Source organism: Stenotrophomonas sp. STEN018, assembly GCF_056760235.1.
In genome coordinates this window covers 57,672-115,342 of the sequence record NZ_JBRREK010000007.1, presented here as the reverse complement: position 1 = coordinate 115,342, position 57,671 = coordinate 57,672, and the positions used below count along the sequence as shown (strand labels likewise).

General features: G+C 60.9%; 47 protein-coding genes and 2 pseudogenes (2 of these 49 cut by a window edge). 30 read left to right on the top strand and 19 right to left on the bottom strand.

All coding sequences use genetic code 11. From position 1 onward, the window contains the following. The 14 genes from ACVOMB_RS04720 to ACVOMB_RS04655 form a co-directional block, all read left to right on the top strand. Window positions 1-63, top strand: partial view of a pyridoxal-phosphate dependent enzyme gene (locus tag ACVOMB_RS04720; protein ID WP_481530111.1) — the 3' end only. It extends 1,308 nt beyond the left edge of the window; only the last 63 of its 1,371 coding nucleotides appear in the window; its start codon lies beyond the left edge, outside the window; the stop codon is at window positions 61-63. A gap of 85 nt (window positions 64-148) precedes the next feature. Next, window positions 149-1,333, top strand: a complete 1,185-nt coding sequence (locus ACVOMB_RS04715; RefSeq protein ID WP_481530110.1) for a cystathionine gamma-synthase — start codon at window positions 149-151, stop codon at window positions 1,331-1,333. A gap of 16 nt (window positions 1,334-1,349) precedes the next feature. Beyond that, entirely contained in the window at window positions 1,350-2,630 is a 1,281-nt protein-coding gene (locus ACVOMB_RS04710) for a glycosyltransferase (RefSeq protein WP_481530109.1), read from the top strand. A gap of 35 nt (window positions 2,631-2,665) precedes the next feature. Continuing rightward, window positions 2,666-3,460 carry an ABC transporter permease gene (locus tag ACVOMB_RS04705; protein WP_481530108.1) on the top strand — a complete coding sequence of 265 codons (795 nt, stop codon included), beginning with the start codon at window positions 2,666-2,668 and terminating at the stop codon, window positions 3,458-3,460. Beyond that, window positions 3,457-4,719 carry an ABC transporter ATP-binding protein gene (locus tag ACVOMB_RS04700; RefSeq protein WP_481530107.1) on the top strand — a complete coding sequence of 421 codons (1,263 nt, stop codon included), beginning with the start codon at window positions 3,457-3,459 and terminating at the stop codon, window positions 4,717-4,719. Before ACVOMB_RS04705 ends, ACVOMB_RS04700 begins: the two co-directional genes overlap by 4 nt. Continuing rightward, on the top strand, window positions 4,709-6,088 hold the full coding sequence (locus ACVOMB_RS04695) for a methyltransferase domain-containing protein (RefSeq protein ID WP_481530106.1): 1,380 nt from the start codon (window positions 4,709-4,711) through the stop codon (window positions 6,086-6,088). Before ACVOMB_RS04700 ends, ACVOMB_RS04695 begins: the two co-directional genes overlap by 11 nt. Before the next feature lie 38 nt (window positions 6,089-6,126). Next, complete coding sequence (locus ACVOMB_RS04690; protein WP_481530105.1) at window positions 6,127-9,183, top strand: glycosyltransferase family 4 protein; 3,057 nt, start codon at window positions 6,127-6,129, stop codon at window positions 9,181-9,183. Window positions 9,184-9,217: 34 nt separating this feature from the next. Continuing rightward, complete coding sequence (locus tag ACVOMB_RS04685; protein ID WP_481530104.1) at window positions 9,218-11,833, top strand: sulfatase-like hydrolase/transferase; 2,616 nt, start codon at window positions 9,218-9,220, stop codon at window positions 11,831-11,833. A gap of 252 nt (window positions 11,834-12,085) precedes the next feature. Further along, window positions 12,086-13,036, top strand: coding sequence for a UDP-glucuronic acid decarboxylase family protein (locus tag ACVOMB_RS04680; RefSeq protein WP_481530103.1), 951 nt, complete (start codon window positions 12,086-12,088; stop codon window positions 13,034-13,036). 28 nt (window positions 13,037-13,064) lie between these two features. Then, a complete protein-coding gene (locus ACVOMB_RS04675; protein ID WP_481530125.1) occupies window positions 13,065-13,985 on the top strand; it encodes a glycosyltransferase in 921 nt (306 codons plus the stop codon). Further along, window positions 13,969-14,367: a GtrA family protein gene (locus ACVOMB_RS04670; RefSeq protein WP_481530102.1), complete on the top strand. Its 399-nt coding sequence runs from the start codon at window positions 13,969-13,971 to the stop codon at window positions 14,365-14,367. The genes ACVOMB_RS04675 and ACVOMB_RS04670 overlap by 17 nt, the downstream gene beginning before the upstream one ends. Beyond that, on the top strand, window positions 14,364-14,963 hold the full coding sequence (locus ACVOMB_RS04665) for a hypothetical protein (protein WP_481530101.1): 600 nt from the start codon (window positions 14,364-14,366) through the stop codon (window positions 14,961-14,963). The genes ACVOMB_RS04670 and ACVOMB_RS04665 overlap by 4 nt, the downstream gene beginning before the upstream one ends. Before the next feature lie 17 nt (window positions 14,964-14,980). Beyond that, window positions 14,981-17,068, top strand: a complete 2,088-nt coding sequence (locus tag ACVOMB_RS04660) for a TgpA N-terminal domain-containing protein (protein ID WP_481530100.1) — start codon at window positions 14,981-14,983, stop codon at window positions 17,066-17,068. Beyond that, entirely contained in the window at window positions 17,065-18,231 is a 1,167-nt protein-coding gene (locus tag ACVOMB_RS04655; protein WP_481530099.1) for a nucleotide sugar dehydrogenase, read from the top strand. Before ACVOMB_RS04660 ends, ACVOMB_RS04655 begins: the two co-directional genes overlap by 4 nt. Before the next feature lie 101 nt (window positions 18,232-18,332). Here the strand turns inward: ACVOMB_RS04655 and ACVOMB_RS04650 are convergent, their stop codons facing one another. Both ACVOMB_RS04650 and ACVOMB_RS04645 read right to left on the bottom strand, forming a co-directional pair. Beyond that, entirely contained in the window at window positions 18,333-19,268 is a 936-nt protein-coding gene (locus tag ACVOMB_RS04650; protein WP_481530098.1) for an electron transfer flavoprotein subunit alpha/FixB family protein, read from the bottom strand. Further along, entirely contained in the window at window positions 19,268-20,014 is a 747-nt protein-coding gene (locus ACVOMB_RS04645; RefSeq protein WP_481530097.1) for an electron transfer flavoprotein subunit beta/FixA family protein, read from the bottom strand. The genes ACVOMB_RS04650 and ACVOMB_RS04645 overlap by 1 nt, the downstream gene beginning before the upstream one ends. Before the next feature lie 244 nt (window positions 20,015-20,258). On the opposite strand from ACVOMB_RS04645, the gene rfbB reads away from it, so the two are divergent. From rfbB to rfbD, 4 genes are read left to right on the top strand one after another with little or no spacing between them, the layout of a single operon-like run. Further along, on the top strand, window positions 20,259-21,314 hold the full coding sequence (gene rfbB / locus ACVOMB_RS04640) for a dTDP-glucose 4,6-dehydratase (RefSeq protein ID WP_481530096.1): 1,056 nt from the start codon (window positions 20,259-20,261) through the stop codon (window positions 21,312-21,314). 51 nt (window positions 21,315-21,365) lie between these two features. Continuing rightward, a complete protein-coding gene (gene rfbA / locus ACVOMB_RS04635; protein WP_481530095.1) occupies window positions 21,366-22,253 on the top strand; it encodes a glucose-1-phosphate thymidylyltransferase RfbA in 888 nt (295 codons plus the stop codon). Continuing rightward, window positions 22,250-22,807 (top strand): dTDP-4-dehydrorhamnose 3,5-epimerase, encoded by a 558-nt coding sequence (gene rfbC / locus ACVOMB_RS04630; RefSeq protein WP_481530094.1) that lies wholly within the window; start codon window positions 22,250-22,252, stop codon window positions 22,805-22,807. The genes rfbA and rfbC overlap by 4 nt, the downstream gene beginning before the upstream one ends. After that, window positions 22,804-23,703 (top strand): dTDP-4-dehydrorhamnose reductase, encoded by a 900-nt coding sequence (gene rfbD, locus ACVOMB_RS04625; RefSeq protein WP_481530093.1) that lies wholly within the window; start codon window positions 22,804-22,806, stop codon window positions 23,701-23,703. Before rfbC ends, rfbD begins: the two co-directional genes overlap by 4 nt. A gap of 96 nt (window positions 23,704-23,799) precedes the next feature. Here rfbD and ACVOMB_RS04620 read toward each other — a convergent pair whose 3' ends face one another. Next, window positions 23,800-25,203, bottom strand: coding sequence for a mannose-1-phosphate guanylyltransferase/mannose-6-phosphate isomerase (locus ACVOMB_RS04620; RefSeq protein ID WP_481530092.1), 1,404 nt, complete (start codon window positions 25,201-25,203; stop codon window positions 23,800-23,802). 24 nt (window positions 25,204-25,227) lie between these two features. Next, on the bottom strand, window positions 25,228-26,571 hold the full coding sequence (locus ACVOMB_RS04615) for a phosphohexomutase domain-containing protein (RefSeq protein WP_481530091.1): 1,344 nt from the start codon (window positions 26,569-26,571) through the stop codon (window positions 25,228-25,230). A gap of 146 nt (window positions 26,572-26,717) precedes the next feature. Between ACVOMB_RS04615 and ACVOMB_RS04610 the strand changes: the two genes are divergently transcribed. Then, window positions 26,718-27,449 (top strand): CoA transferase subunit A, encoded by a 732-nt coding sequence (locus ACVOMB_RS04610; protein WP_481530090.1) that lies wholly within the window; start codon window positions 26,718-26,720, stop codon window positions 27,447-27,449. A 1-nt stretch (window position 27,450) separates the two neighbouring features. Beyond that, on the top strand, window positions 27,451-28,080 hold the full coding sequence (locus ACVOMB_RS04605; RefSeq protein ID WP_481530089.1) for a CoA transferase subunit B: 630 nt from the start codon (window positions 27,451-27,453) through the stop codon (window positions 28,078-28,080). Here ACVOMB_RS04605 and ACVOMB_RS04600 read toward each other — a convergent pair. Continuing rightward, entirely contained in the window at window positions 28,077-30,905 is a 2,829-nt protein-coding gene (locus tag ACVOMB_RS04600) for a rhamnan synthesis F family protein (protein ID WP_481530088.1), read from the bottom strand. The genes ACVOMB_RS04605 and ACVOMB_RS04600 overlap by 4 nt on opposite strands. 168 nt (window positions 30,906-31,073) lie before the next feature. Between ACVOMB_RS04600 and ACVOMB_RS04595 the strand changes: the two are divergent. Then, window positions 31,074-31,677: pseudogene (locus ACVOMB_RS04595) on the top strand (alpha-ketoglutarate-dependent dioxygenase AlkB family protein). Here ACVOMB_RS04595 and ACVOMB_RS04590 read toward each other — a convergent pair. From ACVOMB_RS04590 to ACVOMB_RS04575, 4 genes are read right to left on the bottom strand one after another with little or no spacing between them, the layout of a single operon-like run. Continuing rightward, entirely contained in the window at window positions 31,631-32,278 is a 648-nt protein-coding gene (locus ACVOMB_RS04590) for an ABC-type transport auxiliary lipoprotein family protein (RefSeq protein ID WP_481530087.1), read from the bottom strand. The pseudogene ACVOMB_RS04595 and the gene ACVOMB_RS04590 sit on opposite strands and share 47 nt — an antisense overlap. Beyond that, the gene (locus ACVOMB_RS04585) at window positions 32,275-33,201 is read right to left on the bottom strand and encodes an MlaD family protein (RefSeq protein WP_481530086.1); all 927 of its coding nucleotides are present in this window, start codon (window positions 33,199-33,201) and stop codon (window positions 32,275-32,277) included. Before ACVOMB_RS04585 ends, ACVOMB_RS04590 begins: the two co-directional genes overlap by 4 nt. A 1-nt stretch (window position 33,202) precedes the next feature. Beyond that, window positions 33,203-34,012, bottom strand: coding sequence for an ABC transporter ATP-binding protein (locus ACVOMB_RS04580; protein WP_481530085.1), 810 nt, complete (start codon window positions 34,010-34,012; stop codon window positions 33,203-33,205). Between the two features lie 4 nt (window positions 34,013-34,016). Further along, a complete protein-coding gene (locus ACVOMB_RS04575; protein ID WP_481530084.1) occupies window positions 34,017-35,129 on the bottom strand; it encodes an ABC transporter permease in 1,113 nt (370 codons plus the stop codon). Window positions 35,130-35,212: 83 nt separating this feature from the next. On the opposite strand from ACVOMB_RS04575, the gene ACVOMB_RS04570 reads away from it, so the two are divergent. Continuing rightward, the gene (locus tag ACVOMB_RS04570; protein WP_481530083.1) at window positions 35,213-36,484 is read left to right on the top strand and encodes a threonine/serine exporter family protein; all 1,272 of its coding nucleotides are present in this window, start codon (window positions 35,213-35,215) and stop codon (window positions 36,482-36,484) included. A 250-nt stretch (window positions 36,485-36,734) separates the two neighbouring features. On the opposite strand, the pseudogene ACVOMB_RS04565 reads toward ACVOMB_RS04570, so the two are convergent. From ACVOMB_RS04565 to ACVOMB_RS04555, 3 genes and pseudogenes are all read right to left on the bottom strand, one after another. Next, window positions 36,735-37,112: pseudogene (locus tag ACVOMB_RS04565) on the bottom strand (H-NS histone family protein); the annotation flags it as partial. 174 nt (window positions 37,113-37,286) lie between these two features. Further along, window positions 37,287-38,981 (bottom strand): proline--tRNA ligase, encoded by a 1,695-nt coding sequence (locus ACVOMB_RS04560; protein ID WP_481530082.1) that lies wholly within the window; start codon window positions 38,979-38,981, stop codon window positions 37,287-37,289. Window positions 38,982-39,266: 285 nt separating this feature from the next. Further along, a complete protein-coding gene (locus tag ACVOMB_RS04555) occupies window positions 39,267-39,656 on the bottom strand; it encodes a DUF4124 domain-containing protein (RefSeq protein ID WP_481530081.1) in 390 nt (129 codons plus the stop codon). A gap of 82 nt (window positions 39,657-39,738) precedes the next feature. On the opposite strand from ACVOMB_RS04555, the gene pssA reads away from it, so the two are divergent. The 3 genes from pssA to rimI are packed head-to-tail and all read left to right on the top strand — an operon-like array spanning window position 39,739 to window position 41,479. Then, a complete protein-coding gene (gene pssA / locus ACVOMB_RS04550) occupies window positions 39,739-40,518 on the top strand; it encodes a CDP-diacylglycerol--serine O-phosphatidyltransferase (protein ID WP_481530124.1) in 780 nt (259 codons plus the stop codon). A gap of 56 nt (window positions 40,519-40,574) precedes the next feature. Further along, a complete protein-coding gene (locus ACVOMB_RS04545; protein WP_481530123.1) occupies window positions 40,575-40,997 on the top strand; it encodes an alanine acetyltransferase in 423 nt (140 codons plus the stop codon). After that, window positions 40,994-41,479 carry a ribosomal protein S18-alanine N-acetyltransferase gene (rimI, locus tag ACVOMB_RS04540; protein ID WP_481530080.1) on the top strand — a complete coding sequence of 162 codons (486 nt, stop codon included), beginning with the start codon at window positions 40,994-40,996 and terminating at the stop codon, window positions 41,477-41,479. The genes ACVOMB_RS04545 and rimI overlap by 4 nt, the downstream gene beginning before the upstream one ends. Before the next feature lie 12 nt (window positions 41,480-41,491). Here rimI and ACVOMB_RS04535 read toward each other — a convergent pair whose 3' ends face one another. The 5 genes from ACVOMB_RS04535 to ACVOMB_RS04515 all read right to left on the bottom strand — a co-directional run bounded on the left by ACVOMB_RS04535 (window position 41,492) and on the right by ACVOMB_RS04515 (window position 47,785). Next, window positions 41,492-42,316 carry an EamA family transporter gene (locus tag ACVOMB_RS04535; protein WP_481530079.1) on the bottom strand — a complete coding sequence of 275 codons (825 nt, stop codon included), beginning with the start codon at window positions 42,314-42,316 and terminating at the stop codon, window positions 41,492-41,494. A 385-nt stretch (window positions 42,317-42,701) separates the two neighbouring features. Then, entirely contained in the window at window positions 42,702-45,527 is a 2,826-nt protein-coding gene (locus tag ACVOMB_RS04530) for a valine--tRNA ligase (protein ID WP_481530078.1), read from the bottom strand. A gap of 31 nt (window positions 45,528-45,558) precedes the next feature. Continuing rightward, entirely contained in the window at window positions 45,559-45,747 is a 189-nt protein-coding gene (locus tag ACVOMB_RS04525) for a YqaE/Pmp3 family membrane protein (protein ID WP_481513769.1), read from the bottom strand. 12 nt (window positions 45,748-45,759) lie between these two features. Then, window positions 45,760-46,185: a DNA polymerase III subunit chi gene (locus ACVOMB_RS04520; protein ID WP_481530122.1), complete on the bottom strand. Its 426-nt coding sequence runs from the start codon at window positions 46,183-46,185 to the stop codon at window positions 45,760-45,762. Window positions 46,186-46,297: 112 nt separating this feature from the next. Then, on the bottom strand, window positions 46,298-47,785 hold the full coding sequence (locus tag ACVOMB_RS04515; RefSeq protein WP_481530077.1) for a leucyl aminopeptidase: 1,488 nt from the start codon (window positions 47,783-47,785) through the stop codon (window positions 46,298-46,300). Between the two features lie 105 nt (window positions 47,786-47,890). On the opposite strand from ACVOMB_RS04515, the gene lptF reads away from it, so the two are divergent. Together lptF and lptG are read left to right on the top strand one after the other, a co-directional pair. Continuing rightward, complete coding sequence (gene lptF, locus ACVOMB_RS04510; RefSeq protein WP_481530076.1) at window positions 47,891-48,976, top strand: LPS export ABC transporter permease LptF; 1,086 nt, start codon at window positions 47,891-47,893, stop codon at window positions 48,974-48,976. Continuing rightward, entirely contained in the window at window positions 48,973-50,079 is a 1,107-nt protein-coding gene (gene lptG / locus ACVOMB_RS04505) for an LPS export ABC transporter permease LptG (protein WP_481530075.1), read from the top strand. Before lptF ends, lptG begins: the two co-directional genes overlap by 4 nt. 155 nt (window positions 50,080-50,234) lie before the next feature. On the opposite strand, the gene ACVOMB_RS04500 is transcribed toward lptG, so the two are convergent. Continuing rightward, the gene (locus ACVOMB_RS04500) at window positions 50,235-50,696 is read right to left on the bottom strand and encodes an RDD family protein (protein WP_481530074.1); all 462 of its coding nucleotides are present in this window, start codon (window positions 50,694-50,696) and stop codon (window positions 50,235-50,237) included. A gap of 71 nt (window positions 50,697-50,767) precedes the next feature. On the opposite strand from ACVOMB_RS04500, the gene xerD reads away from it, so the two are divergent. Both xerD and ACVOMB_RS04490 read left to right on the top strand, forming a co-directional pair. Beyond that, the gene (gene xerD, locus ACVOMB_RS04495; RefSeq protein WP_481530073.1) at window positions 50,768-51,745 is read left to right on the top strand and encodes a site-specific tyrosine recombinase XerD; all 978 of its coding nucleotides are present in this window, start codon (window positions 50,768-50,770) and stop codon (window positions 51,743-51,745) included. A 269-nt stretch (window positions 51,746-52,014) separates the two neighbouring features. Further along, entirely contained in the window at window positions 52,015-52,794 is a 780-nt protein-coding gene (locus ACVOMB_RS04490) for a DsbC family protein (protein ID WP_481530072.1), read from the top strand. Window positions 52,795-52,870: 76 nt separating this feature from the next. Here ACVOMB_RS04490 and ACVOMB_RS04485 read toward each other — a convergent pair whose 3' ends face one another. After that, window positions 52,871-55,003, bottom strand: coding sequence for a glycosyl hydrolase family 18 protein (locus tag ACVOMB_RS04485; protein WP_481530071.1), 2,133 nt, complete (start codon window positions 55,001-55,003; stop codon window positions 52,871-52,873). Window positions 55,004-55,333: 330 nt separating this feature from the next. On the opposite strand from ACVOMB_RS04485, the gene purL reads away from it, so the two are divergent. Further along, window positions 55,334-57,671, top strand: the 5' portion of a protein-coding gene (purL, locus tag ACVOMB_RS04480) for a phosphoribosylformylglycinamidine synthase (RefSeq protein WP_481530070.1). The gene runs 1,544 nt beyond the window's last position; the window shows 2,338 of its 3,882 coding nt (coding positions 1-2,338); it begins with the start codon at window positions 55,334-55,336; its stop codon lies beyond the right edge, outside the window.

The window sequence follows — 57,671 nt, the reverse complement described above, 5'->3', positions numbered from 1 at the left end:
GCATTCCTCGGCTTGATCACCCGCATCGACCTGTTGAACTACCTGCGTCGCCGGGTTCAGTAATTCCTGGCACGGCCCCTCATAATGGCGGGCTACGGTAGATTCAGACACCACTGATAGAATTTCGCCCCTTTAGCTGGAAGCCCTCATGACGGATCAGCATTCACGCAGCCAGGATGGCGAGCGCGCCTTGTCGCTTGCCACCTTGGCCATCCACGGCGGGCAGTCGCCTGACCCCAGCACCGGCGCAGTAATGCCGCCGATTTACGCCACCTCGACCTATGCACAGTCCAGCCCGGGTGAGCATCAGGGTTTCGAGTACTCGCGCACGCATAACCCGACCCGCTTCGCTTACGAGCGCTGCGTGGCCTCGCTGGAAGGCGGTACGCGTGGTTTCGCCTTCGCCTCGGGCATGGCGGCCAGTTCCACCGTGATCGAGCTGCTGGATGCAGGCAGCCACGTGGTGGCGATGGATGACATCTACGGCGGCAGCTTCCGCCTGTTCGAGCGTGTGCGTCGCCGCACCGCCGCATTGGACTTCAGCTTCGTCGACCTGACCGATCTGGCTGCGTTCGAAGCGTCGATCACGCCGAAGACCAAGATGCTGTGGATCGAGACCCCGACCAACCCGATGTTGAAGATCGTCGACATCGCCGCGGTGGCCGCCATCGCCAAGCGTCACGGTCTTATCGTGGTGGTGGACAACACCTTCGCCTCGCCGATGTTGCAGCGTCCACTGGAGCTGGGAGCGGACCTGGTGCTGCATTCGGCCACCAAGTACCTGAACGGCCACTCCGACATGGTCGGCGGCATGGTAGTGGTCGGCGACAACGCTGAGCTAGCCGAGCAGATGGCCTTCCTGCAGAACTCCATCGGTGGCGTGCAGGGCCCGTTCGACAGCTTCCTGGCCCTGCGTGGCCTGAAGACCCTGCCGCTGCGCATGAAGGCGCATTGCGCCAACGCGATGGAACTGGCCACCTGGCTGGAAACCCATCCTGCCGTTGAGAAGGTGATCTACCCGGGCCTGGCCTCGCACCCGCAGCATGCATTGGCGGGCAAGCAGATGGCCGGCTACGGCGGCATCGTCTCGATCGTGCTCAAAGGCGGTTTCGAAGCCGCCAAGCGTTTCTGCGAGCGTACCGAACTGTTCACCCTGGCCGAGTCCCTCGGCGGCGTGGAAAGCCTGGTCAACCACCCGGCGGTGATGACCCACGCCTCCATTCCTGTGGCTCGCCGCGAACAGCTGGGCATCAGTGATGCGCTGGTGCGGTTGAGTGTGGGGATTGAGGATGTTGAGGATTTGCGTGGGGATCTGGAATGGGCTCTTCAGTAAAGCAGGCAGGCTCAGCTTGAACCGGCAGGCCTCGGAAGAACATAAGCGCCCTTGGCGGATTTTGCGTGCGTTCAGATCTTGGCTGTCCCAGAAGTGGATCGGCCGGGAGTTGGCGCGTTTTAAGTTTTCGGCGTTGCCTCGCATAAAGAACCTCACCCCTGACGATTCAGTACAGAGGGTATTTCCACCGGTTGATGTAAACCTGGGGCCGGGGGTGAACATCTACGGATACCTCTATGGTGAGTTCGGCTTGGGTGAGACATCGAGGCGGTATTCCGAGGCGCTGTTGGGCGCCGGTTACCCGGTGGCATTGATCGATGCAGGTATTGATATCCCGCATTCGTGCGGAGATCGTCGATTGTCTACGCTGGTGTCGGATATGCCTGTTCACCCGGTGAATATCGTGTTTGTAAATCCGGATCACTTCCAGGAAGTGCAGTCCAAGCTGCGGCCGGGCGGTTATACGATCGGTTTCTGGTTCTGGGAGCTTGACGTCATTCCAGACGGTTGGCTGGCGGCGCTGGATAGCGTGGACGAAGTGTGGGTTGCCACCGATTTCATCGAGAGGGCCTTCCGTCGAATAACCGACAAGCCTGTGGTTCGCGTTCCGCATCCAATAAGTACTGCCGCCGCAATGCATGTGTCACGTGCGGATTTCGATCTGGACGCGGACGCATTTGTCTTCCTCTGTACCTTTGATTTCAATTCATCAATCCACCGCAAGAACCCTTATGCGGTATTGGATGCGTTTAAATTGGCTTTTCCGAAGGGGTCGGAGAAGGTCCAGCTTGTTCTGAAAAGTAGTAACGGCCATCGTCATATGCATGAGCTTCGCAAGCTCCATCAGTATGCGAGGGGGGATGGGCGCGTATTGATTCGCGATCAAGTCCTGACGGTTTGGCAGCTGCGTGCTTTGCAACAGACAGCCGATGCCTATGTCTCACTGCATCGTGCCGAGGGCCTGGGGCTTGGGATGGCGGAATGCATGGCCATGGGTAAGCCGGTGATTGGTACTGCCTGGTCGGGAAACCTCGATTTCATGAACGCGGAAAACAGTTGCCTAGTGCCTTGTCGCCTGGTTTCAATTCGGCAGGGGCAGTATCTGCATGCGGGAAACGGTGTATGGGCTGAGGCAGATATAGGCGTTGCTGCGAATTGGATGCGGCTCCTTGCCTCGTCGCCGGAGGTTGTTGCTGGAAAAGGGGCGATTGCCCGGATGGAAGTCACGGGGTCCATGAGCGCTGTGGGGGCGGCTGAGGCAATGATTGCTCGGCTGCGTTCGCTGCGACTAGTGTGAATTCGATTAATTAATGGATCTGGAGAAGTGTTGCCATGTTCGGCATGTTGAAGGCAATCTGCGACTATCGGTATTTTATTTTTTCATCGATAAAAAACGAGCTGCGATCAAGATTTATCAGAAGCAAGCTTGGGGCGTTGTGGATGATCATTCATCCACTTGCACAGGTGTTGATATTCGCGCTGATTCTTTCAGAAGTGCTATCGGCAAAGCTGCCGGGGGTGGATAATAAATATGCCTACTCACTCTATCTCATGGCCGGGACGCTGGGTTGGAGTCTGTTCGCGGAAACCATAAACAAATGCGTAGGCCTGTTCGTGGATAACGCGAACATGCTGAAGAAAATGTCATTTCCCCGCATTTGCCTGCCTTTGATCGCGGCAGGTACCATGCTCGTGAATAACATTCTGCTCCTTGTGGCTATTTTTGGCGTGTTTGCGGTGTTAGGCCACCTTCCTGGAAGCGAGGCGGTCTGGTTGCCTGCGCTCATGGTTGTTACTTTACTGTTTGCGCTTTCGTTGGGGATGATTCTAGGTGTTTTGAATGTATTTATGCGGGACATCGGTCAGGTTGTACCCGTGATACTGCAGGCGCTATTCTGGATGACGCCAGTGGTCTATATGCTGAATATCCTCCCTGAGAGCTATCGTCGCGTGTTTTCGTTTAATCCGCTGTATCCGCTGATAACAAGCTATCAGAACGTTCTCGTTTTCAATAAGCCTCCTCTTCTAAAGGAGCTGGCATTGCTTGTATGTGCATCATTGTTGATGCTGTTTATCGGTCTGGTAATGTTCCGTCGTGCGAGTTCGGAAATGGTGGATGTGCTATGAGTGGTTCTCTTCAGGTTTCTGGTCTGGGCAAGGCATACAGAAAGTGGGGGAGCGAGTGGCTTCGGGTGGCTTCCTGGTTCGGTTTGCCATTGCGTCCCCGGGTTGAGCATTGGGTGTTGCGCGATGTGAGCTTTTCCATCGGGGCTGGTGAGACCGTCGGTATCGTGGGTCAGAACGGTGCAGGAAAATCCACCCTGCTGAAGCTGATTACTGGAACGACGCAGCCCACAGTCGGGACGGTTACCCGTTCGGGTCGTGTCGCAGCCATTCTCGAACTGGGGATGGGGTTCAATTCGGATTTGACCGGGCGGGAGAACGTCATGCATTCGGCCGGGCTGATGGGATATTCGCAAGAGCGGATCAACGGCGCGATGGATGAGATCGAGGCGTTCGCCGAGATTGGGGAGTACTTTGACCAGCCTGTGCGAACCTACTCAAGCGGCATGCAGATGCGCGTGGCTTTCAGTGTCGCTACCGCGTTCCGTCCCGACCTGCTGATCGTCGATGAGGCGCTTTCTGTCGGGGATACGTACTTCATCCACAAGTGTTTCAAGCGGATCCGGGAGTTCAAGGCGGCGGGGACCGCGTTGCTGATCGTGAGTCATGACCCTTCCGCGGTGATTTCACTGTGTGACCGCGCCATCCTGATCGAGCGTGGAAAGGTGCTGATGGATGGCGATGCAGTCGGAGTTATGGACTACTACAACGCGCTAGTTGCTCAGAAGGAAGGCGATGCGGCCATCCAGCAGCTGGTGGACGAGGGCGGGGCGGTAGTCACTGTCTCGGGTACCGGCGAGGCAACCATCGAAAAGGTCTTCTTCACAGACACCAGTGGCGCCGCTCTTGAGTTCATAGCGGTTGGGCAACGCGTACGGTTGTGCATTGATATTCACAGCGTCAAGGCAGTTGACCGGCTTGTGGTGGGATACCTGATCAAGGATCGCCTCGGTCAAGCTGTGTTTGGGACTAATACCGATCACACCAGACAGGTACTGGAGCATCTCGGAGCAAATGAGCGTGTTCGCATGGTCTCCGAGTTCGACGCAAACCTCGGTGCGGGCAGTTACTCGGTGTCGATCGCACTTTCCAGTACCGAGACGCATCTCGTGAACAACTACGAGTGGCGTGATCTGGCTATCGTATTCAACGTAGCGAATATTGGTAAACCGCGGTTTGACGGTGTTGCGTGGCTTCCAGCGGACATTTCGCTGAAGAAAATTGGTGGTCGCGGAGCGGAGGAACTGAAACGTGCTGATTGATGTTCGTGGAGTTATGCAGGAACTGCAGTTGCCATTGGGCAGCCGGAGGCAAGAAGACCAGTCGGGACGTGCTGTATCCCGTTTCGTACAGAAAGGGGAATACCGGATTTCTGAGTTGCTTGCCTACTCGGGCGAGGAGTTCGTTGATGTGGCTTACCAAGCTGTGCTGCGGCGTAACCCGGAAGCGGAGGGGAGGCGCGCTTACTTAGCAGCGCTTCGTAGCGGTGGTTTGTGCAAGGTCCAAATATTGGGGAGGCTGCGCTCATCCGCCGAGGGTTTGCATGCGGGCGTGCCGATTCACGGCCTGCGACTGGCTTACTTCCTGCATCGGATGTTCGCCAAACCACTGGTGGGGAGGCCGTTGCGCTGGGTGACGTCTTTGGTCCGTCTGGATCGAATTCCTCGCAGTATTGAGGAGTTGGAGGTGCGACTGGCCGAGCGGGATGATCGCTTGGAGCAGCACGTTGGCGACTTGGCCGTGGACCTGCGTGATGAGCAGCAGCGGCAGGCTTCCTCCTCGGCGCATTCCTTGCGTAGATCGATGGCTCGCAGCGAAGGCGAAGCAAGCCGGCGGATCGACAGCGTCATTGATCGTCTGAACATGTTGGAAGCTCGCTTGGATACGGGGCAGCAGGAGATTACCAGGCAGGGCCAGGGCAGCGGCGCGCGTGGTGCCAGCGAGGAGGACCTGGCTAGGATGTATGTAAGGCTTGAGGAGGAGTTCCGTGGCAGCCGGGAGATGATCAGTCGCAGGAGCGAAGTGTATCTCCCATATGCCGAAAAGGCGGCGGCGACTTCAGGGGCGCGGAAAGTGTTGGACCTGGGGTGCGGACGTGGCGAACTACTGGGCCTTATGGCTGCCAATGGCTATGAGTGCAGGGGCATCGATCTCAATCCGATGTTCGTGGATGAGAACATCAAGGCGGGCCTGGATGTTGCTCTGCTTGACGTGTTGACAGCGTTGGAAGCCGCGGAGCCCTCATCGTTGGCGTTGATCACATCGATTCATTTGGTTGAACATTTGCCGGTGGATGTTCTGGTGCGTTTGATGGATCTGGCGTTCATCGCCCTCAAACCCGGAGGAAAGCTGATTCTGGAGACCCCGAATCCTCAGAATCTACGGACCAGCATTTACTACTTCTATTTCGACCCAACGCATCGTAATCCGATTCCTCCGCCCTTGCTCTCGTGGATGGCATCGGACCGTGGGTTTGTTGATGTGACTGTAGATTTGCTGGAAGACGGGCGATTCGAGCCGGAAGTGGGGCGCGTGGCAGGACACGAAGTCGGGGCGGATCAGGTCAACAGGTTCGTCGACCTTCTGTCGGTCTCGCCGGACTACGCAGTGATTGCAACGAAGCCGTTCTAAGGCATCAGTCGTGACGCCAGGGATATAAGAGAACAACTATGGCAATACGTAATTCATCGCTCCTGTTTGATCTACAGTCGTTGCAGAACGGCTCTCGAACCCGGGGCATAGGGCGTTACACGCGGGAGCATCTGGGGGCATTGCTTGCACTGCAGGATATGCCCCTGGAGTTGCATGGGATGGTCGATCTGACTTACGGCGATCAGGCGCAAGTCCTGTTCAATGAGCTCTCAGATGTCATGCCGGCCGATCGCCTACATGGCTATCGCTACCCCACTGGCCTGTGGAGTGCCTATCCCGTGGAGGAGCCGGGCACGGTTTTTACCGAGGAATTGGTGAGGCTTCACGTTGAGGCAATGACGCCAGACATTGTGCACGTGCCGAGCCTCTTTGAAGGCGCTGTCGAGCCATGTTCCAGTCTGGGTCGTATCGCGCGCGCGCGCGGAAGCCTGACCAGCTGTCTTGTGCATGATGTGATACCGCTGGTCATGCCGGAGCAGTACCTCGTCACTCCGCAGATAACGAACTGGTATCAACACAAAATCAATCAGTTGCGGGAATTCGACATATTGCTTGCCAATTCCCACGCTAGCAAACGGGATGTTGTAAGCCTGCTGGAAGTTGATCCGGACCGGATCCATGTGGTGCACGCAGGCTATCCCGAGGTGTTCCAGGTGCCGCAGGATCTTGGGGCCGCGCGAGGCAGATTGGAGAAGCGCTTTGGCCTCAAAGTAAAGTATGTCCTGTACACGGGGAACAGTGATTACCGAAAGAATACTCGAGGGGCCATTGAGGGGTTTGCTGGGGTTCCCTCTGCGGTGCGCGAGGGAATGGTTCTTGTTTTGAATCAGACCGAAGGCAGTAAGGAGTTGTTGCGGTTCGCACAGGAGTGTGGACTTGCTGCGGACACTGTGCTCATGACGGGTTATGTTACCGATGCCGAACTGGTCGATCTTTATGCTTGCTGCGAAGCATTCGTGTTTCCCTCGCTTTATGAAGGTTTCGGGTTGCCGGTGGTGGAGGCGATGGCATGCGGGGCGCCTGTTTTGGTGGGTGACAACTCCAGTCTGAAGGAGATAGTTGAGCTGGACGATGCACGTTTCGATGCGAGCGCGCCGAAGGCAGTTTCAGCTGCTTTGCAGCGTGTTCTGACAGATGAAGGGTGGCGCAGTAGCTTGTGCAGATACGGTCTGGAGCGCGTGGGTGAATACTCCTGGAAGCGGACTGCGCAGTTGAGCGTGGATGCGTGGGAAACTGCGTTGGATGCGTCGCGTTCGGCCCGTCGTAAGGTGGGCGGAAAGTCGAAGGTTGCGATGGTCGTGCCGGTGCTGCCGCAGGATGCATGCAACCGCGAGTGGGTGGAGCAGTTGTCCGCGCGCTCACGCGAGATGTCCCTGGAACTGGCTTCGCCGAACGTGGCTGATTGGCCGTCCTATATGCAGGTGCAGCAGTTCCCGGAAGATCGGCTCCCGCTTGATGGTGAGGTCGATGTGATGGCGGTTGTGCATGCGAATGCTAGGACGGGCGTGCTCAGTGGCCTTGCTTTCCCCGGCGGTCACGCTGATGCCGTTAGATCGAGCTGGGAGTCGCTTCGTGATCTGATGGCTGGCGGGAAGATTCCCGAAGCGGATTTCGCGCTTCCGGAGTTGCTCGCGGAATGTCTTGGCGTGCTTGAGGCGGCGCAAGATCAGGGCACTCTGAATCAGGTACTGGCGCCGATGTTCCGCAGGAAGCCCGTAGTTGCCTTGTTGGAGACTACGGATCCAGCGGGGGTCCTGTGTTGGCTTGAAGGTACTCGTGCTCGCTATGAGGGCTTGGCATCAGCCCAGATGGCTGCGCTGCTAAAGCCCTGTTTGCCTGCGCAGGCAAGGAGTATTGCAGGCCCGATACGGCATGCGCTGGACTCGATCGGAAACTTTGGCGCAGCGCGTCGGGTGCTGATCGACATGAGCGAGCTTGCCAAGGTCGACTATGGCACCGGCATCCAGCGTGTGGTTCGGAACTTGGTACGTGAACTGTGCGCTCGCAATGAAGAAGGGCGAATTCTGTTCGTTCCGGTATATCACGAAGGCGCGACGCTCAAGTCTGCACATCTTCTGGTCGAGAAGACGCTGGGTATAAAGTGTCCTGCCTATGACGAAGACGAGGGTATTCGCAGTCGGGATATGCTCTTTCTGGCGGATTCTGCATGGGTGGGCCCCAAGCGTTTCCTGCCAAGCATCGAGAAGATCAGGGAAAACGGCGGCGATGTTGCCGTTTTCTTCCACGACATCATTCCGCTCCGATTTCCGGAAACATGTGGTGACGGGATGCCACAGGCGTTCCGTGCATGGACGGAATTCGCCGTCAGGCACGCCGATCTGTTTGTCTGTAACTCTCGTACGACGGCGGAGGACTTGGAGTTGTGGGTTGAGGAGTTCAAACCCTCGCGCCGTTCGGGCCAGCGGTTTGGCTATGTCCACCTTGGCTCTGAAGTGGTCGAGCTGGCAGCTGAGTCCCAGGTACGGCCCGAGTTTCAGGCGCTATTTGAGTCCGGTGACCCCACATTCGTTGCGGTGGGGACACTTGAGCCCAGAAAAGACCATGCAACGATCATAAAAGCTTTCGAGAGGGCTTGGGCGGACGGTGTGCCGGTGAATTTGCTGCTCATTGGAAAGATGGGCTGGGGTGTTGACCGCTTGGCGGCACAGATCAAGTCGCATCCGGAATTCGGAAAGCGTCTGTTTTGGCCTGAGAAGGTGACAAACGCCGAGTTGGAGCTTGCCTATCGCTCAGCCCGTGGATTGATACAAGCTTCAGTATGGGAGGGCTTTGGGCTTCCGTTGGTTGAAGCGGCACGTTTTGGAACGCCACTGCTTCTGTCGGATATCGCCATCTTTCGGGAGATAGCCGGTGACGATGCACGGTACTTCCAGGTCCGGGGGGACAGTGAACTTGCTGCGTTGCTGGTGTCCGCAAGCAAAGCAAATCTCGGCTCTGGTGGGATGTTGGGGCGTGTTCTAAGTTGGAAGGAGTATGGCTGGCTTCTGCGTGGTCTGCTCCTAGGCGATTTTGACGCTTCGAATGCTGTCGGCGTATGGAAGGCAATTGATTGATTTTGCAGTTCATTATTTTTTTTAGGGGGCTGGAATGTATTTTTCATTCCTGATTTTGCTGTGTCTTGCTTGCGTTGCTCGTGTAAGGGTGTGGGTTGCCTTTCTTGTTCTGTCGTTGTTTGGCTTGATCGCTGTGGCCTACGCTCTTCTTGGTGAGTTGAGCGGCGACGGGGTGAATGACGCCGTCGTTTACCACCTGCTCACAGATATGGCCGGGGCCGGAGTCGGCGACTTCTCAAGGCAGTTGATCTTTGCTTCTGCGTGTCTGCTATTAGTCGTGCTGCTTTCATTGTTGCCGTTGATGATTGCCAGGTGGAGGATCCCGGTGACGGCCATGGTGCCTGGCTGGATTTTCTATGCAGCGGCGTTTTTGCTGCTGGTGATCAGCCCTCCGAGTTTGGACATCTATCACCTGTACCACCAAACGCAGACGGTGGACGACACTGGAGTAATGCACGAGTATTCGCTGCCCAAAAGGCAACAGGCGAACAACCGGAACGTCGTCATCATTTATTTGGAAAGCCTGGAGCGTACTTACCTGGACCAAGACAGGTTCCCGGGGCTTCTGCCGAACATCGAGCGCCTGCGTGGGCAGGGCCTGGATTTCAATGATGTCCGCTCGCTGGTTGGCAGTGGTTGGACGATCGGCGGTCTGGTGAGTTCGCAATGCGGCATTCCGTTGACGGCGTTGAGCAGCCACGGCGACGGCAACAGGCTTGGGCGCGTGCAGCAGTTCCTCCCGGCTGCGACCTGCTTTGGCGATGTGCTTGCATCGTCTGGGTATCGGCTGGATTTCATTGGTGGCGCCCAGGGTGAATTCGCAGGAAAGAGCTCGTTTCTGGCTGGCCATGGCTTCAGTACAGTGCGCGACAAGGCGTACTTCCAGTCACAGGGAGTTGCTTCGAACCGCTTCTCTGACTGGGGCGTGCATGATGATGTCTTGCTGGACTCGGTGCTTGATCGTTACGGCGAGCTGACGCGGGAGGGCAGTCCATTCGTACTTACTGCGCTGACGCTGGATACCCATTCCCCAAGCGGGCACATGCCGTTGGCGTGTCAGGGGCTGAACTACGACCGGAAAGAGGGCGATTCACTGCTTGATGCGTTGCATTGCTCCGACATGCTTGTCGGTCGTTTCGTTGAGAGATTGAAGATGGAGCCCGGCTGGCAGAACACGTTGCTGGTTCTTGCTTCGGACCATGTGTCTTTGCCGAATGATCTGGATGACATGTTGGGCGGGACCGAGGACCGGCGAAATCTGCTGCTGATGCTCAACTCGGGAGAGCCAGCTCGGTTGGTCGGGGCACCCGGTGCAACGGTAGATACGGGCGCGACCGTGTTGGGTTTGCTTGGCTTCGAGGGCAAGCTGGGTTTCGGGCGTTCGCTTCTGGGTGAGAGGATGGACGGAATGTCGCGCGCGGTCAGCGAAAGGCGAGATCTTCGCCCCTACGTCCAGTACGCAAAGCGCATGTGGCGACTGGGGTCGATTGCAGGCGATGTTTCTATACAAGACAATGTTGTACATGCGGGCTCACAGGGTTATGTGCTCCCCGTCGCCTTGATGCTGGACAAACATTGGAATGTCGTTTCTTTCGATCCGGGCGGAACGCGCTACGAGCCGGTTGTCGGTGAGGTTCCTTCGGATGGCGTGCTGCTCTATATCGATCGCTGTCTGTCCTTTGGTCGGTCAAAGGGAGGCGCTGAGTGGTGTCTCTGGTATCGCGTGGGAGGGGATAGCCCCAGGTTGATAGATTCCTCGCATTTGCAGGTCGTATTGAAGCGGCAAGAGTTGGATGCTGTTTCCGAGACCGCGCCGTTCGGAGAGAACTTTTTCCGTTCGTTCCTCATTCGGGATCACTTCAATCCAGATCAACTCACTCTGGTCGGTAAGGTCGACAATGGAAGGCTGGAGAGCCAGCAGCGTGCTGGCACGCTGATGTACGGCCCATACCGGGAGGTATGCCCCGGCGCATATCGTTATCAACTCTATGGTCATATCACCGATGGCAGTGGGGTCAATGTTGACGTGGCTTCCGATCTCGGTCGCTATGTTGCCGTGAGCGGCGAGCTTCCGCGCTTCCCGGTGGAGGGGGTTGTTTTTGACAGAGAACTAGTTTTTGCCGGGCCGACGGGTGAGGTGGAGATCCGGGCATCAGTTGCGGACCAGAGCATCGTCGCCCTTGATGGCTACCGTCTGTTGCCCGCGTATCCAGTGCTGAGGTTGGGACAACAGCTGGAATTCAATAACAGCGATAGCGTTGGGTTCTATCTGGGTTGCGGCTGGGAGTCGCCGGAATCAATGTCGCGCTGGTCAGTTGGAGAGGTCGCGTCCCTGCGAGGAACACTCGCGGAACGCGCGAATGAAGGCGGCTGGATACTCTCCGTCGACGCAAGGGCCTATCTTCCTTTCTCGAAGGGCAGCAAGCCAGTAGAGCTGTGGGTGGGAGAGCACAGGGTATCGGAGTTCCAGGTTGGGCCGGAGTATGAGGAGCATTCAATCGCCATACCCGCAGAAATTCTGAAGGCTGGTCAGTCCTTCGATATCCGCTTCGTCATCAAGGATCATAGTCCGCCGTGCAAACACGAAAAGAGCGCCGATTGTCGTCCGCTGGGACTGTCGGTCAGGACCATGAAGCTGGATAGCGCTTAGGCGGCACGAGTGACGCCAAAGCTTGATAGAGGGCTCCCGGTGGAGGCAGGAAGGAGGCGCGGCGACGGGCTTTCGGAAGGGCCTGGTTGGTCCCCGGGGCTAGTTCGGCCGCAAGAAAATGACTAGGGTGTCACGCTGAATCGGCAGCGACGCCGCTAGGAAGATCAACTACAATTCACGCGTCTTGGCCGCGTGGGATGCCGTCTGATCGGCTCTGGTTGCACGGTCGATCATGATTACCAGAGGATTGATATGGCTTTTTCCCAACAGCGTGTTTTGGTGACCGGTGGTGCTGGATTTCTAGGCTCGCATTTGTGTGATCGCCTGATCGATGCCGGGCACGATGTGTTGTGCGTTGATAACTTCTATACCGGTAGCAAGCTCAATGTCGATGGGCTTTTGAAGCACCCCCGCTTCGAACTGATGCGGCATGACGTGACCTTCCCCCTGTATGTGGAGGTGGATCGTATCTTCAACCTCGCTTGTCCGGCATCGCCCGTCCACTACCAACACGACCCCGTGCAGACGACCAAGACCAGCGTGCATGGTGCAATCAATATGCTGGGCCTCGCCAAACGGGTGGGGGCTCGCATCCTGCAGGCTAGCACCAGTGAGGTCTACGGCGACCCCGAGATTCACCCGCAGATCGAGGGTTATTGGGGGCGCGTCAACCCCATTGGTATCCGCAGCTGTTATGACGAAGGCAAGCGCTGTGCCGAAACCTTGTTCTTTGACTATTGGCGTCAGCACCAGTTGGAGATCAAGGTGATGCGTATCTTCAACACCTATGGCCCGCGAATGCATCCGAACGATGGCAGGGTGGTGAGCAACTTCATTGTGCAGGCGCTCAAGGGTGAGCCAATCACGATTTATGGGGATGGCACACAGACCCGCAGTTTCTGCTACGTCGATGACCTGGTCGAAGGGATGCTTCGATTGATGGATTCCCCCGCAGACTTCACCGGCCCGGTCAATATTGGAAATCCCGGTGAGTTCACGATGCTGGAACTTGCGGAAACCGTGCTTCGTCTGGTCGGGGGGACGTCGAAGATCGAGTTCCGTCCGCTACCGTCAGATGATCCCAAGCAGCGTCAGCCGGATATCAGCTTGGCGAAGGCCATGTTCGACTGGGAGCCCAAGGTAGCCCTTGAAGATGGACTCAAGGAAACGATCGCGTATTTCCGTCATCGTTTGCAGGCCTGACGTGGCGACGGAACGGAAAGTTGTGGTGATGCCGGTTTACGAGGATCTAGAAGCATCATCCAAGCTCTTCTTGGAGCTGGCTCGCACGCAAGGGCCGGATACCTATATCGTCGCCGTTGATGATGGCTCTGTCCGCCAGCCGTTGGACATCTCGGCGATCAAGGCATCCGGCCTGGAAGGCGTCGTTGTCAAGCTGCGCCGCAATGTGGGTCATCAAAGGGCGATTGCAATAGGCCTGAGTTACGTCGCCGAGCATTTTGGTGACGACGTGATCGTGGTGGTTATGGATTCTGATGGCGAAGATATGCCGGATAGCATTACGGATTTGGTAGCCGGCTTGGCCTTGGCGGAGGTTGATGTAGTGGTGGCGACCCGCAAAAGCCGTGTCGAGTCGATCAAGTTCAAGGTGTTCTACGTCGTTTACAAGGCACTGTTTTCCCTGCTTAGTGGCAGAAAGATCAGCTTTGGCAACTTCATGGCCGCCAAGATGCCAGCAGTTCGTCGTCTGGCATCGATGCAGGAGCTATGGACGCATGTTGCAGCCGCTGTGCTGGGGTCCAAGCTTAGGGTGCAGAGCTGTTCGCTAGACCGTGGCGCCCGCTATGCGGGCCGCAGCAAGATGAACTTCGTCGGCTTGGCTCTTCATGGCTTCAGGGCATTGATGGTGTTTGCCGAGGACGTGTTGGTGCGCGTCGGCATCGCATGCACGATCGTTGCCGGGCTTTCGGTACTCGGCGGCATTTTGGCGATGGTACTGAAGGCCATCGGTTTCGCTACTCCTGGCTGGTTCTCGCTGGTATCTGGCATCTTGCTGCTGGTCTTCCTGCAGACCGCCGCGCTTACGCTGATCATCCTGATGTTGTCGGGCATGCTTCGTAGCGGTGGTGTACTTGTGGCAGGCAGCTATAGGGATTTTGTCGAAGAGGTGTTGCATGCCCGACGTGGCTGACAGCCGCCTTTCCGGGCAGGTCGTCCGCTATCTCATCAATGGTGTGGTGGCGACGCTCGTTCATTACGGTGTGCTTCAGTTGGCCATCGAAGTCCTGCATGTCCCGTTGGCTGGCATAGCGAATGCTATCGCCGCTATCTTCGGTATCACCGTGTCCTTTCTGGGGAGCCGGTATTTCGTGTTCCGCGGCCAGACAGGGGACGTCGTCAAGCAAGGCACACTATTCGTGCTGATATATGTAGGCATCGCTTTGCTGCATGCGCTGGTGATGTACGTCTGGGCTGATCGGCTGGGCCACGACTACCGCATTGGTTTTTTGTTTGCTACGGCGATGCAGGTGGCCTTCAGTTTTTTCGCTAACAAATTTTTGGTGTTCAAATGAGCAAGTACTCCAGGGCGCTTCTGGCAACAACTGCATTCGTGTTTGGTTTGCTGTTGGTGTACTACCTGCATATGCGCTATCTGCGCGTCAATGTGGTTCTCTACGCGAGCATCCTCGATGCGATCGTTGCCTTGGGCCTGGTTTTCTCTGTCTTTGGTCTATTGAAGTGGTTTCGTGACTTCAGTCGTCTAGAGGTTATCCAGTTGGCTGCTATCTGGTTGCTTGGTGGCTATATCTTTGCCATTTCGGTTCCAACGGTCATAGATCGATCGCTGTCCTTCTACATACTTGAAAAGCTTCAGCAGCGCGGGGGCGGCATTCGTGAGGACGCATTTCGTCAGGTTTTCACTGATGAGTACGTCCGTGAGCATCACTTGGTGGAAGTCCGGCTCACCGAGCAGCTTCAATCAGGCACGATTGAGATCGACAATGGTTGCGTCAAGTTAACCGGTCGGGGCGAGCGCCTAGCGTCCTTCAGCCGTTTCTACAGGAAGAATTTGCTCCCGACCCACCGCCTGTTGATGGGCCAGTATACGGATGCCTTGACGGACCCGTTCCGGGACAGTCATATGCCGACTGACTATCGCTGTAAGTGATTGTCTGAGATCGCCGAATGACCGATATCCAGCGTCTTCCATCAGATTTCCCGGGCCAGTCATTGTGGGGGCGTTGGCTGTGGCCCTTGGTCCTGCTGATCATTGGCTTCTATCTGGTGCCCTTCGCACAAACGTGTGGGTTGCAATGCGTGCCAGGTGACTTGGGTGACGCGCGATTCAATAGCGTTGTTCTTGAGTATTTCTATCGCTGGATGACCGGGCAGGAATCCAGTTTGGTGAGCCCGAGCTTCTACTATCCGATGCCCGGGGTATCCACTTTTTCCGATAATCATTGGGGTACGGCTTGGATCTATGCCATTTTGCGAGCACTTGGCTGGGATCGTTACCAGGCATTTGATCTGTGGTATCTGGGGGGGTATCTAGCCAACTTCGCCGTCAGCCACTGGGTATTCCGGCGATTGCGTTTCTCGCCGCTGGCCAGTGCTTTGGCTGCGTTTGCGTTTGCATTTGCGATGCCTGTCATCGCCAGGCACGGGCACGCGCAGCTCGGCTATCGTTTCCTGATGCCGGTCGCCCTGTTGCTTTGGCAATCGTTCCGGGCTGATGGCAGATGGCGCTGGGCCGGCCTGCTGGCTTTGGCCATGGCTGGGCAGTTCTACATTTCGATCTATCTTGGCTATTTCCTTGTGCTCATGCTGGGGGCATGGGCGGCTGCTCAGTTGCTGCTTGAACGCAGTGCGGGGGTTCCGTGGTTCAGGCAATGGCGCGAGCAAGGTGCACGCGGCGAAGTCGCGGTCTCATTATTGGCAATCGTGTTCGCGATGGCGAGTGTGGCCCTGCTGATGTGGCCTTATCTCCATTATTCAAAGCTCTATGGATTCCAGCGCTCGGTTGAGGAAGTCTCGAACATGCTTCCGCATGTTCAGAGCTATTTTCTGGCTGACGAGTCTGCGATATGGGGGCGTGCTAGTCGGCAGATTGCCGTGGCGCTGCCAATGCGGCACGAACACCAGCTTTTCTTCGGTGTCGGCATGTTGGGACTGGGCTTGGTGGCGCTGTTCCGGTCGAAGCAGCGCCTTCGCTGGGTGGCGTTTCTATCGCTGATGCTGTTGGCGCTGGTGACGTTGAGCGTACATGGTTATTCGCTTTACCTTCTCGTCCTCCAGCTTCCGGGGGTTGGCTCGATCCGCGCGGTTGCGCGAATCGGGTTGGCCATGGCATTGCCGATGGCGGTGCTTGTGGCACTTGCTGTGGATGCCGTTCGGCGCCCGGAGGATGGTTGGCGCCCGCTGGTGCTAGTGCTGGCGTTGGCGATGATTGCTGAATCAGCCACGGTTCGGACCACGAGCTATGACATACAGGTTGCGCGCGACAGGATCGAAACATTACGCGGAGACATTGGCGAAGGTTCAGGGAAGGATGCCGTCCTGTTCACGCCAATGCGCGACGGGCAGTCTCCTATCGAGACGGAGCTCGACGGAGTCATCCTTGCTCAGGATATGAGCCGACCAACGCTGAATGGATACTCCGGCAACATACCCCCGGGATACGAGCCGAGGCCGGGCCAAGAAGGTTCTGGCTGTGCGCAGGCTGCCATCCGGCTGAAGGCGGCGTCTGCGTTCTTCAATGGGCACCCCGGTTTCCAGTTGCCTGATCCGCCACCAGTCACCCGTGTCGTAGGAGAGCCGACGTGCGATGTTGGCCCCTGGGGAGAATTGCCGTTGACCGAGGCGGTGAAACTTGGCGTGCAGGTGCGCTCGATTGAGTCGTCGGAGCTGGAGTTTGAAGTGCGGGTGTCCGTGAAGAATGATTCCAAGGGAATCTTCGATGCATCGCAAAGCGGCTCGCACCCATTGCGCCTTTCATGGCAGACGGTAGTGCCTGGGGAGCAGGCGGATTCGAAAGAATGGGTTCCACGTGTCGATCTCGGTATGCAAGGGATGTTGCTTCCGGGACAGGAGCTGGAGATCGTCTTTGCTGTCCCGAGGGACGGGATCCAAGGAAGCCAATTGCTTGTCAGCGCGGTACTCGAAGGGCGTGCATGGTTGCATGACTATGGTTTCACGCCCGTGGCAGCCGAGCTCCCAATTTCTCCAGCGGGTGGTAACCGTGCCACTGCTGTCCGTGTTAATGAGGTCTTATGAAGATTGCGATTGCTGGGACCGGTTACGTTGGTCTTTCCAATGGCGTGCTGCTAGCACGTCATCATGATGTAGTGGCTCTGGATATTGTGCAGGCGAAGGTGGATATGCTGAACGCAGGCCGCTCGCCGATTGTTGATCCAGATATCTCTTTGGCACTGTCAAGCGGCACGCTGCGCTTTAAGGCAACGATTGATCCGGTCGAAGCGTATCAGGGGGCGGAGTTCGTCGTGATTGCGACGCCGACGGATTACGATCCGGAGAGCAATTACTTCAATACAGCATCGATCGAAGCCGTGATTGCACAGGTCTTGGAAATCAATCCGCACGCGACGATGATCATCAAGTCCACTGTTCCTGTCGGCTATACACGCAGAATGCGCGAACGATTCGGGGTGGCCAACATTGTGTTTTCTCCCGAGTTTCTCCGGGAAGGCCGTGCTTTGCATGACAATCTGTATCCGTCCCGTATCATCGTCGGTGATCGCACGACGGCTGCCAGGATGTTCGGTGGCTTGTTGGAAGGCGGGGCGGAGAAGAAGAATGTGCCGGTTCTTTTTACGGACTCGACGGAGGCGGAAGCCATCAAGCTGTTTGCAAACACCTACTTGGCAATGCGGGTGTCGTACTTCAATGAGCTGGACAGCTATGCTTTGACGCATGGTCTGGATAGCCGTCAGATTATCGAGGGAATCTGCTTGGATCCGCGTATCGGCCAGGGCTACAACAACCCGTCATTCGGGTACGGCGGTTACTGCCTTCCAAAAGATACGAAACAATTGCTCGCGAACTACCAAAGCGTACCGCAGACTTTGATTCGGGCTATTGTCCAGTCGAATACGACACGCAAGGATTTCATTGCGGATGACATTCTTGATCGGAAGCCCAAAGTTGTTGGTGTGTATCGTTTGATCATGAAGGCAGGCTCGGACAATTTCAGGTCGTCCAGCATCCAGGGAATCATGAAGCGCATCAAGGCCAAAGGCATCGAGGTGATTGTTCACGAACCATGCCTGGGTGAGACTGAGTTCTTCAATTCGAGGGTGGTCAACGACCTTGCAAGCTTCAAGCGGGAGGCTGATGTGATCATTACCAATCGCTTGTCCGATGAATTGGTTGATGTGGCTGAGAAGATCTATACGCGCGACCTGTTTGGGGACAACTGATCTTGTATATATAAACGACATCAGCGCTCTGAGGCGCTGATGTCGTTTTCTTGCGAAGTCTCTGCCACGTAGTGCCCCGCAGATAGAGCGGGCTTTTGTAGTCAGAGTGCCGATTCAATCTCCGGCAGCAAGGTAAACAGATCTCCCACCAGCCCGATATCGGCAATCTCAAAGATCGGCGCGTCGCCATCCTTGTTGATCGCGACAATCGTACCGGCGTCCTTGATGCCGGTCAGGTGCTGGATGGCGCCTGAGATGCCCACGGCGATATACAGCTCCGGGGCGATGATCTTGCCGGTCTGGCCAACCTGCATGTCGCTGGGCACGTAGCCTGCGTCCACCGCGGCGCGCGAGGCACCGACGCCGGCACCGAGCTTGTCGGCCAGCGCGTAGATCACCTTGAAGTTCTCTTCCGAGCCGACGCCGCGGCCACCGGAGACAACGCGCTTGGCGCTCTGCAGGTCCGGACGGTCGCTCTTGCCGGCAGCCAGGCTGATGAAACGGGTGTGGCCCGGCAGGGCGGCATCAACACTGATCGCTTCGATCGGGGCACTGTTGCCCTTGGCGGCTTCCTGCCAGGACGCGGCGCGCACGGTCGCCACGACGACCTGATCGGCCGGGGCTTCGACGGTGATGATGGCGTTGCCGGCGTAGATCGGACGTTTGAAGGTATGCGCGCCTTCGACCGACATCAGGTCCGAGACCTGGTTGACGCCGAGCAGGGCGGCTACGGCCGGCATTACATCCTTGCCGGTGGTGGTCGACGGGCCGAATACATGGCTGTAGCCGGCAGCGGCCTTGGCGATCTGCGGCGCCTGAATCTGTGCCAGCGCGTGTTCATTGGCCGAATTGGCAATGGTCAGCACCTTGCTGACGCCGGCAATCTGCGCGGCTTCGGCGGCGATGGCGGTTGGGTCGGCCGCCAGCACCAGTACATCGATGTCGCCGCCCACGGCGGTAGCTGCCGACACGGTCTTGGCGACGGCGCTGTTGAGCTTGCCGTCCAGGTGTTCGGCGATGACGAGAATCTTGGCCATTACAACAACCCCTTCTGCTTGAGTGCGGCTACCAGTTCGGCAGCATCCTTCACCATCACACCCTTGCTGCGCTTGGACGGCGCGGCATACTGGGTGGTCTTGAACGTATCTGCGGCCTCGACGCCGAGGTCGGCCAGCTGCAGGGTTTCCAGTGGCTTGGCCTTGGCCTTCATGATGTCCGGCAGCTTGATGAAGCGCGGCTCATTCAGGCGCAGGTCGGTGGTGATCACTGCCGGCAGATCGATTTCCAGCGTTTCCAGGCCGGCGTCGACTTCACGGGTGACCGTGGCCTTGCCATCAGTGATCTCGACCTTGGAGGCGAAGGTGGCCTGCGGGCGCGCCCACAGCGTGGCCAGCATCTGGCCGGTCTGGTTGGCATCGTCGTCGATCGCCTGCTTGCCGAGGATGACCAGGTCCGGCTGTTCTTTTTCCACCAGCTTGAGCAGGGTGCGGGCGGCGGTCAGCGGCTGGATGGCCTGATCGGTGACCACGTGGATGGCGCGGTTGGCGCCCATGGCCAGGCCGTTGCGCAGGTGCGCCTGGGCGTCTGCCGGGGCGATGGTGGCGACGATCACTTCCGTGGCAATGCCCTTGTCGCGCAGGCGCAGGGCTTCTTCCAGGGCGATTTCATCGAACGGGTTCGGCGAAAGCTTGACGCCATCGGTGACCACGCCGGAACCATCCGGCTTGACTTGAATGCGGACGTTGTAGTCCACCACGCGCTTGTACGCGACGAGGATCTTCATGTGCTGCGGGGTCCTTCGGTTGCTGATGGGGGCCGGCGAGGGCCGGGGACAAATTTTCTCGATTCTAGCTGGGTTGATGGGTCTGTGCGAAGGCGTATGGTGCGCAGGTGATGCTGTCAAATGTCCGGACAACTTGGCGTGCAGGGGCTTCGTTGTCAATGGTGCAGGTCCGGCAGCAGGGTGCGTTATATCCTTGTACGGATTGTTTGCTGCCGAGCAGACGTAATAACGGGAGAATCAACGCGTGACCACATGGCTTGTGACCGGCGGTGCCGGCTTTATCGGCGGCAATTTTGTGCTGGAGGCGGTGGCGAGGGGTGTCCGCATCATCAACCTGGATGCGTTGACCTATGCAGGCAATTTGAAGACCCTCGGCAGCCTGGAAGGGAACCCTGACCATGTGTTCGCGCACGGAGACATAGGCGATCGCGAATTGGTGGCGCAGCTGTTGGCCGAGCACCGCCCTGATGCGGTCCTGAACTTCGCCGCTGAGAGCCACGTGGACCGATCCATCGACGGCCCAGGCGCCTTCATCCAGACCAATGTCGTCGGAACCCTTGGTCTGCTGGAGGCGGTGCGCGATTATTGGAAGGCTTTGCCGGCGACTGTTCGCGCCAGTTTCCGCTTCCTGCATGTATCCACGGATGAGGTCTACGGCACGCTGGGCGAGACCGGCAAGTTCAGTGAAACCACGCCATACGCGCCCAATTCGCCGTATTCGGCGTCCAAGGCGGCTTCAGATCACCTGGTGCGTGCTTTCCACCACACTTATGGTTTGCCGGTGTTGACCACCAATTGTTCGAACAACTACGGCCCGTACCACTTCCCCGAGAAGCTCATTCCGCTGGTGATCGCCAAGGCGTTGGCTGGAGAGCCGCTGCCAGTGTACGGCGATGGAAAGCAGGTCCGCGATTGGCTGTTCGTCGCCGATCACTGCGAGGCGATCCGTACCGTGCTGGCCAAAGGCAAGGTTGGTGAAACCTATAACGTGGGAGGCAACTCCGAGAAGCAGAACATCGAAGTGGTGCAGGCGATCTGTGCTCTGCTGGATCTGCGCCGCCCGCGGGCAGATGGCAAGTCGCGCGCCGAGCAGATCACCTATGTCACCGATCGCCCGGGGCATGACCGCCGTTATGCAATCGATGCGTCCAAGCTCAAGGACGAACTGGGTTGGGAGCCGAAGTTCAGCTTCGATCAGGGCATTGCTCTCACCGTGGACTGGTACCTGGAGAACCAGCCGTGGGTGAATGGCGTACTGGATGGCAGCTATCGTCTGCAGCGCATCGGTACCGACGCTTGATGTCTTCGATTGAGCGCCACGCCATCGTGCGGGATCAACAAGGAAATAACCATGACGCAACGTAAAGGCATCATTCTGGCTGGCGGCTCGGGTACACGGCTGTATCCGATCACCAAGGGCGTCAGCAAGCAGTTGCTGCCGGTCTACGACAAGCCGATGATCTATTACCCACTCAGTGTGCTGATGCTCGCCGGGATCCGCGAAGTACTGATCATCAACACGCCGCACGAGCAGGCATTGTTCCAACAATTGCTGGGTGATGGTTCGCAATGGGGAATGGACATCCAGTACGCAGTGCAGCCCAGCCCAGACGGCTTGGCGCAGGCGTATCTGATTGGTCGCGATTTCGTTGGCGGCAAGCCCAGCTGCCTGGTACTGGGGGACAATATTTTCCACGGCACTGGTCTGCGCGAGGTGCTCAAGCGTGCCGATGCACGCGATACCGGGGCCACCGTATTCGGCTACTGGGTCAGTGATCCTGAGCGCTATGGTGTGGCTGAGTTCAACAAGGATGGAAAAGTTGTTGGATTGGTGGAAAAGCCCATCGAGCCGCGTTCCAACTATGCAGTGACTGGCCTGTATTTCTATGATGGGAATGCGAGCGACTATGCCGCTGAGCTAAGGCCATCGCCGCGTGGAGAGCTGGAGATAACCGATCTCAACCAGCGCTATCTGGATGAGGGACGTTTGCATCTGGAGCCGCTTGGCCGTGGCTACGCATGGCTGGATACCGGTACGCACCAGTCATTGTTGGAAGCCTCCAACTTCATCGAAACCATCCAGACCCGTCAAGGCTTGCAGGTTTGTTGCCCCGAGGAGATTGCTTATGGTCAGGGTTGGATCAACGCCGAGCAACTCGAAGCGCTGGCCGCGCCCTTGTCCAAGAACGGTTACGGGCAGTACCTGCAGAAATTGATTCAAAGAGGCATCGTTCCGTGAAAGTGATTGATACCGCAATGCGCGGCTGTGTGGTCATCGAGCCTGCGTTGTTCGGCGATGAGCGTGGCTTCTTCTTTGAAACATGGAATGCGGAGCGTTTCAAGGCGCGGGGTCTGCCTGGGAAGTTCGTGCAGAGCAACGTGTCTGCGTCCAGCAATGGCGTGCTGCGCGGGTTGCACTACCAATGGCCGCGTCCGCAGGGCAAGCTGGTGAGTGTGCTGGAAGGTGAGGTGTATGACGTGGCAGTGGATATACGTCGCGGATCACCGACCTTCGGTCAGTGGGAGGCGGTCATCCTGAGCGCGGAGAACAAGCGGCAGTTCTGGATACCTGAAGGCTTTGCACACGGCTTTGCCGTGCTCTCGGAGCGGGCGTTGTTCAGCTATTTGTGCACGGACGTCTATGTGAAGGAAGCAGATGCCTGCATCCGCTGGAATGACGCCGACATCGGCGTTGACTGGCCCATCGGTGCCCCGACGCTGTCCGCCAAGGATGAGGCTGCACCGTTCTTGAAGGACATCGTTGAAGATCGTCTTCCGGTCTATGTCCCATGACGCTGCTGGTTTTTGGCGGGAATGGACAGGTAGGGCAGGAGTTGCTGCGTGCGCTTGCGCCACTCGGTCCTGTCGTAGCTACCACCCGTAGCGGCAAGCTTGCCGACGGTAGCGACTGCGAGATCGCAGATTTTGATGCTCCCGACAGCCTGTCCGCGTTGTTGGATCGGCTGCAGCCGTCGGTAGTGGTCAACGCCGCTGCCTACACTGCTGTGGACAAGGCAGAGCAGGAGCCCGAGGCTGCATTCCGGGTCAATGCGCAGGCACCCGAGGTGATCGCAAGATGGTGTGCGGCACATGGCGTGCGGATGGTGCATTACTCCACTGATTACGTTTTCAATGGGCAGGGCACGGCTCCCTACGTTGAAGCCGAGGCAACGGCACCGCTGGGTGTCTATGGCAGTAGCAAGCGCGATGGCGAAGAGGCGGTGCGTGCTGCTGGTGGCCCCCATCTGATTTTCCGTACCGCTTGGGTATATGCGACGCATGGAGGCAACTTCCTGCGCACGATGCTGCGCGTAGGTGCCGAGCGCGATGAGTTGCGCGTAGTCGCCGATCAGGTCGGCACGCCGACACCGGCGGCGTTGATTGCGGATGTCACAGCGCAGGTGTTGCAGCATCCCAGGCAGTTGTCCGGGACTTGGCACCTGACGACTTCAGGACAGACCAGTTGGCATGATTTTGCCGAGGCTATTTTCGCTGAGGCGGTCGCGCTGGGTGTGTTGATCAAGGCGCCAAACGTCCAGCCAATCTCCAGTGCGGAGTACCCGACGCTGGCAAAGCGTCCAGCCTGGTCGGTGCTGGACAACCGCAAGTTGCAGCAGGATTTCGGAATCAAACTGCCGGTCTGGCAGGCGGGTTTGCGGCAGGTGATGAGCGAGATCGCAAACGGTTGATTTGATCTTGCCGTCCGGCGATCTCGCACGGCACCAATACAGCTGACAGAAAACCCCGGGTTTCCCCGGGGTTTTGTTTGCCGCTTGTTGAGGATCTCAAGCGCGTCCGTAGGTATCCTCGAAGCGTACGATATCGTCCTCACCCAGATAGCTGCCCGACTGCACTTCGATCAGTTCCAGTGGCAGCTTGCCCGGGTTACGCAGGCGGTGGGTGACGCCCAGCGGGATGTACGTGCTCTGGTTCTCGGTCAGCAGCAGTACCTCGTCACCACGAGTGACCTCCGCCGTGCCGCTGACCACAATCCAGTGCTCGGCACGGTGATGATGCATCTGCAGGCTCAAGGTGCCGCCCGGCTTGACGGTGATGCGCTTCACCTGGAAGCGCTCGCCGTTGTCGATCGAGTCATAGGCACCCCAAGGGCGATAGACCTTGCGATGCCAGGTGGCCTCGCTGCGACCTTCGGCCTTGAGGCGTGCAACCACATCCTTGACCTGTTGCATGTATTCGGACTTGCCTACAAGGACTGCGTCGTTGGTTTCAACGACGACCACGTCTTCCAGCCCGATCATTGCAATCAGACGATCGCCATAGGCGAAGGTATTGCGGCAATCGAGTGCGATGACGTCACCGTGATGCGCATTGCCATCGGCGTCCTGTTCCGAAACCTCCCGCAGAGCAGTCCAGGAGCCCACGTCGCTCCAGCCGGCTTCCAGTGGAACCACCGCGGCGTCTCCTGTATTTTCCATGACCGCATAGTCGATCGAGTCGGAGGGGACCTGGCTGAACGCCTGCTTGTCCAAACGGACGAAGTCGGTGTCGCGCGTGGCAGCCACCCATGCTTTGCGGGTGGATTCAAGGATCGCGGGATTGTGCTTGGCGAGTTCTTCAAGATACCGGGAGGCCTTGAACAGGAACATTCCGCTGTTCCAGAAGTATTCGCCCGAAGCAAGATAGCCCTGTGCGGTGGCCATATCCGGCTTTTCGACGAAACGATCCACTGGACGAGCGCCTGTTCCGGTGCTCGCCTTGATGTAACCGTAGCCGGTTTCCGGTGCCGTCGGGACGATGCCAAAGGTGACAAGCTTTCCCGAGCGCGCCGATTCAGCTGCAACCAGAACCGCATCCTGGAATTGCTTCTCCTTTGTTATCACGTGGTCCGAGGGAAGGACGAGAAGAAGTGCGTCATCACCGTTCCGCGTCGCTTCCAACGCTGCTGCTGCGATTGCCGGTGCCGTGTTTCGGCCCATGGGTTCGAGCAGAATGGCTTGTGGTTCAGCACCGACCTGCTGCAGCTGTTCGGCAGCGACAAAACGATGGTCCTCGTTTGCCACGATCAACGGAGCCCTTCCTGCGATCGCCGCCACGCGCAACCAGGTAGCCTGCAGCATGGTCCTGTCACCAGTTAATGGCAGGAACTGCTTCGGGTACGATTCGCGTGAGAGCGGCCATAGGCGAGTGCCGGAGCCGCCGGAAAGGATTACCGGCAGGATGTCATTCATTGAAGATGCGTCCTTGTAAGCGGATCAGGAAAGAAGGGCGGAGATCTCGTTGGTGCGGGCCTGCATCAGTGCGGCGTCACCACGGGATTCAACGTTCAAGCGTAGCAATGGTTCAGTGTTGGACGAGCGCAGATTGAAGCGCCAATCGCCGAAATCGGCGCTTATCCCGTCTGTGTGGTCCAGTTGTGGCTGGAGCCCGGAGAAGTGATCCATGACCCTCTCTATGGCTGTCTTGGCATCTGCTACGCGGAAGTTGATCTCGCCACTGCACGGGAAACGAGCCATGCGGTGCTCGACGAGCTCGGCAAGGGACTTGCCGCTCGAGGAGACAAGCGAGGCAATCAACAACCAGGGAATCATGCCCGAATCGCAATAGGCGAAGTCGCGGAAGTAATGGTGTGCGCTCATTTCTCCACCGTAGATCGCGTTCTCTGAACGCATTCGCTCCTTGATGAAGGCGTGACCCGTCTTGCTCAGGATGGGGGTGCCACCTGCCTGCTCGACCATCTCAATGGTGTTCCAGGTCAAGCGTGGATCGTGGATGATCTTTTCCCCTGGGTTGAGTGCCAGGAGGGATTGACCCAGCAATCCGACGAGGTAGTAGCCTTCGATGAAGCGGCCGGAGTGATCGAAAAAGAAGCAACGGTCAAAGTCGCCGTCCCAGGCGATACCAAAGTCAGCGCCATGCTCAATGACTGCATCAGCGGTGGCAGCTCTGTTTTCTGGTAGCAGTGGATTGGGAATGCCATTGGGGAAGCTTCCATCCGGCTCATGCTGGATGTGACTGAACTTAAACGGCAGGTGGGCCGCGAGCTGGTCGATGATCAGCCCTGCGCCGCCGTTGCCTGCGTTGGTAACAATCTTCAGGGGCTTGAGCTGACTGCGGTCCACATAGCTGAGCAAGTGCTGGATGTAAGCCGATTTGTCGGTGTGGCTGCGGGTCGTTCCGGCAACAGGCGGAAGGGCATCTGTCCTTTCCTCGGCCGAATCACGGATTGCAAACAACCCGGTATCTCCGCTGATTGGTTTGGAGCCTTCACGGACCAGTTTCATGCCGTTGTAGTCCATCGGATTGTGGCTGGCAGTGACCATTACGCCGCCGGCCGCTTTCAAATGGGCAGTCTGGAAGTAAACCTCTTCGGTCCCGCACAGGCCGATATCAATGATGTCGCGCCCCGCCGAGCGCAAGCCGTTGGCCAGCGCTTCAAGCAGGGATGGGCTGCTCAAGCGGACATCCTTGCCGAGTACTACCGGGCCTGGATCAAGTTGGGCTGCAAGGGCAAAACCGATTCGGCTGGCCAAATCTTCATTGAGTTCATCCGGAACTCGGCCGCGGATGTCGTAGGCCTTGAAGGCGGGCAACGGCATGCTTTGCATCCTGAAAGGTTGGAGATTTCCGTAGTTTAATCTGTGTGGGCCGATTTGGCTGTCTGGCAGCTGGCCGAAAGTCCAAGGGGGTTGCCCCTGCGGTATGGCTAGAATATGGGCATCTTCAGCACTGTGAGCGTGATGCGATGAGCGATCTCTCCCCGACCCGGCAACGCGGCAAGGTCTTTGCCAGCGCCGCCGACGCCCTGGCCGGCATCGTGGCCGATGGGCAAACCCTTGCCGTAGGTGGCTTTGGCCTGTGTGGTATCCCCGAGGCATTGATTGCCGCGCTGCGCGACAGCGGGGTCAAGGGCCTGACCGCGATTTCCAATAATGCCGGCGTTGATGGTTTCGGTCTGGGTCAGCTGCTGGAAACCCGCCAGATCAAGAGGATGATTTCGTCCTACGTGGGCGAGAACAAGGAATTCGAGCGCCAGTACCTGGCCGGTGAATTGGAGCTGGAATTCAACCCGCAAGGTACTTTGGCCGAACGCCTGCGTGCAGGTGGTGCTGGCATTCCCGCTTTCTTTACCGCCACCGGCTACGGCACCATCGTTGCCGACGGCAAGGAGACCCGTGAGATCGACGGCAAGCACTACGTGCTGGAAACCGCGCTGAAGGCCGATGTGTCGCTGGTCAAGGCATGGAAGGCCGACGAAGCCGGCAACCTGCTGTTCCGCAAAACCGCGCGCAATTTCAATCCGGCCTGCGCGATGGCCGGCAAGGTCTGCGTGGTCGAAGTGGAAGAGATCGTGCCGGTGGGCGCGATTGACCCGGATCAGGTGCATCTGCCCGGCATCTACGTCGATCGCATCGTATTGAATGCAACGCCGGAGAAGCGCATCGAACAGCGCACCGTGCGTCAGGAGGGGAACTGAGATGGCCTGGACCCGTGACGAAATGGCACAGCGCGCCGCGCGCGAGCTGACCGATGGTGCCTATGTGAACCTGGGCATCGGCTTGCCGACCTTGGTGGCCAATCACATTCCGGATGGTGTGGATGTATGGCTGCAGTCCGAAAACGGCCTGCTCGGTATCGGTCCGTTCCCGACCGAGGCCGAAGTGGATGCCGACCTGATCAATGCCGGCAAGCAGACCGTAACCGCGCGTGCTGGTGCCAGTTACTTCGGCAGCCATGATTCGTTCGCGATGATCCGTGGCGGCCACATCAACCTGGCCATCCTTGGCGCCATGCAGGTCACCGACAAGGGTGATCTGGCCAACTGGATGGTGCCGGGCAAGATGGTCAAGGGCATGGGCGGCGCGATGGATCTTGTTGCCGGCGTGCAGCGCGTGGTGGTGCTGATGGAGCACACCGCCAAGAGCGGCGAGCACAAGATCCTGCCGGACTGCACCTTGCCGCTGACCGGCGTGGCCGTGGTTGATCGCATCATCACCGACCTGGCGATCTTCGATGTGACCGCTGATGGTCTGGTGTTGGTGGAAGCCGCGCCAGGTGTCAGCGATGACGAGTTGAAGGAAAAGACCGGCGTTGCGTTCCGCCGTTAATTGATGGGGTTCCCGGCCGCTGCGACCTTGCCGCGGCCGGTGAAACTGTCGTCGGTGGCAAGCAATTCCAGTGTTGCATTGGCATTCCAGCGGCCGCTGGCGAGGCATTGCAGCGGGATCAGGACACCCGCGGGGTCTAGCTCGATTTCGCTGATGTCCTCACCAATCATTTCGCAGATATCGTCAATGAAGTTCAAGGCGCCTTGATGGGTGTGTTTCAACGCCTGAAGTCCGGAAGTAGTCAGCTCGACGGGACCAAAGCGAGCTTGGATTGCTGATGCTTCACTCACCTCGAAGCCGTTGAACTGGCCCGTGGGTGCGCCGAGCAAGGCTTCCAACAGCAGGTCATTCGTCAGGATGTGGGATGTCGCTTCATCGCCTTCCTGTCTGCCATCGAAGTAGCGGGCCAAGGCCCAGTTGCCCTCCTGCCGGAGCTGGTTGGCACGAAAGCGCAGGGCCATGTAATAGCCTCCGAGTGGTTGCTTTCGCAGGCGCGCAAGATTGCGTTGGATTGTTCCGGCATAACCGATATCGACCACCATTGCCTTGTCCCCCGTGTCGAGCGTTGACCAGTAGGCGGCATAGCCTGAGCGGGCGCGGGCGGCAGCATCCAGCAGCGCTGGTATTGCTGGCTGCAGCCAACTGCTGACGGTATCAACCATTTCCGGGAGAAATACATTGCGCTGCAGCAGGGCGGGATCAATGGCTTCGACGATCTCGATGACTGTTTCGCCGCCGCGATTCAAAAGTAATTGGTGCAGTGTGCCGTTGAAGCTACCCTCCAGGAACAGGCTCAGGTCCTGTGCCTGGCGCATCGCGGGCAGGGTGGTGGCCCGGCGTGAAGCGAGGAAGTAATGCGCTTCCAATTGTTGGGTGTTCCGATGGAAAGGCTGCAGTCGTTGATAGGCCTGATGGAGCAGGTGGCCTTCGCGGCTCAGGAACAGGATGTTGCTCACCGCTTGTTGTGCTGCCGTGCGCAGCATCGCCAGCAGGAAATCCAGCAACAGCGGGCCGAGCACAACGTAGCCCAGGTCCGCTGCGTCCAGCTGCGTAGCGCCGCGCAACTGTTGCGGGCCAGTGTCCAGCAGGTAGGCAAATCGGTTGGCTAGCAAGCCGCGCCACAACTGCTCCGGCCAAGGTGCCGTTGCACCTGCGGGGTGACGCAATGGTCGCAGGGCAGGAATTACGTCGAGCAAGGCTGCCGGACGCAGTACATGAACGGGCGTCAGCAGCTTGGCCAGCTGGGGTAGCTGAATGTCCGCATTTTCGTTGTCGCCTATGTGCAGCCAATGGGCAATTTCTATTCCTTCCCGCTGCGCCAGGGCAGGCCAACTCGTTAGCTGGTCCTTGCGAAGTCCGGTTTCACAAGACACCCGCCAAGAAGAAATTGCCGCGGTGACTACGTTCGGCAGAACGAAGCGCAGGTTTGTGCTGTCCAGATACATATCCGACAGAGCAAACAGGCAAGATGGGTGGAGTTGCGCTAGAGCGTTCACCACGCCCATGCGTGGCCTCAGCTGTTGACGCTCATGTTCGAGCTCGGCATTCAACAACATAGTCGCATCCATCGAGGCATGCTTCAGCTGACGCGCCAGTTGCTGGTGGATTTCCAGCAGTGTCGGGTCTCGCTTCAATACATTTCTCTGAAAGGTCTCAGCGTCAATGCGTTGCTGGAAAAAGTCCGTGATGCCGTGTTTGCGCTCAATGCGCCAGGCCAGGTGTGCGTGCGAGGCCGCTGGAGTCAGGAACGGTCGAACGACGAGCGTATCGAATACATCGACACTGACCGTGGTTGCATCCAATGCAGCCAGTTGCATGCGTTGGCCGATGTCCAGTTCCAGTGCGCCTTGTACATTGCGCATTCCTTCCGTGGCTAACGTCAGGTTGCCATCGGAGGGGAGGATGCCGAGCCGATACCCTTGGTGACGGGTGACCTGGCCGAACATACGCTCTACCGCGTGCTGCAGTGTGCCGTCCACTTGTCCTTGTTCTGGAGGAAAGTCCTGCAGGCGCAGTCGAAGGTCAAACAGTGGCCTCAATGCATCCACACGTGCCCAAAACATCGACCCGGCGGGAAAGTCGATGTAGCGGTTGTGTTCCAGTGCGATGCCCAACTGTGCGGCAAGGGCGTTGCATACCGGACCATTGCTGAGCCAGGTGTGGGCCCAGAGTGGTACGCATTCATGGCTTTCCGGATAGACGAGGCCTAGTTTGGGTAGGGATTTGAACATGCCAAGTATCCAAGCGACGCGCTGGCTGGAGCCGAAGAGGGAATCAAGCAGATAGCGGCGCCACTGTCCCTGTTCACTGCCGGTGTACAACGATTTCTTGGTGTGGATGTGGCCGACTACATCGAGGGCAAGGATTTCGTCGTGGAAGGCCACAAGAAACGGGGCGATGTCGCGGCCGCGGTTTTCAACGATCTTTACGGACAACTGTTGTACGTTCGGCAGTTGGGCCATCCGGGTCCTAACCTGCTTGGCACTTTCGATATCAATGACCGAAACCAGCAGCGTAAGAGGCAGCGGGACGCACTCCAGCGATCGCACGAATTCTTCGATGAGGTCAGGGTAGAACACGTGTGCCATGACACCCACCCGCAGATCGAGCGCCTGCAGCGGTGCAGGAGAAGGCAAGGATGCTTCGTAGGATGTGTCGGCAATTGTCGAGCGCACGGCGCTGGCCGAGCGCAGTCGGCTGAATAGACCGCGCACTCCCAGAGCGGAGATGATCTTCATTGCGCGGCGCGCTATCGAGTAAAAGCCCCGAATGCCGCCGCCATGCTGTTGGATGGAGCGGCGCGCTGCTTGTAGATAGCGATTCATGCGCACGATTGTCCGCTGTCCGCATGTGGGAACAAGCTCCAGTAGCGGACGTGGTTGGGTTGTGCGGGCATGTGTCTTCCGGGGAATTCAGGTCTGACGGAGGACCATTTTCAGGATTCATGCTGCAGCGGGCAAATGCGGAGCCCATTTGAATGCTAGCGTGCGTCAATGTTGCGGCCATTTGCCCCGCCAGATATCGACTTCTGCCATGAGCCCTGCTGGTTGCCTGCAGTGCAGGCGGATGCGTTGTTGTTGGCCTTGCGCACGCAGGTGCCCTGGGAAATCCACCGCATCCGCATGTTCGGACGCTGGCTGGACTCGCCGCGGCTGAGTTGCTGGATGGGCGATGCGGACGCGCATTACCGCTATTCGGGTGCGGATTTCCTTCCGCATCCGTGGGCGCCCGCCGTGCAGGAGCTGCGCGAGCAGCTGCAGCAGGCATGTAATGGCAGCTTCAACAGCGTGCTACTCAACCGCTACCGCGATGGCCGCGACAGCATGGGCTGGCAGCGATGACGAGCCTGAACTGGGGGCGACGCCGTTGATCGCCTCGTTGAGCCTTGGGGCACCGCGGCGCTTTTTACTGCGGCGTCGCGATGATCCTGCGCAGAAGCTCGAATACCTGCTCGGTCACGGCGACCTGCTGCTGATGCGCGGGCATTGCCAGCGCGACTATCAGCATGCGCTGCCCAAGACCGCGCGGGTGTCGGGCGAGCGCATCAATCTCACTTTCCGCCAGATCGCAGCTGTGCCGCGTCGCGTTGGCCGCTGAGCAGGGTCCAGCCGATCAGATCGGTGGTGGTCTTGTTCAACGCGGTTTCGAAGGCAGCAGCGACGCTGCTGATCTCGGCGCTGGCGGCAGGTTCGGCGACGGTGAACGTGCGTGCGGCAACCACGCGCTGGTCCAGGCTGTGGATCAGTTTGGCGTTGAGTTCGATGGTGGCTGCTGGTAGCTCGCCGCCGCGGTAGTCCGATTCGAAGCGGCGCAGGTCGGTGGTCAGCTTGTAATCCGAGCGGATGCCGGTGGCGATGCGCGCAACGGCGTCGATCTTTCCCGAGTCCTCGAAGCCGCGCAGCAAGGTGTCTTCCAGGATGTCGGTGGCTGGCTGCGACCAGGTGGCGCCACGGTAGACCTCCAGTTCGCCCGGCGTCGGCCGCACATTGATGCGCGGGCTGTCGATCAGGCGGGCGGCGCTGGGCTTGGCGATGGCTAGCTGCCAGTTGACCTGCGGCCACGCCGGGTCGGCCTGCACCCTTACTTGAGGTGCATAAATAGTGGTGGACTGGCGGTCACCGCCGGCCAATACCGAACAGCCAGCCAGCATCAGCAGGCAGGCCGGGGCCAGCAGTTTGATCAGGGAGGTGTGCTTCATTTGGGTTCGAACTCCTTCGGGGCGTCGCGACCGAGCAGGTAGCGCGCCGGGTTGTTCTCCAGCCGGTCACTGACCCGGCGCAGATCGCGGATCAGGCCGCGCAACTCGGTCAGGGTCGGGCCGAGCTGGGCCAGGCCGTCGTTGGCGAAGCTGTTGATCGCCGCGCGGTTCTCGCCAAGGATGGCGTCGGCATTGCCGGCGGCCGAATCGAGTTTGGCCAGACTGGTGTCGAGCTTGTCCATCGTCGCTGGAAGCTGCCGCAGCACGTTCTGGTCCAGATTCTTGATGGCGCCATTGGCCGAACCCAACGTGACGTTGAGGTTGCGCGCGGCATCGCGGGCTTCCACCAGCAAGGCCTGGGTGCCCTGGTCGCGATCGGCAAGGCCGCCGCTGATGGTCTCCAGATGGGCCAGGGTGGCGGTGATCTTGCTGACGTTGTCGTCGCTGAGCAGTTCGTCCATGCGCTCGACCACACGGTTGGCCACGTCGGTGATGTTCTGCAAGGCCGATGGCGTGGTGGCGATGGTCGGCACCGGTTCCTTGCTCACCGCGGTAAGCGCGGCAGCCTGTGGGGTGCCACCGCTGAGCTGGATGATCGACGGCCCGGTCAGGCTGGTGATGGCCAGCTTGGCGCGGGTATCGGTCTTGACCGGGGTGGTGGAGTTGAGCCGCAGCTTGGCCACCACTTTGCGCGGGTCATCCGGGGCCAGGGTCAGCTGGGTGATCGAGCCCACCGCGATGCCGTTGTATTGCACCGGGCTGCCCACCGACAAGCCGGTCACCGCTTCGGTGAACACCACCTGGTATTCCTGCCAGGTGCGGTCGGAGGAGTATTTGGCCGCCCATAGTCCAAAGGCGAGCAGGGCGACGCCGATGAGCAGGGTGAAGGCACCGATCAGGACGTAGTTGGCTTTGGTTTCCATATCAAGCGGGCTCGTGCTGGAGGCCGCGCGCGGCGCGGGCGCGGGGGCCGTGGAAGTACTCGCGTATCCACGGATGATCGAGTTGTTCAATCTCGGGCAAGGGTGCGTTGGCGATGACCTTGTTGTCGGCCAGCACCGCGACGCGGTCGCAGATGGCGTAGAGCGTGTCCAGATCGTGGGTGATCAGGAACACGGTCAGGCCGAGGGCTTCCTGCAGGGTTTTGATCAGGCGGTCGAACGCGGCCGCACCAATCGGGTCGAGGCCGGCGGTGGGTTCGTCCAGGAACAGCAAGGGCGGGTCCAAGGCCAGCGCACGGGCAAGACCGGCGCGTTTGCGCATGCCACCGGAGAGCTGCGAGGGCAGCTTGTTGATGGCATCGGCGGGCAGGCCGGCCAGCTTCACTTTCAACAAGGCCAGCTCGTAGTGCCAACGCTCGTTGAGTTCGGGGTGATGTTCCTTCAATGGCACCTGCACGTTCTCGCCAACCGTCAGCGAGGAGAACAGCGCGCCATCCTGAAACAGTACGCCGGTATTGCGTTCGATGCGCAGGCGGTCGGCAGGGTTGCTCGAGCGCGCGTCCACGCCCAGCACTTCTATCTGCCCGGCATCGGGCGTGCGCAGACCGAGGATCGAACGCATCAACACCGATTTGCCGGTGCCCGAGCCGCCGACCACGCCAAGAATCTCACCACGGCGTACGTCCAGGTCCAGTCCATCGTGCACGGTTTGGCTGCCAAAACGATTGACCAGCCCACGTACGCGGATGGCCAGCTCGTTGCTGTCGGCGTTGTCGTCTTCAATCCTGCTCATCGCCTCACCAGCCCATGTGCATGAACCACAACGCGGCCAGCGCGTCGAGGATGATGACCAGCGAAATCGTCTGCACCACACTGGATGTGGTGCGTTCGCCAACGGATTGCGCTGTACCTTCCACCTTCAAGCCTTCCAGGCAGCCGATCAGCGCGATGATCAGGGCAAACACCGGCGCCTTGGACAGGCCAACCAACATGTGCCGCACCTGGATGGTGTCGTGCATGCGCGCCAGATACATCTGTGGCGGGATGCCCAGATCGAACGCACCCACGGTGACACCACCGGCCAGGCCGGCGATCATCGCCACGAAGGTCAGCAGCGGCAGCATGATCAGCAATGCGACCACCCGTGGCAGTACCAGCAGATCAATCGGGTCCAATCCCAAGGTCTGGATGGCGTCGATTTCCTCGCGTGCCTTCATCGCACCGATCTGGGCGGTAAATGCGCTGGCGGTGCGGCCGGCCAGCACGATGGCGGTGAGCAACACCGCGAATTCGCGCAGGAACGCAATCGACACCAGTTCCACCACATAAATCTCCGCGCCGAAGTCGCGCAGGATGGTGGAGCCGAGGAAGGCGATCACCGCGCCCACCAGATACGACAGCAGCGCCACCAGCGGTACCGCGTTCAGGCCAACCTCTTCCATCTGGTTGACCGCGGCAGTCAGCCGGAAGCGCCGTGGCTGGCGGATCAGCCGCGCCATCTTGCTCAGGTTTTCGCCGAGGAAGTTGACCAGCACCACCACGTTGTCGGCAATCGCATGTACCGAGCGACCCAGCCGATCCAGCGCCGCTGCCACGCCGAAATCGCGTTGCGGTTTGGGCCGCTCATCGGCGACTTCCTCGATGGTGCAGACCAGCGCCTGGTGGTCGGCGCGGAACTGCAGCGCATCATCCGCCAGCCCCAGCTTGTGCGCATAGCGCAGCAACAACAGTACCCCGGCCGAATCCAGCCGGTCGATATTGCGCGCATCGATGCCGGTTACCGCTCCGGCCTGGGCATGCAGTACCTCGCTTGAGCGCAGCGCGGTGGCCAACGTCCAGTTGCCGGAAAGCCTGAGCAGGCCATCCGCATCGGGGGGAAGTACGCAGTGGGGTGGGGGAATGTCTTTCATGGTGACCATTGGCTACGGAGAATAACCCGCCAGCCCTTCAAGCCGGATGAGTATTTCCTCCGCTTCAGGTGATACTAGCGGCCATGTCTGCCGAAACCCTTGCCGCCGCCCCGGCCACTGCTTCCAATCGCGCTACCTATGCGCAACGTGTGGCCTTCGTTTCGGAGATGGCTGGGCGTCTGCACAGTTATGGCACAACCGCCCAGCGTCTGGAGGCGGCGGTGGTGGCCTTGGCGCAGCAACTTGATCTGGATTGCGAGCCATGGTCGAACCCGACCGGTTTGATCCTGAGTTTCAGCGACCCGACCCGCGCCATTGGTTCCAGCGACATCACCCGCGTGATCCGGCTGGGTCCGGGCGATACCAATCTGCATAAGCTTTCCATGGCCGACCAGATCGCCGATGCGGTGGCTGCCGGGCAGATGTCGATCGCGCAGGGGCATACCGCGCTGCGCCAGCTCGACAAGGACGGCGGCATGCGCAGCAAGATCCAGCTGCTGGCCTCGTTCACCCTGGGCTCGGCTGGCGTGGCCGGTTTGTGGCGGCTACCGTGGCTGGATATCGCCACGGCGGGTATTACCGGTCTGCTGATCGGCCTGATGCTGTTCTATACCGACCGCCGCGTCGCCACCCGCGAAGCCGGCGAAGCCTTGGCGGCACTGCTGGCGGGTTTTGTAGCGGTGCTGGTGGCCAGTTTCATTGGGCCGCTGAACATGAATTCCACCATCATCGCCTCGCTGGTGGTGTTGCTGCCCGGTATGGCGCTGACCAATTCGGTCAATGAACTGGCCAGCGGGCATTGGGTATCGGGCACGGCGCGTTTTGCTGGCGCACTGACCACCATCATGAAACTCACGGTGGGCGCGATGATCGCGGTCACCATCGCCAACTCCATTGGCCTGGAACCGATCATCCGCGCCTCGCGACCGCAATCCAACTGGGTCGAATGGGGTTCGGTGCTGGTCGCCTCGTTCGCGTTTGCCATGCTGTTCCGGGCCAGCAGGCGCGATTACATCTGGGTAATGGCTGCCTCGGTGGCCGGTTATGCGATTTCCCGTTATGGCGGGCAGTTGTGGGGCGCGCCTGCCGGCATCTTTCTCGCCGCGATGGCGGTAACTGCCGCGGGCAATCTGTTTGGACGCATCGTGCAGCGCCCGGGGGCGATCATCCGCCTGCCCGGCATCATCATGCTGGTGCCTGGTAGTACCAGCCTGCGTGGGGTATTGAGCCTGATCCAACAGCAGAATGTCAGTGCCGGTGAATCGGCGCTGCTGACCGTGGTCAATGTGGTGATGGCGCTGGTGGCTGGCCTGCTGTTCGGTAATCTGCTGGTGCCGGCGCGCAAGAACCTGTAGTGCTGCGGGTAGTTTTCTTGTGCTTGTCTAGCCCGGGTAAGCGCAGCGCACTCGGGGGCTGTTCGCCAATAGCCTGAAAGATCAACCGAACCGTGCTTCCCGGATGTGCTGGGTTTACCCTGGCTACTTTGCTGTTTGTGGCCTTGTGAATGCTGGCTGGAAAGAATTTGTAACTTCTGTAATTACAGGATTGCAATAAGAAAACGCCGGCAAACTGCCGGCGTTTGTAATCCAGATTCCAGAGTTATTATTTCTGGATCAGGAAGTCTTCAACCTTGCGGCCTGCCTTGGTGTATTCAGCCAGCCAGCGCGGCTGCTTGCCACGGCCGGTCCAGGTTTCAGCGGCATTGGCAGGGTTGCGGTACTTCGGTTCAACCTTCGGCAGCTTGCGGCCGGTTTTGGCGGCGCCCTTGCTGGCCTTGGCGCCCCGCGGAGCCTTCACTGCAACGGCGGCGCCGGTGCCGAACAACTCTTCGACGGTATAACCAGCCTTCTTTGCCGCGGCGGCAACCAGGGCGCGGGCCTTGGCGATGGGCTGGCGCTTGGCCACAACGGTCTTGCGCTTCTGTGCGTCACGGATCAGAACGGCCAGTTCTTTGGCCGACAGCTGGGACAGATCGATACTCATCGAATAACTACTCCGGATAATGGGTTGGGGTGTATGCCATTCCGTGGCAGCGCAGCAAAGCATACCGGGCTGGTAACGGGAATGACAAATTAATAGCGTTTTTGATGTTATCCGGAAATGAAAACGCCGGGACAATGTCCCGGCGTTATAAGCGACTTGGCCCAGTGAATGACCTCAGCCGATGATCTTGCTGATCACCGTTGCCTGGTCCAGGTTTTCTGCTTCGCTGGCGTTGCGTGCGCGGTATTCAACCGTGCCTGCAGCCAGGCCACGCTCGGAGACCACGATACGGTGCGGAATGCCGATCAGTTCCATATCGGCAAACATCTGGCCTGGACGCAGGCCGCGGTCGTCCAGTGCGGCATCCACGCCGGCGGCCTGCAGTTCGGCCAGCAGCGCTTCGGCTGCTGCGGTAACCGTCGGGTCCTGCTTCGGATTGATCATGCACACCACCGCCTGCCATGGGGCCATGCTGACCGGCCAGATAATGCCGGCGTCGTCGTGGTTCTGCTCAATGGCGGCAGCGACAATGCGCGATACGCCAATGCCATAGCAACCCATTGCCATCACCGCGGCCTTGCCGTTCTGGTCCAGCACGGTGGCCTTCAGTGCCTGCGCATACTGGCGACCCAACTGGAATATGTGGCCAACTTCGATACCGCGGGTAATCTTCAGCTCGCCGCCGTCCTGGGCGCGGTCGCCGGCCACGACGTTGCGGATATCGGCCACTTCCGGCTCGGCCAGGTCGCGGCCCCAGTTGACTCCGGCAATATGCAGACCTTTCTCATTGGCACCGACCACGAAATCGGCCATTGCCGCTACTTCGCGGTCAGCGACCACGCGGATTGCCTTGCGCGGATTCAGGGGGCCGAGGAAACCCGGCTCGCTGCCCAGATAATCGGCAATCTCGGCTTCGCTGGCCATGCGGTAATCATTGAGGCCAGCAACCTTGGCCAGTTTGATTTCGTTGACTTCGTGGTCGCCACGGACCAGGGCCAGCACGAATTCATTCTCGGTGGTCATTACCGCAATCGACTTGACCGTACGCAGCAGGGCGATGCCCATCAGCGCGGCCACGTCTTCACAGGTCTTCTGGGTGGGGGTATCGATCTTGCGCAGTTCTTCGCTGGCGGCGGCACGCGCTGCCGGATCAGCAGCAATCGCCGCTTCCACATTGGCGGCGTAATCCGAGCCCGTGGAGAACACCAGCGCGTCTTCGCCGGAATCGGCGATGACGTGGAATTCCTGCGAAGCGTCTCCGCCGATCGCGCCGGAATCGGCCTGCACCGCACGGAACTCCAGGCCCAGACGGGTGAAGATGCGGGTGTAGGCGGCCTTCATGTTCTCGTATTCGGCGACCAGGCTGGCGTCGTCCAGATGGAAGGAATAGGCATCCTTCATCAGAAACTCGCGCGCGCGCATCACCCCGAAACGCGGACGGATTTCGTCACGGAACTTGGTCTGCACCTGGTAGAAATTGACCGGCAGCTGCTTGTAGCTGGACAGTTCCTGGCGCGCGAAGTCGGTAATAGCTTCCTCGGCGGTGGGGCTGTAGCAGTATTCCTGCTCCTTGCGGTCCTTGATTTTCAGCAGCTGGCCGCCGAATTTCTGCCAGCGGCCGGTTTCTTCCCACAGTTCCTTGGGCTGGATGGTCGGCAGCTGCAGTTCCACCGCACCGGCGCGGTTCATTTCCTCGCGGACGATGGTTTCCACCTTGCGCAGCACCCGCAGGCCCAGCGGCGACCAGGTGTACAGGCCCGACGCCAGCTTGCGGATCATGCCCGCGCGCAGCATCAGCCGGTGGCTGACCAGCTCGGCGTCGGCGGGGGTTTCCTTGGTGGTATGCAGGTGGAAACGGGAAAGGCGCATGGCAGGGGGCTTCGCAAAACGGACGATCCCCTATTTTGCCAGCCTTGCAGCCCAGTGCGCACCGCCACGAATGGGGTAGGGCGATCTGCGGTGCTTTGGGAGCGGCGCGTAAGCCGCGAAGCTGGCAATGCGTGAGAGGTTGCAGGAGCGGCGTAAGTCGCGAAGCCGGGAACGCCGGATTGCCGATAAATGCTGGCAATTGCTGGTCTATGCGCATCGCGGCTTACGCCGCTCCGACATTCCGAATCCCACATCCCAGCTATCCCGAACAGCTGTCCCGAAGGCTTACTTCTTAGGCGCAGGCTTGCAATAGACCGCAGCCGCCGCTTCGGCCAGCTGCTTCTGCGCCGCGCGCTGGGCGTCATCCAGCGGAGCTCCCGGCTTGCCATCGGCACCAACGCCCTGGCTGACCGGGCCACTGCCGTTCAGCAATTCCAGGTTCTTGCGCGCACCCAGACACTGCTCGGATTCGCCGGCTTCGGCTGCAGCCTCTGGTTCGGCGACAGAGGCACCACTGGCGGTGATGCGGCGGGTTTCGAACTGCTTGCCAGCCGGCGGCCGCTCGGAGTACTGGGTGACGCCATTGGCGTCCTTCCACTTGTACAGATTGGCGGCGCTGGCGGTGGCAGCGGTGCTGAGCAGGAGCAGGCAGCAGAGGCGGGGCAGGGTGAGCATGGCAACTCCAGACACCGGAACAGGGCAGGCAGCGATTGCAGCACCCGGTGACGTGGCTGGCAAGTCGATTAAACTGGTCGGTATGGACGAACTGAGACCACCACCGCGTTCGCGCAGCATTTACCTGCTCCCGAACCTGTTTACCACCGCCGGCCTGTTTGCCGGGTTCTACGCGATCATTGCCGCCTCCAACGGTCAGTTCGTCCACGCCAGCATCGCCGTTTTCGTGGCGGCGGTGATGGATGGGCTGGACGGCCGGGTTGCGCGTTTGACCGGCACTACCAGCGAATTCGGCGTGCAATACGACTCCCTGGCCGATCTGGTCAGCTTCGGCATGGCGCCTGCGCTGGTCATGTACCACTGGGCCCTGTCCTCGCTGAAGTTCGACGGCGACGTGCTGGGCCGGGTCGGCTGGTCGGCGGCCTTCCTGTATGCGGCCTGCGCGGCGCTGCGCCTGGCCCGTTTCAATACCCAGGTGGGCACCGTCGACAAGCGCTGGTTTGTTGGCCTGGCCAGCCCGGCTGCGGCCGGTTTGATGATGTCCTTCGTCTGGGCCTTCGCCGATGGCGAACTGGGCTGGAGCGGTGAGGAGCTGCGCTATGTGGCCTTGGGCGTGACCATCGTGTCTGGCCTGTTGATGGTCAGCCGGATCCGCTTCTGGAGCTTCAAGGGCGGCAGCGAGAAGGGGCCGCGCTCGGAGCGTGTACCGTTCGTGGTGCTGGCCCTGGTGCCGATCATCATTTCGATCGTGGTGCTGGACCCAGCGCGCACCTTGTTGGCGGTTGGCGTGATCTATGCGCTGTCTGGCCCGGTGATGTGGGCGCTGCAACGCTGGCGGCAGCCGGCCGGCAAGGTGCAGTGATCGGCTTCTCGCCCGAACCGGTGTGGACCCCCGAGCAGCAGGCATGGCTGCAGGCGATGGGTTACACCGTTTATCTGGAAGGCGGCGCGCTGGATGCGCCGCCAGCCGTGGCTGCGCCAGCCTTTGACAGCGCGACCGCAGTGGTGGAGCTGGCAGCGCAGCCGCAGGCTGCGGTGAGCAAGCCGGTTGCTGTTGCCCCGCCGCGTGAAGTGGCCGCAAAGGCACCGCAGGCACCGAGTACCGCACCGGCGCCGGTACCTGCTGCGGGCGCAACGGTTGGTGTTCGTCGCAGTGGCGGATTGGGTATGCCCGACCGCCTGCAGATCGCCTTGTTGCGTGCATCCGGTTGCAATCCCAATGAGCCGGAAACGCGGGCGCTGATGGACAGCTGGCCGTTGGCCGAGCTGCGTGCCGATCCGGCCGCCAAGCGTGCCTTGTGGCCGCAGCTGCGCAGCTTGCGGCGGAAAGCACGGCAATGACCGCACTGGGGTCGGTCCTGCGTCCCATGCATGAAGGGGACCTGGATGCGGTGATGGAAGTGGAGCTGCGCGCCTATCCGTTCCCGTGGACGCGCGGCATCTTCCAGGATTGCCTGCGTGCCGACTACCCGTGCCGGGTGCTGGTGCAGGATGACGGTATTGCCGGCTACGCCGTGCTCAGCATTGCCGTTGATGAAGCGCACGTACTCAATGTCTGTGTTGACCCGTTGTGTCAGTCACGTGGCCACGGCCGGCGTCTGCTACGCGAGTTGGTGCGGGTTGCGCGACAGCGTGGCGCGTTGCGGGTGTTCCTGGAAGTGCGTCCGTCCAATACCTCGGCCATCGCGCTGTACCACAGCGAGGGTTTCAACGAGATCGGTCGCCGTCCGCGTTACTACCCGACCGCGAACGGGCGCGAAGATGCGCTGGTGATGGCGATGGAACTGGTGGATGACGACATCAGCGTGATGCCGCCGCTCTGAGTTTGGCTCCGGCTATGTCAGCCGCAGCAGTACTACACCGGCGATGATCAGTGCTGCGGCGAGCATGCGTTTGCGGCTGATGTGCTCTTTCAACAACAGTGCCGAAATCAGCAGGGCGAACAGGATTGAGGTTTCGCGCAGCGCGGCGATCACTGCGACCGGCGCGATGGTCATCGCCCATAGCGCGATTGCATATGACGCGGTGGTGCCGATACCGCCGACCAGCCCGCGCTGCCAGTTGCCGCGCAGATAGCTGCCCAGCTGCTGACGGCGGGCGAGCAGCGCCCAGATCGGCAACGGCAGGCCGGACAGCAGGAACAGCCACAGCGTGTAACTCAAGGCATTGCCGGACAGGCGTGCACCTTGTGCATCGACCAGAGTGTAAGTGGCGATGACGACGGCGATGCATAGCGGCAGGCGGATGTTGCGGGCGGTGCTGCTGCCGGCCATGCACAGGATGCCGCTACTGATCAGCGCGATACCGGCCCAGGCGCCGGCAGCCAGGTGTTCGTTGAACAACCAGCTGCCGGCGATGGCGACCAGCAAGGGCGCGCAGCCGCGCATCAGCGGGTAGGACAGGCTCATGTCGGCGCTGTGGTATGCGCGGGCGACCAAGACGTAGTAGCCGGTTTGCAGCACGGCTGAGGCGGCGAGCCAGGGCAGGCTGGCTGCGGCGGGGGCTGGCAGCCAGGGCAGGGCGATGGCGGACAGAACTGCGGCCCAGCCGGTGACCAGGATGGTGGTCAACAGCTTGTCGCCGCCGAGTTTGACGATGGCGTTCCAGCTGGCGTGGAGCAGGGCGGCGAACAGGACGGCGCAGAAGATGCCGAGGGACATTAGGCGCTGGTGGTTTGGGTGCTGGTGGAGGGTAGCTGGGATTGGTGGGGAGGCGGACGTCCGGATGCTTGAAGCAAAAGAGCCAAAAGCCAAAGGCGCCCTCATCCGCCCTGCCGGGCACCTTCTCCCGCAGGCGGGAGAAGGGAATGCACGGATCTTCCTGTTCTGTGGGCTCCCTTGGCAATCGGCATTGCGTGCTTGAGCGCGAGGATTGCAGCCAACTCACAGAAGCGCATGACGCATAGCCCTCCCTTCTCCCGCTTGCGGGAGAAGGTGCCCGGCGGGGCGGATGAGGGGGCTCTCCGCTCCTTGCTCTTTGATCGTCAACGCACAAAAGAAAGCGCCGCCCAAAGGCGGCGTTTTCCACAACAGCAACCAACAAGCCTTACAGCTTCGCGCGCTGTTCCTGCAGGCCGGCCAGCTGGCTGTTCCAGTCAAGCAGACGCACACGCTCCTGCTCGACCACCGCCGCCGGCACCTTGTCGGTGAACTTGGACAGCTTGACCTCGCTCTTCTCCTTCTCCGAAGAAACGCGGGCGATTTCCTTGTCCAGGCGCGCACGCTCGGCGTCCAGATCAACCAAGCCTTCCAGCGGCACCAGCAGCTTCAGCTCGCCAACAATGGCGGCCGCAGCCGGCGGCGTCTGTGCATCGGCGGCCAACCAATCGATGCTTTCCAGCTTCAGCAGGAAGCGCAGCTGCGAAGCGAAGCGGTCGAGGCGGCTGCGATCGGCAGCCTGTCCGCCCTGCAGCAGCAGACGCACCTGCTTGGACGGTGGCACGTTCAACTCGCTGCGCACGCGGCGCAGGGCGCTGACCATGGTCTTGAACCATTCCACGTCGACTTCGGCCTGCGCGTAATCGCCTGCAAATTCTTCCGCGGTCGGGTACACGCGCAGCGACAACGACTCGGCGTTGATGCCAAGCCGTGGTGCCACCTGCTGCCACAGCTGCTCGGTGACGAACGGGATCAACGGGTGCAGCAGACGCAGCACCGCTTCCAGCACGTACAGCAGCGTATGACGCGTGCTGGCCGCATCGTCGGCGTTGTCGCCGTTGAGCGCCGGCTTGGTCAGTTCCAGGAACCAATCGCAGAACTCGTTCCAGACGAATTCGTACAGCGCCTGCGACAACAGGTCGAAGCGGTAGTCGGCGTAGTGCTGCTGTGCTTCGGCCGAAACCTTGGCCAGGCGCGCAAGGATCCAGCGCTCAGCATCGGTGCGCGGCTGCGGTACGCCAGTGAAGCTCGCGCCCTCGGTATTCATCAGGGTGAAGCGGCTGGCGTTCCACAGCTTGTTGCAGAAGTTCTTGTAGCCCTCGGCGCGGCTCATGTCGAACTTGATGTCGCGGCCGTGGGTGGCCAACGCGGCAATGGTGAAGCGCAGCGCATCGGCACCGTGGGCGATGATGCCGTCCGGGAATTCCTTGCGCGTGGCCTTCTCGATCTTTTCGGCCATCTTCGGCTGCATCAGTCCGTGGGTGCGCTTGGCCACCAGGTCGTCGATGCTGATGCCGTCGATGATGTCGAGCGGATCGAGCACATTGCCCTTGGACTTGGACATCTTCTGGCCCTGGCCGTCGCGGATCAGGCCGGTGATGTAAACGTCCTTGAACGGGATCTGGCCGGTGAAGCTGTCGGTGGCCATGATCATGCGCGCCACCCAGAAGAAGATGATGTCGAAGCCGGTGATCAGCACGTTCGACGGCAGGTAACGGTCGAAGCCGCGCTCGGCCATCGCCGCTTCATTCGGCCAGCCCAGGGTGGAGAACGGCCACAGCTGCGAGGAGAACCAGGTCTCCAGCACGTCGCTGTCCTGGGTCAGCAGGACGTCGTCAGCCAAGCCCGCCTTGGCGCGGGCCTCGGCCTCGTTGCGGCCGACATAGCAGTTGCCAGCTTCGTCGAACCACGCCGGAATACGATGGCCCCACCACAGCTGGCGGCTGATGCACCAATCCTGGATGTTCTCCATCCAATGGCGATAGGTGTTGATCCAGTTGCCCGGTACGAATTTGATCGAACCGTTCTCAACCAATTCGAGGCCGCGCTTGGCCAGCCCGTCCATCTTCACGAACCACTGGTCGGTCAGGTAGGGCTCGATCACCTGACCGGTACGGTCGCCACGCGGCACCTGCAGTTTGTGCGCCTTGGTCTCGACCAGGATGCCCAGGTCTTCCAATTCGGCCAGGATCACCTTGCGCGCTGCGTAACGGTCCAGCCCTTGGTACTGCTGCGGGGCGTTTTCGTTGAGCGTGGCGGTGGTGGTGAACAGGTTGATCATCGGCAGGCTGTGACGCACACCGACCTGATAGTCGTTGAAGTCGTGCGCCGGGGTCACCTTGACCACGCCGGTGCCGAACGCCTTGTCGACATAATCGTCGCCGATCACCGGCACGCTGCGGCCGGTCAGCGGCAAGGTCACGCTCTTGCCGATCAGGTGCGCGTAGCGGCTGTCTTCCGGGTGCACCATCACCGCGGTATCGCCCAGCAGGGTTTCCGGACGGGTGGTGGCTACAACTAGATAGTTGCGGGTTTCGCGCAGGGTCTCGACGCCGTCGGCATCCACTTCGACGTGCTCATAGCAGGCACCGTCGTTGAGCGCATAGGCGATCGACCACATGAAGCCGTCTTCTTCCACGCTCTCCACTTCCAGATCGGAAATGGCGGTCTTCAGCACCGGGTCCCAGTTGACCAGACGCTGGCCACGGTAGATCAGGCCCTGCTCGTGCCAGCGGAGGAAGGACTCGATCACTGCCTCGCTCGGGCCAGCGTCCATGGTGAAGGTGCTGCGCGACCAGTCGGCCGAGGTGCCGAGGCGGCGCATCTGGCCTTCGATCACGTTGCCCGAATGCGCCTTCCACTCCCACACCTTGTCGATGAAGCCATCGCGGCCCAGCGAGTCGCGGGTTTCACCCTTGCCTTCCATCGCCAGGTTGCGGCTGACTACCATTTCGGTGGCGATGCCGGCGTGGTCGGTACCCACCTGCCACAGCGTGTCGTAGCCACGCATGCGGTGGTAACGGATCAGCGCGTCCATCAGCGTCTGCTGGAAGGCGTGGCCCATGTGCAGGGTGCCGGTGACATTCGGCGGCGGCAGCAGGATGGTGTAAGGCTCGCCCTTGCCGGACGGCTTGAACAGGCCGGCTTTTTCCCACGACTCATAGAGCGCGGTTTCAAAGGTTTTCGGGTCGTAGCTGGAGGCGAGTTGGGTCATGCGGGGAAACCGGAAAGAGCGGGGGGAGGGATCAGCGCGCCAGTGCGCGCTTGATCTTCTGGTCGGTGTGGTACTGGCTGACCGCGTATGCAGCCCAGATGGCGGCGGGTACCCAACCGATCAAGGTAATTTGCAGGATGAGACAGACAATGCCGGAAATCGGACGGCCAATGGTGAAAAAGGCCAGCCACGGCAGCAGGATGGCAATCAGCAGGCGCATGCGTGTAATCCCTTACATGTCGTATTTGTTGAGCGTGTAGTCGGCGGCCTTGTACTGGCGCCAACGCTCACGCAGCGGTTCACGCGCGGCCGGATCGGCCGGTACTACTTCCAGCACGCGGTCGCAGGCACCCAGGTAGGGCTCGTCGCGCAGGTTGATCACCAGCGGCCGTTCCGGTGCTTCGGCGCCCGGCGTGGCGATCAGCACGATGGCCTCTTCCTCGTCCACGTCCTCACCGATGATCTGGTGCGGGATATAGGCGTCCGGGTCGAACGACCACAGCAGCTCGTCCAACTCTTCGGCCTGGGCCTGGTCGCGGGCAAGTACCAGCGTGTACAGGCCGCCATCGTTGGCCTTGCGCGCCAGTTCGCACACCAGTTTCAGTGGCTCGGTGAGAAAGCGCGGCTTGGCAATCAGGTAGAAGTCGGCACGCATCAGGTCACGAAGAAGTAGAGGGAGAGGGTGCAACACCGGGGTCGGAGTCGGGTTGTGCCGGGTAAAACCCGGTTCTGACCCCACTTTCCAACCCCGGCTTTATCCAGAACTTACCTTAGGCAACGCGGTCCAGCAGCCACTGGGTCAGCAGGCCTACCGGGCGACCGGTGGCCATACCGCGCTTGCCTTCATCGCTGGCCACGCCGGCGATATCCAGGTGCGCCCAGCGCTGGCCTTCGGTGAAGCGCGCCAGGAAGCAACCCGCGGTGATGGCACCGGCCCAACGGCCGCCGATGTTGTAGACGTCGGCGAAGCTGGAATCCAGCATGCTCTGGTACTCGTCCCACAACGGCAGGCGCCAGGCGCGGTCGAACACGTTTTCGCCGGCGGCGGTCAGTTCGTTGGCCAGGTCGTCGTGCTTGCTCATCAGGCCGGCGGTCTGGTGGCCCAGGGCCACCATGCAGGCACCGGTCAGCGTGGCGACGTCGATCAGCGCGGCTGGCTCGAAGCGCTGTGCATAGGTCAGTGCGTCGCACAGGATCAAACGGCCTTCGGCGTCGGTATTGCCCACTTCGATGGTCTTGCCCGACATCGAGGTGATCACGTCGGACGGACGGTAGGCGTTGCCGTCGATGGCGTTTTCCACCGCCGGCACGACCACCACCAGGTTCAACGGCAGCTTGGCCTTGACCGTGGCGACGAAAGTGCCGATGACGTTGGCGCCACCGCACATGTCGTACTTCATTTCCTCGATGCCACCCTGGGTCTTCAGGTTGACGCCGCCGGTGTCGAAGGTGATGCCCTTGCCGACCAGTACGTAGGGCTTGGTTTCGCCGCCGTCGGCTTGCGGAAGGCCAGTCCACTTCAGTACCACCAGCTTGGGGCGGTTGGCCGAGCCACGGGCCACGGCCAGCAGCGAGCCCATGCCCAGCGCTTCCATCTGCGCCTCGTCCAGGATCTCGGCTTCGGCACCGTCGTGCTCGGCGGCGAACTTGACCGAAGATTCGGCCAGGTAGGCCGGGGTGCAGTAGTTCGGCGGCAGGTTGCCCAGCTCGCGGGCGTATTCCACGCCGGCGGCGATGGCCTGGCCCTGCAGCAGCGCGGTTTCGTCGCTGCTGGCGATGGCCAACGATTCCAGGCCCGGGGCTTCCGGCTTCTTCTTGCCCAGGGTGGCGGTGTAGCGGTAGCTGGCGTGGTTGGCGGTGATCACTGCCTGGCGGACGTTCCAGGCGGCATCGCGGCCGCCGACTTCCAGTTCGTTCAGGGTGAACAGCGCGCTGCGGGTATTGCCGCTCTTCAGGGCGCGGGCGGCATCGCCGGCGGCCTTCAGGTACTGCACCACGCCGAACTTGGCCGGGTCGCCAAGGCCAACCACCAGCACGCGGGGGGCGCTGACGCCGGCCAGATCGTGCAGCAGGGTGGTGTTGCCGGTCTTGCCGCCAACATCGCCGCGCTCGATCAGGGCGGCCAGACGGCCACCGGAAGCCGCGTCCAGGGCCTGTGCGGCTGGTGACAGCGACTTGTCAGAGAAGGCGCCAACAATGACGCAATCCACCTCGGCGGAGACCGGGGCGGCGTGGTTCAGGGTGAATTCCAGAGACATTGATCAGATTCCGTTGCCAAATCCGTACAATCGCAGGCTGTATACGCGGGGCCATCGAGGCCGGGCGTTCTGCGGACTAAACCGAGAGTTTAAACCACCGACCCTATGGCGAAGCTTGACCGCTACCTTCTGAGTGACTTCCTCCAGAGTTTTCTGGCCACTTTGACCGTACTTCTGGTAGTCAGCATGGGCGGTGTGCTGGTCGACATCCTCGGCCGCATTGCCGATGGCCGCATCCCAGCCGGCCTGATGCTGTCCCAACTGGGGCTGCAGTTCATCGTCTACCTGCCCATCATCCTGCCCTTGGCGCTGATGCTGGGGTTGGCGCTGTCGATCGCGCGGCTGTACCGCGATTCAGAAATGGCGGTGTTGACCGGCGTTGGCGTTGGTCCCAAGCGCCTGCTCAAGCCGATCCTGCTGTTGACGGTGCCGGTGGTGGCGCTGGTCGCGGCCTGCTCGCTGTGGCTGGGCCCGTGGGCCGACCGCAGCGCCGAGCAGATGTTGCAGGATGCCAGCCGCAGCATGGTGGTGGCCGGGCTGGAGCCGGGCCAGTTCACCCCGTTGGCTGGCGGCGGCGTGGTCTACCTGTCTTCATTGGCCGGCGACGGCACCAAGATGGGCAAGGTGTTCATACAGCGGCAGAAGGAAGGTCGTATCGACGTGGTCTCGGCAAACAGCGGCGCCATGTTCTTTGAAGGCGAGCGCCAGCGCTACCTCCGCCTGGAGGATGGTTATCGGGTCGAAGGCCCGGAAAGCGGAGCCTTGGATTATCGGCTGATGCGCTATGCGCGCAACGAAGTGGCCTTGCCGGACCGCGAGGAAGTGCGTGACCAGAATGATCCGGAAATGTTGTCCACCAGCCAGTTGCTCGGCGATGACCGGCCCGAGGCCAAGGCCCAGCTGCACTGGCGCATCACCCCGCCGTTGCTGGCCCTGGCATTCGCCTTGTTGACCTTGCCGCTGGCCCGCAGCGCGCCGCGCCAGCAGCGTTACGGTCGCATCATGGTGGCGTTCCTGGCCTATACGGTAGGCGTGAGCCTGAGCATTCTCGGTCGCCAGTGGCTGGCCGCGGGCAAGCTGCCGGTGGATGCCGGCATGTGGTGGCTGACCTTGCCGTTGCTGCTGCTGGCGGTGTGGCTGTACTTCCGTGATGGGCGGCTGAGTCGCCGCCGTGCGGGGGCCAAGGCATGAGATTGCTGCCGCGGATTCACGACGTTTATGTAGGCCGCACCGTGCTGTTCACGGTGCTGGTGGTGTGGATGGTGTTGCTAGGCCTGGACGCGATGATGGCCTTGTCCGGCGAGACCGGGAAAATCGGTCAGGGCCATTACAGCTTCGGTCATGCCTTGGCCTGGGTGGCGTATACCTTGCCGCGCCGCGCCTACACCATCTTCCCGATGGCCGCGGTGATTGGCGCGCTGATGGGCCTGGGTCAATTGGCGGCGACCTCTGAGTTGACCGCGCTGCGGGCGATCGGCGTGTCGCGGCGGCGGATTGCGGTATCGGTGGCGATCGCGCTGTCACTGCTGACCGTGTTGATGGTGGTCAATGGCGAAACCCTCTCGCCCTGGGCACAGAGCCGCGCTGATGCCTTGAAGGCAAGTGCCCGCTACAACACCGATATGGCCACGGCCCGTTATTCGGGCCTGTGGGCACGTGAAGGCGATACCTTCCTCAATGCGCTGACCGGTGAAGAGCAGCTCAGCACCGATGGTCAGTCGACCTTGCTGCTGCATGACGTGCGCCTGTACCAGCTGGGCGAAGACGGGCGCTTGCTGAGCCTGACCTATGCCAAGACCGCACGTCACGACAGCCAAGGCTGGGTGTTGGAAGCGGTGCGCCGCGATACCTTCGGCGAACGTTCGGTCACCCGTCAGGAATTGCCCAGCGAGAAGTGGGCGTCCAAGCTGGATGCCTCTGCCTTGGCCTCCGGCCTGGCCAAGCCACGCAACCTGGGGGTCGGCGAGCTCAAGACCAGCATCGATTACCGCAAGCGCAACGGTCTGGATGCGCGCGAGTACGAAGATACCTACTGGGGGCGCTGGTTCTACCCCTTGAACGTACTGGCGCTGTGCCTGGCCGCTGTGCCGTTCGCGTTTGGTTCGCTGCGCAGTGGTGGTATGGGCAAGCGTCTGTTCCTGGGCATGCTGTTCGCGTTGGGGTTCCTGTTGCTGCAGATGTTCTTCGGGCGCATGGCCGGCGCACTGAAGTTTGATTACCGCATCGCCTATGCCTTACCGCCGTTGCTGATGCTGGCCATCTCCGGCTGGTTGTCACGGCGACGGGTTGGCTGATCGCGCGATTGTTGTTGTGGGAGCGGCGTAAGCCGCGAAGCTCGTAAATCGTCAAATTGCGGGAATGCCGGTGATTCCAATATTGCCGGCTTCGCGGCTTACGCCGCTCCTACAAATGCAGCACTTGTAATGCCCCTGCCGAGCATGGCTCGGCACTACAGTTTCTGCAGCCGCGTACCGCTCAGGCGGTCGTGCAGGGTCAGGCGCTCGCGGTCGAACAACGCCCAGATGAAGCCCAGTCCGCCCAGCAGCAGCGACAGTGTGGCCAGTGCATAGCGCTTCCACAGCAGGGTCCGGCTGGGTGCTTGCCCGTCAGCGGTCTGCAGGCGCAGCCGCCACGGGCGCATGCCCAGGGTCTGCCCGCCGCGCTTCCAGCTCTCGGTGGCGTAGAGCCCGGCAATCAGCCAGCAGCTCAGCCATAGCAGCCATTGCAGGGCACTGAACGGATGGATGTTCTCGCGGCTGGCGTGTCCTGCCAGCGCGTAGCCGACGGTGAACAGCGTCGAGACCAGCATCCATAGCGCCAGCACCGGCCACAGGTCGTAGAACAGTGCAGCCAAACGGCGCAGTAGCAACGCGGAGGGGCGGGGCGATTCGGCAAGTGCGGGTGTGCTCATGGGCTGAGCATACGGTCTGTGCCGGCACGCGTGCATGGGCAGTCGTGGATGCAGGGCTTATCCTTGCGCTGATGTCCGCGTCCCTGACCCCCGCCGAACGCCGCCAACTGGTGCAGCAACTGCCGCCGTTGCGCGATGCCGATAACCGCTTGATCCAGCGGTTTCTGGACGCGATCTGGGCCGAGCATGGTTTGGCCCGTGCCTCGTTGGATAGCTACCGACGCGACCTGGAAGGCCTGTCGCGCTGGCGCGATGGCAGCAACGATGGTCTGGCCGGGATAGATAGGGCTGGCCTTTTCGACTACCTGGCCTGGCGCACCCGCCACGGCTGGACCGCGCGCAGCAACGCACGCCTGCTGTCAGTGCTGCGCGCCTTCTTCGGCCAGGCGCTGAAACGTGGCGAGCGCAGTGATGACCCCGCTGGGCTGCTGGAATCGCCCAAGCTGCCGCGCTCGCTGCCCAAGGCCTTGGCTGAAAGCCAGATTGAAGCGCTGTTGGCGGCACCGGATGTGGAAACCCCGGTTGGCCTGCGTGACCGCGCGATGCTGGAGCTGATGTACGCCGCCGGCCTGCGTGTCAGCGAACTGGTCAATCTGCCGGCCAATGCGATCAACCTGCGCCAGGGTGTGTTGCGGGTGACCGGCAAGGGTAGCAAGGAGCGCTTGGTGCCCTTGGGTGAGGAATCGCAGTACTGGCTGGAGCGCTATCTGGCCACGGCGCGCCCCCTGCTGACGGGTGGCAAGCCGGTTGCGGCGACGCTGGCCGGGCAGGTGCCGCTGTTTGTCGACGTCGACCGTAGCCCGTTGAGCCGCCAGCAGTTCTGGGCCTTGGTGAAAACAAGCGCGGCGGTGGCCGGCATCGATCCGGGCAAGATCAGCCCGCACGGCCTGCGTCACAGCTTTGCCACCCATCTGCTCAACCACGGCGCCGACCTGCGCGCGCTGCAGATGCTGCTTGGCCACAGCTCGCTGTCCACCACCCAGATCTACACCCTGGTCGCCCGCGAACACCTGCAGAAGCTGCACCGCAAGCATCACCCGCGCGGGTGATGCTGCACGGCCTGTGGAAGCTGGGCCTTTTGTAGGAGCGGCGTAAGCCGCGAAGCCGGTAAATTGTCAGATAGACAGCTGACATGGGATGCCAAAGGCCTGCGGGAGCGGCGTCAGCCGCGAAGCAGGTGGACCAGGAGATTGCAGTTGGTGTCTGTGTTCAGGCATTGCTGGCTTCGCGGCTTACGCGGCTCCTGCAAAACAGCGCCGCTCCCACACTGATTCGGGCGGTGTGCGAGAATCCCCGTGTTCTCTTTCGATGGGTCGCCATGTTCCGATTTGCCATTGCCGCGCTGTTTGGCGCGCTCAGCCTTACCGCCTGCGCGCAACAGCCAGCAGCACCCAAAGCCGCTGCCAGTGCCGCCGCCTCGCCGGCCGATGCCGCAGTCGAAAAGCAGGTGCGCGATGCCCTCAAGCAGCTTGATCCCAACCTCAAGCCGGAATACATCGGCGCGGCGCCGTTTGCCGGTTTCCGTGAGGTGTTGGTGTCCGGGCAGGTGCTGTACGTGACCGATGACGGTCGTTATCTGCTGCAGGGCACGCCCTACGACATCGAGAAGAAGGCCCAGGCCACCAGCGCCGGTCTGCTGGCCTACCGCCGCAACCTGCTGTCCTCGCTGCCGCATGCGGACCGCATCGTGTTTGCGCCGCCGAACGCCAAGCACACCATCAGCGTGTTCACGGATATCGAGTGCGGCTACTGCCGCAAGCTGCACCAGGACATCGCCGAGCTGAACCGCAACGGCATCGCCGTGGAATACCTTGCGTTCCCGCGCATGGGCCTGGCCAGCAAGGATGCTACCGACATGATCTCGGTCTGGTGTGCCAGCGACCGCAAGGCCGCGTTGACCGCAGCCAAGACCGGCCAGCCGGTTCCGGCCAAGAACTGCACCAATCCGGTGGCCATGCAGTACAACCTCGGACAGCAGTTGGGCATCAACGGTACTCCGGCGATTTTTGCCGCCGATGGCAGCCAGCTTGGTGGTTATCTGCCGCCGGCACAGCTCAAGGCAGCGTTGGACCGTATCGAAGCCGGCGGCAGCCGCTGATAGCGTCGCCCGCCAAGGCTTGAACAGACAACGCCCCTCCCGGTAACGCGAGGGGCGTTGTGGTTTTGGCAGCTGCTTACTTCAGGCCGTGGCTGACGCTGTTGACCAGGGTGCCCTGGGCGTCGTCACCGCTGAACTCCCAGAAGAACGCGCCGCCCAAGCCTTGGGCTTTGACGTAGGCCATCTTGCGGCCAAGCATCTCCGGTGTATCCACGCTCCAGAAGGTGTTGCCGTCGTACAGCCAGGTGGCCTGCGCGACCGGGTCGGTGTACACCGGCCAGCCGAGGTTCTTGAGCACCTTCCATTCCTCGATGCCGGTCTCGTACTTGCCAGGCGCTGGTCGCCCGTTCTGGTACAGGCCATTGTTGGTACGCGTAACCTTGGTCCAGCCACGGCCGTAGAAGCCGACGCCGAGGTTCAACTTGGCCGCAGGCACGCCGCGTTGCAGATAGGCCTCGATGGCGTCGTTGCTGTTGTACAGCGCGGCGTCACCGGTTGAAGGATCTGCCGGGGAGTGGAACAGGGCGGTGTGGTGGTTGGTGGTGCCGGCCCAGGCGCCATGGAAGTCGTAAGTCATCACGTTGATGAAATCCAGATGGCGGTGATAGGCGGCAGGGTCGGTTGGTCGGATCTTGTCGATGCCGGCACCCACCGCCACGGTCAGCAGCAGGCCCGGACGTACCGCGTCCAGCTGGCGGCGGAACTCGGCCAGCAGGGCGGTGAAGTTGTCGCGGTCGGCCGGTGTGCCGCAGCCCAGGCCGCAGGCGGCCGGGTATTCCCAGTCGATGTCGATGCCATCGAACACGCCCGCCGCAACGCCGTTGCCGCCGGCATGGTCGGTGAACGGCAGGTTGCCCCTGATATACGCATCAATGCAGGAGGCGACAAAGGCCTGGCGGTTCTCTGCACGCGCGGCGCTGGAGAAGCCGCGTGACCAGGTCCAGCCGCCCAGCGAAATCAGCGTTTTCAGTTGTGGGTGCTTGGCCTTGAGTTGCTTTAACTGGTTCCAGTTGCCGCGCAGTGGTTGGTTCCACTGGTCGGCGACACCGCTGACGCTTTCGCTGGCGCCAAAGCTGCGGGTGTAGTCGGCATAGGCATCGCCGCCAGCACCGCTGGCCGGATCAGCGGCCTGGGTGATGCCAACTTCGCAGCGGTTGTTGCGGACGTTGCCGAAGGCGTAGTTGATGTGGGTCAGGCGTGCCGCCGAACCGCTGCTGTCGATGTTCTTGACCCGGTAATTGCGGTCATAGATGCCCCATTGGGTGAAGTAGCCGATCACCCGCTTGCTAGGGGTGCTCGGCTCGCCTGGATCACCTCCGCCAGTGTCCTCGGGCGGCGTACTGGTGCTGACCGCGGAGCTGAGGGCGGAGGCGTTGCCTGCTTTGTCGCGGGCGCGTACGGCATAGCGATAGCTGGTAGCTGGGGTCAGCGCGGTATCGGTATGCAGGGTGCTGGCAATCGAGGCGATCTGCATGCCGTCACGATACAGGTCATAGGCGGCGATGCCACTGCCGCCGGGATTGTCGCTGGCGGCGTTCCAGCGCAACGCAATGCTGGTCGGGGTGAGTGCTTGCACGCTGAGCCCGTCTGGGATCGAGGGTGCGGTGCTGTCCTTGTCCGGCGTGGCGACAGTCACGCTGACCGTGGCCGAGGTGGTGCTGGCATTGCGGTCATCGGTGGCGATGGCGCTGAGCAGGTAGTTGCCTGCTGCGGCGTTATGCCAGGCGAGGTTGTAAGGGGCGCTGCTGACGCTGCCCACGGAATGGCCGTTGCGGAAGAACTCGACCTTGCGGATGCTGCCGTCGCTGTCGGTCGCAGCAGCACTGAAGGTGATGGTGCTGCCGGCGCTGAACGTGCTGCCCGTGCTGGGTGAGGTCAGGCGGACCTGCGGCGGCTGGTTGGCGGCCGGCGTGCCGTCATCGCAGCGGCCCAGGTTGTCGTAATAGTGGCGGCCAGCTGGATGATCGGGTGGCGCGTTCCAGATGGTCTGGCGTGCCTGGTACAGCACGCCGTCCTTTTGCAAGGTGTCGCCGGGCTGGTAGATGGTCGTTCCCAGCCAGGGTTTTACCCCCGCGCAGTTGGCTGCCTGAGCCGTCGGTAGGACGCTGGTTGAAGCGAATACCAGGGCCAGTGCCCAGCCCAGCCGAGCGCTGTGGCTGGGCTGGCGGGTGTATCGGGGCCGGAAAGGGCCTGCGGGATGGTCCTTCATGGTGGGTCTCCTTCTGCGGTTGGCGGGTGCTTTTTCCGTTGGTCGTGCGGTGTTTTGGGGCACGCCTTCGGCGCGGCGGACGCGGTTGCGCCCGGCCTTGGGGCGGCGGGGAATGCTTGCTGGGCCCGGATCTGGGTCGCTGAACCGGCACGCAGGTGCCGGCTGATTGAGGATAACGTTGTCAAAATCGATGCTGCGGTTTGCCCTGCGCAGTGGGCTGTCGGTGTGAACCGCGTCATCCTTGAGGACTTCCAGTAGCCCGGGCGCTGAGGCTTGGGGCGGCCGAGTCCGGTACAATCGCGGGCCGATTCCCACCATGGTCTCCCGGACATGATCGTCCTCGAGGGCGCAGCTGCCCTTTCGCCGTTCCGCCGCGAACGTCTTGAATCCCGCCTGCAGTCCATTGCCGCCGATCTGCGCATCACCGGTGCCTGGCACGTCTATTTCACCCAAGCTGCCGATGCCGGCGCGGTCGACCTGACCACGCTGGGTCGCATCCTGCAGGGCCAGCCACAGGCCGCCGAGCGCGCCGAAGGCGCAATCTCGCGCTACGTGGTGCCGCGCCTGGGCACGCTGTCGCCGTGGTCGAGCAAGGCCACCGAGCTGGTACGCGGTGCCGGCCTGCCGATCCAGCGCGTCGAGCGCGGTACCCGCATCGACCTGAGCGGTTGGCCGACTGATCCGGCGCAGCAGGCCGCGTTGGCCAAGCTGCTGCACGATCCGATGACCCAGTCGCTGCTGGCCGACATCGAGCAGGCCCAGGCGCTGTTCAACCACGTCGGCCGCGGCAGCCTGGAGCGCATCGCGCTGGACGACCTGGAAGGCGCCAACAAGCGCCTCGGTCTGGCCCTGGCCGATGACGAGATCGATTACCTGCGCCAGCGTTACAGCGAACTTGGTCGTGATCCGTCCGACGTCGAACTGATGATGTTCGCGCAGGCCAACTCCGAGCATTGCCGGCACAAGATCTTCAACGCCAGCTGGACCATCGATGGCAACGAGCAGGAACGCTCGCTGTTCAAGATGATCAAGCACACCCACCAGCAGACCCCGCAGCACACGCTTAGCGCGTACAGCGACAATGCGGCGGTGGTGGCAGGTGAGCCGGCTGCGCGCTATCGCCCGGACCCGGCCACCGGCAAATACCGCAGCGAAGCGGAGCTGCCCAGTGCCTTCCAGATCAAGGTGGAAACGCATAACCACCCGACCGCGATCGCGCCATTCCCGGGTGCCGCAACCGGCGCCGGCGGTGAAATCCGCGACGAAGGCGCCACCGGCCGTGGTGGCAAGCCCAAGGCTGGCCTGACCGGTTTCTCGGTCTCGCACCTGCGCATCCCGACCCTGCCGCAGCCGTGGGAAGCGCCGCGCGCGCTGAACCCGCGCATGGCGCCGGCCTTGGACATCATGCTCGACGGCCCGCTCGGCGGCGCCGCGTTCAACAACGAATTCGGCCGCCCGAACCTGCTCGGTTACTTCCGTAGCTTCGAGCTGCCGGAAGACGGCATCACCCGCGCCTACGACAAGCCGATCATGTTGGCTGGCGGCCTGGGCGCGATTGATCGCGTGCAGGTCGACAAGCTGCAACTGCAGGCTGGCGACGCGGTGATCGTGCTCGGCGGCCCGGCCATGTTGATTGGCCTGGGCGGCGGTGCGGCCTCGTCGGTGGCCTCGGGCGAAAGCGCCGAAGACCTCGACTTCGCCAGCGTGCAGCGCGACAACCCGGAAATGGAACGCCGCTGCCAGGAAGTGATCGACCGTTGCGTGGCCATGGGCAGCAACAACCCGATCAAGTTCTTCCATGACGTCGGCGCCGGTGGCCTGTCCAACGCCATTCCGGAACTGCTGCACGACTCCAATGTGGGCGGCGTGATCGACCTGGGCAAGGTGCCCACCGACGATCCCTCGCTGTCGCCGTTGGAACTGTGGTGCAACGAGTCGCAGGAACGTTATGTACTCGGCGTGGCGCAGGAGCGTCTGGCCGAATTCGCCGCCATCTGCGCGCGCGAACGCTGCCCGTTCGCCGCCGTTGGTGTTGCAACCAGTGAAGAACACCTGGTCGTGGCCTATGGCGCGACCCCGGGCAACACCCCGGCTGATGCGCCGATCGATCTGCCGATGGACGTGCTGTTCGGCAAGGCGCCGAAGATGCACCGCGATGCCGTGCATCCGCCGGCACCACGCTGGCCGTCGCTGAAGACGGCCGGCATCGATCTGCATGACGCCGGTCTGCGTGTGCTGGCACACCCGACCGTGGCCTCGAAGAGCTTCCTGGTCACCATCGGCGACCGCAGCGTGGGTGGTTTGACTGCGCGCGAGCAGATGATCGGCCCGTGGCAGCTGCCGATGGCGGACGTCGCGATCACCCTGGCTGGGTTTGATACCTATGCCGGCGAAGCGATGTCGCTGGGTGAGCGCACGCCGCTGGCACTGTTGAACGCTGCTGCATCGGCGCGCATGGCGGTGGGCGAAGCCATCACCAACCTGTGCGCTGCACCGGTGACCGCGCTGGATACTGTCAAGCTCTCCGCCAACTGGATGGCCGCCTGCGGCCACAACGGCGAAGACGCGCTGCTGTACGACGCAGTCAAGGCCGTCGGCATGGAGTTGTGCCCGCAGCTGGATATCAGCATCCCGGTGGGCAAGGACTCGCTGTCGATGCAGGCGCAGT

Coding starts and splice junctions, on each gene's coding strand:
- ACVOMB_RS04650 (WP_481530098.1), bottom strand. CDS start 19,268: ATGGCCAAGATTCTCGTCATCGCCGAACACCTGGACGGCAAGCTCAAC.
- ACVOMB_RS04685 (WP_481530104.1), top strand. CDS start 9,218: ATGTATTTTTCATTCCTGATTTTGCTGTGTCTTGCTTGCGTTGCTCGT.
- ACVOMB_RS04490 (WP_481530072.1), top strand. CDS start 52,015: ATGTTCCGATTTGCCATTGCCGCGCTGTTTGGCGCGCTCAGCCTTACC.
- ACVOMB_RS04660 (WP_481530100.1), top strand. CDS start 14,981: ATGACCGATATCCAGCGTCTTCCATCAGATTTCCCGGGCCAGTCATTG.
- ACVOMB_RS04555 (WP_481530081.1), bottom strand. CDS start 39,656: ATGCTCACCCTGCCCCGCCTCTGCTGCCTGCTCCTGCTCAGCACCGCT.
- ACVOMB_RS04645 (WP_481530097.1), bottom strand. CDS start 20,014: ATGAAGATCCTCGTCGCGTACAAGCGCGTGGTGGACTACAACGTCCGC.
- ACVOMB_RS04485 (WP_481530071.1), bottom strand. CDS start 55,003: ATGAAGGACCATCCCGCAGGCCCTTTCCGGCCCCGATACACCCGCCAG.
- ACVOMB_RS04615 (WP_481530091.1), bottom strand. CDS start 26,571: ATGCCGTTGCCCGCCTTCAAGGCCTACGACATCCGCGGCCGAGTTCCG.
- xerD (WP_481530073.1), top strand. CDS start 50,768: ATGTCCGCGTCCCTGACCCCCGCCGAACGCCGCCAACTGGTGCAGCAA.
- ACVOMB_RS04665 (WP_481530101.1), top strand. CDS start 14,364: ATGAGCAAGTACTCCAGGGCGCTTCTGGCAACAACTGCATTCGTGTTT.
- ACVOMB_RS04705 (WP_481530108.1), top strand. CDS start 2,666: ATGTTCGGCATGTTGAAGGCAATCTGCGACTATCGGTATTTTATTTTT.
- rfbD (WP_481530093.1), top strand. CDS start 22,804: ATGACGCTGCTGGTTTTTGGCGGGAATGGACAGGTAGGGCAGGAGTTG.
- ACVOMB_RS04605 (WP_481530089.1), top strand. CDS start 27,451: ATGGCCTGGACCCGTGACGAAATGGCACAGCGCGCCGCGCGCGAGCTG.
- ACVOMB_RS04580 (WP_481530085.1), bottom strand. CDS start 34,012: ATGAGCAGGATTGAAGACGACAACGCCGACAGCAACGAGCTGGCCATC.
- ACVOMB_RS04545 (WP_481530123.1), top strand. CDS start 40,575: ATGGGTTACACCGTTTATCTGGAAGGCGGCGCGCTGGATGCGCCGCCA.
- lptF (WP_481530076.1), top strand. CDS start 47,891: ATGGCGAAGCTTGACCGCTACCTTCTGAGTGACTTCCTCCAGAGTTTT.
- ACVOMB_RS04715 (WP_481530110.1), top strand. CDS start 149: ATGACGGATCAGCATTCACGCAGCCAGGATGGCGAGCGCGCCTTGTCG.
- ACVOMB_RS04620 (WP_481530092.1), bottom strand. CDS start 25,203: ATGAATGACATCCTGCCGGTAATCCTTTCCGGCGGCTCCGGCACTCGC.
- ACVOMB_RS04700 (WP_481530107.1), top strand. CDS start 3,457: ATGAGTGGTTCTCTTCAGGTTTCTGGTCTGGGCAAGGCATACAGAAAG.
- ACVOMB_RS04690 (WP_481530105.1), top strand. CDS start 6,127: ATGGCAATACGTAATTCATCGCTCCTGTTTGATCTACAGTCGTTGCAG.
- ACVOMB_RS04525 (WP_481513769.1), bottom strand. CDS start 45,747: ATGCGCCTGCTGATTGCCATCCTGCTGCCGTGGCTGGCCTTTTTCACC.
- ACVOMB_RS04575 (WP_481530084.1), bottom strand. CDS start 35,129: ATGAAAGACATTCCCCCACCCCACTGCGTACTTCCCCCCGATGCGGAT.
- ACVOMB_RS04670 (WP_481530102.1), top strand. CDS start 13,969: ATGCCCGACGTGGCTGACAGCCGCCTTTCCGGGCAGGTCGTCCGCTAT.
- ACVOMB_RS04610 (WP_481530090.1), top strand. CDS start 26,718: ATGAGCGATCTCTCCCCGACCCGGCAACGCGGCAAGGTCTTTGCCAGC.
- ACVOMB_RS04515 (WP_481530077.1), bottom strand. CDS start 47,785: ATGTCTCTGGAATTCACCCTGAACCACGCCGCCCCGGTCTCCGCCGAG.
- ACVOMB_RS04570 (WP_481530083.1), top strand. CDS start 35,213: ATGTCTGCCGAAACCCTTGCCGCCGCCCCGGCCACTGCTTCCAATCGC.
- ACVOMB_RS04655 (WP_481530099.1), top strand. CDS start 17,065: ATGAAGATTGCGATTGCTGGGACCGGTTACGTTGGTCTTTCCAATGGC.
- ACVOMB_RS04500 (WP_481530074.1), bottom strand. CDS start 50,696: ATGAGCACACCCGCACTTGCCGAATCGCCCCGCCCCTCCGCGTTGCTA.
- ACVOMB_RS04675 (WP_481530125.1), top strand. CDS start 13,065: ATGCCGGTTTACGAGGATCTAGAAGCATCATCCAAGCTCTTCTTGGAG.
- ACVOMB_RS04585 (WP_481530086.1), bottom strand. CDS start 33,201: ATGGAAACCAAAGCCAACTACGTCCTGATCGGTGCCTTCACCCTGCTC.
- ACVOMB_RS04680 (WP_481530103.1), top strand. CDS start 12,086: ATGGCTTTTTCCCAACAGCGTGTTTTGGTGACCGGTGGTGCTGGATTT.
- ACVOMB_RS04590 (WP_481530087.1), bottom strand. CDS start 32,278: ATGAAGCACACCTCCCTGATCAAACTGCTGGCCCCGGCCTGCCTGCTG.
- ACVOMB_RS04560 (WP_481530082.1), bottom strand. CDS start 38,981: ATGCGCCTTTCCCGTTTCCACCTGCATACCACCAAGGAAACCCCCGCC.
- lptG (WP_481530075.1), top strand. CDS start 48,973: ATGAGATTGCTGCCGCGGATTCACGACGTTTATGTAGGCCGCACCGTG.
- pssA (WP_481530124.1), top strand. CDS start 39,739: ATGGACGAACTGAGACCACCACCGCGTTCGCGCAGCATTTACCTGCTC.
- rfbA (WP_481530095.1), top strand. CDS start 21,366: ATGACGCAACGTAAAGGCATCATTCTGGCTGGCGGCTCGGGTACACGG.
- rimI (WP_481530080.1), top strand. CDS start 40,994: ATGACCGCACTGGGGTCGGTCCTGCGTCCCATGCATGAAGGGGACCTG.
- ACVOMB_RS04530 (WP_481530078.1), bottom strand. CDS start 45,527: ATGACCCAACTCGCCTCCAGCTACGACCCGAAAACCTTTGAAACCGCG.
- ACVOMB_RS04600 (WP_481530088.1), bottom strand. CDS start 30,905: ATGAATCGCTATCTACAAGCAGCGCGCCGCTCCATCCAACAGCATGGC.
- ACVOMB_RS04535 (WP_481530079.1), bottom strand. CDS start 42,316: ATGTCCCTCGGCATCTTCTGCGCCGTCCTGTTCGCCGCCCTGCTCCAC.